The following is a 57671-nucleotide window of genomic DNA, read 5'->3' as shown; positions in this document are numbered from 1 at the left end:
CCCTTTGTCTGTCAGCGCAACAGACTATTATGGCTTCAAAGAAACGGTTTACACCGACGGTGACTTGATTGATGCCGTGGCGGCTTCGGCTTCTATACCAGCCGTATTTAGGCCCGTGCAAATAAATGGCCGCTATATGGTTGATGGCGGTATTTATAACCCAGTGCCATTTGATCATCTCATAGGACACGCTGATATTGTTATCGGTATTGATGTCGTTGGAACGCCTATTGGCGATGCAACCAAGGCGCCTAAAGCCATCGATAGCATTTATGGCGCTAGCCAATTAATGATGCAGTCTATTCTCAGCCATAAATTGGCAATGAGCCCGCTGGACATTTTCCTGCGCCCGAATATTTCAAAATATAGGGTTCAGGACTTCTTCAAAGCGCAAAATATTATCGACGACTCCATAGGCGTTCGCGATGAGCTAAAACGTTCTTTGGATGCGGCGATGAACAAGATCATCAAGTCGTAATGGCCGAGGCTTGGCCACTAGCCAAGATTGGCACCCTTCGAGCTTGAAAATGGAGAGTTGGCTGCAGGCGGTAGAGAAGGTTGTGGCTCAATGTCATCATCATCTCGCTTCTCAATTGTTTTCAAAACACGAAAACAAGTAATGATAGCCGCAAGTCCGAACATAACAGCGCCTAATGCCCAGCCTGCCAATACGCCCTGTGCGCCATAATATTGAGCACCAACCCAGACAAATGGAATGACGCCCAAGGTTGAGCGGCCCCAGTTGAATACGGTGGAATAAAACGCATAGCCAAGATTGTTAAACGCGGCATTGGCAACGAACAGTGCCCCGTTGAACAGAAAGCTGATCGCTGCAAATTGACAAAAGAATATGATCAGCGTGCGCGCTTCACCACTTGTGTCAAAAATGTCAGCAATTGTTCCTGCTAGGAAAAACAATATAAAGCAGACAACAAGGACATAGCATAGCGTGAAAACCAATGCGTCACGCATAGACTGTCTGACGCGGTCATATAATTTTGCACCGTAATTCTGTCCCAATATCGGGCCTATCGCGCCTGAAAGCGCAAAGATAACACCAAAAACGACTGGTATTACGCGGCCAATGACAGCCCATCCAGCAACCGCTGAATCACCGAAACTAGAAATTTCTGCTGTCACATAAGCATTGCCAACAGGGGTAGACAATTGTGTCAAGACAGCAGGAATTGCAATGCCAGCAAAAGGCTTTGACACACGAGAAAATGTCTTGATGGTCGGCAGCTTGACGAGGTTATGGACAATTATTGCACCATAAAGTCCTGCAATCATAATGATGCTACGCGATATAACCGTTGCAATTGCTGCACCTGTAACGCCCATATCAAGCGTAAATATAAAGAACGGGTCAAGCACTGCCGATGCGGCTCCCCCTAAGAGGGTGACGTACATCGCGCGCTTGGCATCGCCTACGCCGCGCAGTATCCCACTTGCCCCCATGCCGATAGACATAACAATTGTTGAGGGTAGAACGATCTGTAAAAAGCCGGTGGCAATAATGCGTGTTTCGCCTGATGCTCCTAAAAGCCCTAACAGGTAATCAATGTTAGGCCATGCGGCCGCAACAATGATTGTCATGACGATTGCAATTAAGAGCAATGCTGCGCCGCCATTTTCCGCAGCAAGCGTTCTGTTGTTCTGACCAAGTGCTCTGGAAACAAGCGCGCTTACGCCAATTGTCATGCCAATGGCTACTGACAATGTGAAGAACATGAGTGTGCCTGCATAGCCAATTGCAGCGGCAAGCTCGGCTTGACCAAGGAGCGAAATATAAAACAGGTTAAGCGCATCAACCATAAATATTGCGACGAGACCGAGTGAGCCCGTAGCCGTCATGGTGATGACATGTCGCATCGTTCCGCCAGTTGTGAATTTGGCGTTACTGGCAACACCGGAAGGCTTTGTCGTCATGCGGCAAAAACCTGATCCATTGACGTAAAGCCTTTAAACTCAAGTGCGTTGCCGGAAGGATCGCGGATAAAAAGCGTTGCTTGTTCTCCTGCTTCGCCTTCAAAGCGCAAGCTGGGTTTCATAATCCAGTCAGTACCGTCATAGGCTTCAAGTTTGGCCGCCAGTGCTTTCCAATCATCCATCATAAGAACGACACCGAAATGGGGAATAGGCACGATGTCTTTGCCAACAGAGCCAGCGCTATGGGTCGGTTGCATATCTTTCCGAAGGTGGGCCGACATTTGATGCCCAAACAAACTGAAATCTGTCCAAGTTTCAGATGAACGCCCCGGCGTGCATCCAAGAACATCATGATAAAATGCGCGCGTTTCCTGCAAGTCTCGCACTGGAAAGGCTAAATGAAAAGGTGTCACAGATGGATCACTCACGCGTTGGCTCCCTTCTTAGAGTGGCGTTCTTCAACATTCACGATACGACCTTCTTGTTTAGGTTTCGTGAGTGGTTCAGGCTTCACAGGGGTTGTATGAATCATATTGCCGCCTGCCGCCAGTCCTTCACTTGCTTGAATACGCAAACGCTGTTCATCAAGGCGCCGAACATCATCAACGATGTCTCGCGATTGTTCCTCGCTCACTCCCAGAGCTTCCAGAGTGCTTGCGCCAAACAACAGGCCCGATTCAAAAGTTTCGCGAAGTTCGTACTCCACCTCTTTTGCACGAAGGCTTAAACTGTGGGTGCGATCATAAGAGCGTACGTAAAGTTTTTGTTCGGGATATTCGGCCTTAATGAGATCAACAATGTGATCGGTGGTATACATTTTATGGGTGCAAATAGCGACAAGACGGGCGCGTCTAATGCCAGCAGCTTCTAATACCTCTTTGCGTGTTCCATCGCCATAATAGATACGAAACCCGAACTTTCCGGCCGATTGAACACGGTCAGCGGAGTTATCAATAATCGTCACTTCCTTGCCGCCTGCAAGAAGTGCTTGCGATGCAATTTGCCCAAACCGTGAAAAGCCGATCATCAGCACATCGACACTTTCATCGGCTCCTTCAAAATTTTCTTCCATATCAACAATTGGGCTTGCTTTTTCTAAACGCGATCCTAGCGCTACGGACAAAGGTGTAAGCGCCATTGATAATGTTGTGATGGCAATCAGCAGGGAAGATGTGTCTTGATCAAAAATACTCATGCCTGCGGCTGCGGAAAAAAGGACAAAGCCAAATTCCCCGCCCTGTGGCAACACCATCGCGGTGCGCAGAGACACATTGTAATCACTTCCAAAAACACGGCATAGCACGAACACCACCAATGATTTGACGATCATTAAAAGCGGCACAGCAATGATAATTGTAAGCCATTCGCTTGTCAGAACGCCGAGGTTTAAACTCATGCCGATCGCAATGAAAAAGAGGCCAAGTAACAAACCTCTGAAAGGTTCAATGTCCGCTTCAAGCTCGTGTCGATAAGACGATTCTGCGAGCATTACCCCCGCTATGAATGCGCCCATAGCCATGGAAAGACCTGCCAATTGCATCAAGTAAGCTGAGCCAAGTACCACCAGCAAGGCAGTCGCTAACATGGCTTCGCGTGCGCCCGTATTACCTATAATGCGTAGCAATGGTGTGAGCAGATAGCGCCCAGCCACGATGAGAAGAACGATTGCCCCGACAGCCTTGCCAAATTGTATTAAGCCATTTGAATCCGTTTCAGTGGCAAATGGTGCAAGCAGTGGAATGACGGCAAGCAAGGGAACGATTGCAAGGTCTTGAAATAACAAGATAGCAAATGATTTTTGCCCATGTTGCCGGTTCATCTCGCCGCGCTCTTCAAGCACTTGTAGTGCAAAGGCCGTCGATGAAAGCGCTAAGCCAAAACCGATAACTGCCGATGCCGCTATGCCTTTATCCGTGAGGAGTGCAGCCAGTGATGTAAGGGCGACGCCAGTTAAGAAAACTTGCAGTAAACCAATGCCAAAAATATCGCGCCGTAAAGACCATAACCGTGAAGGCTTTAATTCAAGCCCGATAATAAACAACAAAAAGACGACGCCAAGTTCAGACACTTGGAGAACTTGTTCCGCGTCTGTAACAAGCCGCAACACTGGGCCAATCACAACGCCTGCCGCCAAATATCCAAGCACGGTGCCAAGGCCAAGTTTTTTGAAAAGGGGTGCAGCAACGACAGCTGCGCCCAAGATCAGAACGGCTTCACTAAACAATGCAGTCGCTTCGCCGCCAGCCATAAACTTGATCCTTTGAAATATTCGGTATGTTATTGCTTGAAATTTGAGACAACAATTAGATCTCTCAAAAACTTGATGAAATCTCAAGCTATTCATACATAGTACTGCATAGATATTGCACGTATCTTGTGCCAGAAGACAAGTATAACAATTTGCGCTTAGCGCGTACCATCAATCGGAGACAATATGCAGGACGACTCCCAGAGTTTGATCGATCACGCTGCCGCACTTGTAGAGGCTGCTAAACGCGCTGGAGCAGATGCGAGCGACGCTGTTGCCGTACGCCAAAGATCAACGTCAATTCAAGTGCGCAATGGCAAAGTTGAAGGGACGGATGCATCTGAAGCTGACGATATGTCACTGCGGGTTTTTGTTGGTCAGAAGGTCGCTAGTATTTCTGCAGCGACATCGAGCAATCCAGACATGCTTGCCGCGCGCGCGGTTGCGATGGCTAAGGTTTCGCCGGATGATACTTTCAATGGTTTGGCTGACGCAGATCGGTTAGCTTCAGAATTTGCCGATCTTGATCTTTATGACAAAAGCGACGTAACGGCAGAAATGTTGACACAAGATGCGCTCGAAGCCGAAGCCGCAGCTTTAGAAATTGCAGGTGTGTCAAAGTCATCTGGTGCAGGCGCATCTGCCGGTGTTGGCGGAATGGTGCTTGTAACCTCCCATGGATTTCAAGGCAGTTATCAGGGAACGCGCTTTGGCTGTTCAGTCTCAGTGATTGCCGGTGAAGGAAGCGGTATGGAGCGTGACTACGATTATTCCAGCCGACTATTTTATAATGATCTTGATCGTCGCAGCGAAATAGGAAGGTCGGCTGGCGAGCGTGCAGTAAAGCGATTAAACCCGCGTAAAATGCCTACGCAAACCGTGCCAATTATTTTTGATCCACGGGTTTCACGCGGTATTTTGGGACATTTAAACAGCGCGATCAATGGCGCATCTGTCGCCCGTAAATCTTCTTTCCTGCAAGAAAAAATGGGTAAGCAGATCGCCAATGATAAGATTACGATTATTGATGATCCGAATATTGTGCGCGGGCAGGCTTCTCGGCAGTTCGATGGCGAGGGCGTTCGCGGTGAAAAACTGACGATGGTAGAAAACGGTGTTTTGCAACACTGGTATCTTTCCACGTCTATTGGCCGTGAACTTGGTTTGCCAACCAATGGCAGGGGTGCACGTGGTGGCACCTCCGTTGGTGCATCACCAACCAATGTATGGATGCAGCCGGGCGAACAATCACCGGATGAAATCATCAAAGCCGTTGGAACGGGTTTTTATGTCACCGAAGTCTTTGGCCAAGGCGTAGACATGGTTACAGGTGAATATAGCCGTGGCGCGTCAGGTTTTTGGATCGAAAATGGCGAGATTGCGTTCCCAGTGTCTGAAGTGACGATTGCATCGAATCTAAAAGACATGTTTATGACAATGGTACCTGCAAATGATTTGGACAGAAATTACGGCACTGCTGCGCCTACAATTTTGGTTCCAGAAATGACACTGGCTGGCAGTTAAGCATGGATAAGAACTTGTTGAATAATGAAGATGGATTCAGCTACCAAGAAGACTTGGACCTGATCGTTGAAGTTGCGCGTCATGCGGGTAACTTGGCAATGCCATATTTTCACGGTGACAAACAACTTGATGTACAGATGAAGGTTGGTGACTCTCCAGTGAGCGCTGCAGATTATGCCGTAAATGCTTATCTTGAAGAACATTTGATGGCAGCGCGTCCAGACTATGGCTGGCTTTCTGAAGAAACGCTAGATTCTGATAAATCTGTGCGGCTTGCTGCAAAACGCACATTTATTGTGGACCCTATTGATGGCACACGCGGGTTTATCAATGGTTCAAAAGTTTGGTGTGTATCCGTCGGTATCGTTGAGGATGGCCGTCCTGTTGCTGGTGTCTTAGTTTGCCCAGCATGCGATGAAATCTATACAGCCGTATTAGGCGACGGCGCTAAACTAAACGGCGAAATTATTAAAATTGACGCTGAACTGCCCAGCCAGGACTCGCTCATCATTGGCGGTGCGCGTGTTTTCCTTGATGCAATGGATATAAGAACGACTGCCTTTTATAAACGTCATCCACATGTGCCATCGCTTGCTTATCGCATTGCCATGGTCGCGGCGGGTAAAATGGCGGGTACTTACATCAAACCAAATGCGCATGATTGGGATATTGCCGCGGCGGATTTGATTTTGCATGAGGCGGGCGGCGTTTTGCTGGATGCTAAGGGCGAACGCTTTGTACTCAATCAACTAAGCCCGAAGAAGCCGGTTATGGTTGCATGTCATCCAGAACTACTAAAAACAATGCTCGGTATTGTCGTAGAAACACCGTTCAGCTAGAGCACAACAAGATATGAACTAATGAGGTTTTTTAATGAGCGATGACAACACAGAAAAACAATTGCTTCATATGGTGATTGGCGGAGAGTTAACGTCTTTGGAAGGTAAAACTTTCCGTGATTTGGATGCGCTCGATATCGTTGGCGTGTACCCAAATTATGAATCCGCTGTGGCTGCATGGAAGTCTAAAGCACAGCAAACCGTCGACAATGCGCATATGCGTTATTTCGTTGTGCATTTGCACCGCTTGCTTGATCCGCAAGACGAGAAATAGGCGCTTAAATTGAACATAAGATTGCCGCTATTCTGATTTATCAGGTAATCTTCATCGCAGCTGTGGGCCCGACTGCTTGACGGGGCTTACACGAGCAAATTAAACACGTTTATCGCGAAAATTGAAATTCATAACGCGGTTTCTAACAATACGTGTGAAACGGGATATTATTAGTTTGGATATTGGTAATGAGTGAGCGGTGGGCAAGTGCTGCGCTGCAGACTTACCGCTGGGTAGGGCTCGCCGCATATCCATTTCTTGGCGCTTATGTGGCATTGCGTGCCTCGCGTGGCAAAGAGCAACATGCGCGCCGCCATGAGCGTTACGGTAAAGCTTCTCTTCCTCGGCCTGAAGGTCCGCTCGTATGGGTGCATGCAGTCAGCGTTGGTGAAACCGGTGCTGTTCTTGGTTTGATAGAGCGCATGTTGTCAAAGGGCCTCAATATTGTCCTCACAACAGGAACAACAACGTCTGCCGCACTTGTTCGCGAACGTTTGGGCGACAAAGTCATTCATCAATATGTACCGCTAGATTTAAAACCAGCGGTAAGCCGTTTTCTCAATTATTGGCGCCCCGATGCCGCAATTTTTGCCGAGTCAGAAGTTTGGCCAATGACCATATTGGAGCTTGGTGCTCGGCGTATTCCGCAAATCTTGATCAACGGGCGCATGTCAGACCGTTCGTTTAACCGCTGGAAGAAACGATCCGCACTTGCTGACTCATTATTTGAGAACTTTCATCATGTCGCGGCACAATCGGAACGCGATGCAGAACGTTTTCGCGAACTTGGTGCACGCCCAGTAACCGTTACAGGCAATTTGAAAGCAGATGTTCGAATTCCTTCTGTGGATAGTGAAACAAAGTCCCAGCTCGAAAATGCAATTGCAAACAGACCCGTATGGGCTGCTATTTCCACGCATGATGGCGAAGAAAAAGTTGCTGCGCGCGTTCACCGTGCGTTGAAAAAACATTGGCCGGAACTGCTCACAATTATTGTGCCACGCCATCCTAAGCGCAGTGCAGATATTCAGAAAATGCTGGTTGAGTATGGCCTAAATGTATCCATGCGCTCGGTCGATAAAATGCCGGATGCAAATGCTGATATCTTTTTAGGCGACACGATTGGCGAAATGGGACTTTATCTGCGCATGGCAGGTGTTGCTTTCGTCGGTAAATCACTGAAAGGCGAAGGTGGCCAAAATCCGCTAGAACCTGCCGTGCTCGATACGGCAATTTTATCAGGGCCGAACGTTTCGGCATTTGAAGAGGCGTATAAAAAATTGGTTGCCGCACACGGCGCGCGCTTTGTTGAAGATGAGATTTCACTTGCCAAAGCAGTGTACAAATTGTTGGCAAATGACAAGCTGAGAACAGCGATGGCAATGTCTGCAGCACGCGTTGTTAGCGACATGGAAGGTGCATTGGATGATACTTGGGACATGCTTGGCCCCTATATTCAACCGCTCATTGTGAATGCACAGCTTGGAAACGCTTATCAAACGTCTGATGACGATGACATAAACGGCACGCAGGGTGGAAAGAAACGCATTGGCTGGAAATGAAACGCCTCCATTTTGGTATGAAGCGCCCGGTTGGAAGTCTCGTTTAGCAGGTCCAATCAGCGCAATTTATGGTGCGGTTGCACGCAGACGCATGGATAAAGCTGATCCAAAGCGCGTCCTTGCACCTGTTCTTTGTATTGGTAATCTGACTGTCGGGGGCACGGGTAAAACACCCACTGCCATTGCCATTGCCATTGCTGCAAAAAAACACAAATACCGCCCAGGATTTGTCAGCCGTGGTTATGGCGGCATTCATGTTCGCTCACATTTGGTTGACCCAAAAAGCGATACTGTTACAGCGGTTGGCGATGAACCTTTGTTGCTGGCACGTTACGCACCCACAATCGTCGGGCATAACCGAGCAAACAGTGCACAGGCACTAATTGATCAAGGATGTGATTTCATCATCATGGATGATGGCTTTCAAAGCCGCACATTACATTATGATTATGCTTTAATAACTCTGGATGCACGGCGCGGTATTGGCAATGGATCGGTAATTCCAGGCGGTCCATTGCGCGCGCCATTGATTGATCAGATGCGCTGGGCAACGGCGATTTTGCGTATTGGTGATGGCGACAGGGGAGACAGAGTTATTCGTGCCGCAGCACGCGCGGCAAAACCGATCATGCATGGCCATCTTAAACCGGCGCATGTGCGCGGCATTTCAAAAAAGAATGTCCTCGCTTTTGCAGGCATTGGTGACCCGACAAAATTTTACGAAACGCTCGCCAATTATGGCTGCAAGCTTGTTGGTAAGCACTCTTTTGCCGATCATCATGTTTATACGCACAGTGATGCCCGTCACTTGCTCGACAAAGCCAATGCTGAAGGTCTCGAGCTTGTGACGACTGAAAAAGATGCGGTACGTCTAACGCATATTGAAGGCCCGTTGGCCGAGCTAAGAGAAAGAACGCATGTTCTTCCTGTTTCATTGGTTTTTGAAGCCGAAACAGATGTGGATAGTATCATTCTCGAAACGGCTGAAAAATACCATCAATCCCGTATTAAAAACGGTTCTATCTAACGCTTGCCGTCTTTTCAGCCTCAAGTGAGGCTTTAACGTCGATATAAGCTTCTTGCCGCTCAACAGACCAATATTTCAACTCTTCGATAGAAATAAGTTTTCCAGTGATCGCGCATTTAACAAATGTACCCGGCTTAATGACACGAAAATCAGCATCCAGATATTTGAGCTTGGCTTCGCTCGCGCCCTGTAGACCATGAATGTTCATATCCGTATCCTAATCAGTGGTAATTTGCGTTGTATCTATTGCGCTTTTGACTCTATCTGTGTGCTCGGTCAAGACAACCCCTGTCTAACGACGGCCGAAAAGTCTTTCCATATCAGCCAATTGCAACTCAATAAAAGTCGGGCGTCCATGATTGCATGTGCTTGAACCGGGCGTTGCTTCCATCTGGCGAAGTAGGGCATTCATCTCTTCATTGCGCATGCGGCGACCCGCGCGCACGGAGCCGTGGCAAGCCATGGTGGAGGCTACTTTTTCGATCATGTCTTTAAGACGCAGCGTACCGTCAGTTTGACCACCATCTAAGATATCACCAGCCAGATCACGGATGAGGCTATGTGTATCTGTGTCACCTAGAATGGCAGGCGTTCCGCGAACAGCGATTGCACCCGGTCCAAAACTTTCAATCAAAAGTCCGAACCGTTCCAGTTCATTGCTCACAACCAATAGTGCTTCGGCTTCATCTGCATTCAGATCAATAATATCGGGAACCAGCAACATTTGACTTGGCATTACGCGTTCTGAAAGTGCTTTTTTCAAAGACTCAAATACCAATCGCTCATGAGCTGCATGTTGATCAACAATGACTACCGAGTTTTCTGTTTGAGAAACAATATAAGTGTCGTGAATTTGCGCGCGTGCAGCCCCGAGTGGAAATTGTGTTTCTTTTCGCGCTGCTTCTGTGTTGTCAGTACGCGGCGATACCTCTGCCAAATCTCGCACAACAGGCGGCATATCAGACATTCGAGATTGTGAGTTTTCATGAAAGCCATTGGCAGAGCTGTACGAGTGAGATGTAAAATCTTGCTCAAGTGGCCTTTGCCAGCCTTGTTGGCTTTCGATGTTTTGGTGCTGCGAATTATTCACATGAAAGCCAGGCTTAAAAGCTTCGCTCATTGCACTGGCGGCCGATGTGGAAGCGCGAACGCCTTCTTGCGCAAGTGCATGGCGAATACCGGAAACAATCAGGCCGCGCACCAAACCTGGATCGCGAAAGCGCACATCCGCTTTTGCAGGATGCACATTCACATCAACCAGCGCTGGATCAATGTCGATAAACAGAACAACAACCGGAAAACGATCACGCACCAACATGTCTGAATAAGCGCCACGCAATGCGCCCAGTATCTGGCGGTCCTTAATGGGCCTTCCATTCACATAGGCATATTGATGCGCCGCATTGCCACGGTGATAGGAAGGCAGCGATATCAGGCCCGTTATGGATACGCCGTCACGTTCGACATTGAGCTCAATGCAATTGTCCGCAAACTCTTGGCCAAGAACTTGCGCGATACGCTTTTTGCGTCCAGCTGCATCTGCACTGCATTTTGGAAAATCAAGGATTTGACGTTCGGTGCCAGACAGTGAAAATCCAACCGCAGGCGCAGCCATTGCAATGCGGCGTATGACATCATTGATCGCTGTGCTTTCTGCACGTTCGGACTTCATGAACTTCAAACGGGCAGGTGTCGCGTAAAATAAATCGCGCACTTCCACCCTTGTACCAGGATTGCTTGCCGAGGGTTTAGGGCCAGACACTGTGCCGCCTTCTACATCAATGCGCGCGCCGTCTGTACCGTCGTGCTGCCGTGATGTTAGCGATAATTTGGCAACCGACCCAATGGAAGGCAAAGCCTCACCGCGAAACCCAAGGGATTGAATAGCGCTTAGGCCATGTTCCATTTTGGATGTACAGTGGCGAGAGATCGCAAGCTGCAAATCATCGCCCGTCATACCATGGCCATTATCGACCACGCTCATATAGGTTTTGCCGCCTGCCGCTGTTGAAACCTCAACGCGGGTTGCACCTGCATCCAGAGCGTTTTCAACAAGCTCTTTAATAACACTAGCAGGCCGCTCGACGACTTCGCCGGCAGCTATTTGGTTGACTGTGATTTCATCGAGGCGTCTAATTTGCATAGCGCTTATATAGGCCAAATTGATTAGCGCTTAAACAGCTGTATGATGATATCAACCACTTGCTAAAAACGTTGATTGCAAGCCAAGTGCATATTATTGTGCGTTCAAGAACAATGTTGGATTTAATTATGAATTTGCCTGATGATTACCGTAAAATTGATGATGAAGTTGCTGTTTCAGGGCAAATTACACCTGAACAAGTCGCTGACATTAAAGCTGCTGGATATAAATCTATCATCTGCAATAGACCGGATGGAGAATCAGCGGATCAACCGAATTTTGAACTCATTGAAGCCGCGGCTAATGAAGCAGGTTTAGCTATCCGTTATATTCCCGTGACAAAAATGGGAATGACACCGGAGAATATTGAAGACACACGCACCGCGCTCGATGATTTGGAGCGTCCTATCTATGCCTATTGTCGATCTGGTGCCCGTTCAACCAACCTCTATGGCATAGCCAAGGGCTGACAATAAAAGCTAGTAACTTGCGTCGCGGACTTGGCGCATGGTTGCTAATACCGATGGGTCTTTGACTTCCATCAAATATATTTCGGCTGTGATGCATATCGGCGCATGGCCCTTAATCAGATAGCCACAAAATTCAGTGCCTGCTTCATCGACGAGGTTCGTTAGAATGGAGGCTGTATGCTTGCCGTTTTCATTCAGCATAACTTCTCCGTTAAAAGAAATAGCTTCGGTTCCGACACTTGAAACTTTTTGAATGTCACCGCGCATGCTGAGTGCTGGTGCATTAAGACTGCCAAGAGACGCGCCAATGATTGCATTTTCAATGCCGTGTTCTTTGCAAAAGTTTTCAAGCGCGATGGGCAAATCCTCATTGGGATGAACCCGAATGAAATATTCGCGGCCGAATTCGTCGCTAATCTGCGGCGGGGCATGCTTATCAATTTCAAAAATGGCATGAAGCGTTTCTTCGCTTGCGCGCTTTGTAATGCTTGCACCAATAAAAACATTCATTTGCGCGCTAATCGGCTCGCTGATGATGCAATCTGGCGCAAATAAATGACCACCCATTTCTGTTGACTGGTTGCTGCTCACAAAACGCGCATGGCAATGAACAAAATGCGGCGCGTCTTCAGCAAAGCCAAATGAACAAGTGCCCATCAAAATTTGCTTGTCCGCTAGGTCACGAATAAAGGTGTAATTTGCTGATTTACCCTCGCGTGCTGGCCCGCCCGTTGTAAAACGGGTTTTAGAAAATTCTCCGCCATTGATAGAGGCCGTTCCGCACTCGCCGCCGAGATTTTTGGCAGCTTCGATGACAGCATCATGCAGGTTTTTGCCTACTGGCAAGATCACATGATCGGAAACAACTTCGGGTATTTCAACATAGTCTATGCGTGTTGAATTAAGCGGTCCCGGGTGCTTCATGTGGTACGCTTTTGGTAAGTCAGCGCGTGCCATTTTCACTGCTGGCATTACTGAATTTCCTCAATCAAACCATCGGCCAAAAGCAATTCTCGAACGCGGCGTTTCTCGACTTTGCCATAGCTCGATTTTGGTAATTCATCGCGAAACACGATAAGTTTTGGCTGCTTATACCGTGCAACCTTATCGGCAAACCATGCACGCAGTTCTGTTTCATCTAATACCGCGCCGTTAGATAAAGCGATGACCGCCGCACCGACTTCGCCCCAGTTTGCATCGGGTACGCCAACAATCGCGATTTCCGCAATGGCTGGATGTTCCAGAAGCTTTTCTTCAATTTCTCTTGGGTAAATATTTGAGCCGCCTGAAATATACATGTCAGATTTTCGGCCGGTAAGATAAACATAACCAGCGTCATCCATATGCCCAATGTCGCCTGTTAAAAACCAACCGTTTTGAAAGCTTTCAGCATTCGCTTTTGGATTGTTGTAATAACCAGAGAATACAGCAGGGCCGCGCACGCCAATAGCGCCAGTTTCACCCAGCGGCAATTCAGTTGCGCTATCGTTTAAAATGGCGATCTGCATGCCTGTACGGGCATAGCCGCATGTGCCGATGCGCATCTGTGCGTCATCAAGGAAATGTTCATTTGCGGGTAGCACAGTGATAGCGCCAGTCACTTCGCCGAGCCCAAAATACTGAACAAGAACTGGTCCGAGTTTTTCGAGCGCTGTTTTTTGATCCGCGCGATACATGGGTGCACCAGCATAAATCACATGTTTGAGGCTGCTATGATCAAACAGATCAACACTTGGGTGTTCGACCAATCTTTTCACGATTGTTGGAACTGTGAACATATTGGTGATTTTGTGCTTCTCAACGAGTTGCCATAATTCGTGCGGATCAAGCCCGTCAATCTTGGTTAAAACTGTTTTTGCGCCACGCGAGACTTGCACAAAAAAGTGTAATCCAGCGCCATGCGAAAGTGGGGCAACAACCAGCGATGCATCTTGCGGCGATAAGCCGGGCATTAAATCTGCCGCATGATTAGTCAGCACAAACCCAAGCTGGCCATGTGTTAGCGCTGCGCATTTAGGCGTTCCCGTCGTGCCAGAAGTAAAGAAGAACCAAGCCGGATCATTATGCTCAACATGGGCTTCATTAAATGCGCCGTGTTTCATATTCGCAGCGATCAGTTCTTCGTAATTCTCTCCGATGATAATCGGCTTGCTCTTCATCTGCGCCAAATGAGAAAGCGCTGTTATATGATCAGGAAAATCAGCATTGCCAATGAAGTATGTCGCGCCTGAAATCTCCGCCATTTGAGCGATCTCTGCGGGGTTTAAACGAAAATTCGTTGGCACCAATACGGCGCCTGTTTTGAATATTGCATACATCGCTTCTGCCATATCAAGGCAGTTGCTCGAATGCAGAAGAACGCGGTCGCCCTTTTGAACGTCTATGTGTTTGAGTGCATGCGCAATTGCATCAACGCGGGCATTCATCGCTTCCCAGCTTCTAATGTCATCGCCGCGAATGAGTGCAGGGACATCTTTCAAACGGCGTGAAGCTTGCGTCAAAAAATGGCCGATATTCATAACGGCATTTGTCTGGCGCTCAATGTTAAGACCAGCGCTCATCGTAGGCGCTCTAAAATGCTGGTATAGTTCGCAGCTGCTGTGCCGCCCATATTGAATATTGCCGCCAGTTTTGCGTCTTTTACTTTCGCACCAGCAATTTCGCCCATCAATTGTTTGGTGGCCATCACATGCATGGAAACACCCGTCGCACCAACGGGATGGCCTTTTGCTTTAAGACCGCCCGAAGGGTTCACAGGCAGGCGACCACCGATAGCAGTCTCGCCAGAACGCGCGATGTCACCACCTTGGCCGCGCTTCGCAAGGCCCATAATTTCATATTCAATGAGTTCTGCAATGGTGAAGCAGTCATGAACTTCTGCAAAGCTTAAATCATCAAGCGTTAAACCAGCGCTTTCTAACGCTTTATTCCAAGACATGCGCGCCCCTAAAAACTCAGTGGGGTCTTTCTTTGATAGGGCCAGATAATCATTGACCTGTTCAGCAGCGCGAAACGACACAGCGTGCTCCATCGCTTCGGCTGCTTTGTCGTGTGAAATGATCAGCGCCGCTGCCCCATCAGAAATGAGCGAGCAATCGGTACGCCGAAGCGGCCCAGCTACATATGGATTTTTGTCTGAGATTTGGTTGCAAAACTCAAAGCCAAAATCCTTTTGCATATGTGCAAGCGGATTGAGCGTACCATTGGCGTGATTTTTCGCCGCGATATGCGCAAGTGCATCACTCTGGTCGCCGAATTTCTGGAAGTAAGCTGATGTTATGCGCCCAAAAATGCCTGCAAACCCTGCATCAATATCAGCTTCTTCTTCAACATAAGAAGCTTTAAGCAACACATTGCCAACATCTGCTGTTGGTAGCGCCGTCATCTTTTCAACGCCGATCACCAGCACATGGCGCGCTTTGCCAGCAGCAATTCTATCAAGTGCTCCATGAATGGCCGCACTACCAGTCGCACAGGCATTTTCATAACGGGTTGCAGGAACGTGGCGCAGTTCAGGCACGGCAGACGAAACTAAACTTCCGGTAAAATCTTGGCGCACAAGGCCTGCATTAAATGTGCCTAAACAAACCGCATCTATTTCATCTACCGACAGACCAGCCTTCTCAATCGTCTCATTGGCAATATCGCCAATGAGCGCTTCGACGGTTTTATCTGTCAGTTTGCCAAAGGGTGTGTGTGCCCAGCCCGTGATTGAAGCCATGTAAATTCCTCCCGCAGCTATATTGAATGGGAACGATGCCCCAATCAATCAAAAAGCTAAACGCTTTAGGTGCCGCAGAATGTATTTTTGATAATTTCTTCTGGCCTAGGTGGCAGCAGATAGCGCTCAAATCCTGCTTGCTCTTCAAAAGGATTTGAAAGAACGTCCATCAGTTTTTCTGCAAAAGTCAGATCGCCTTCTTGTGCTGCCTCCAGCGCTTCATTGACCAAATGATTGCGCGGTATATAGGCAGGGTTCACGCTAAGCATTGCTTTTTGTCGTTCTTGATCATCTCTGTCTTCAAGATGAAGTCTTAAACGATACGCAACCATCCACATGTCAAACATGGACGGACCACCAAACAACTCATGAAAAACCATATCTTTCATGCTTGGTTCGATTGAAGCTTTTGAAAGCGCGCGGAAGAATTGGTTGAAATCAACTTCACTGGCAGTGAGGTGTTTCGTTAAATCTTGCCATAAAGCTACATCGCCTTCATTCGCCTTTTGAAAGCCAAGCTTTTTGCGAATGAGTGCCTCGTAAGTCGTTTCAAAAGTCGTCGAATAAGCATCAAGTGCCTTTTTCGCATGCTCGATAGCTTTTGCCTCATCATCGTCTAGAATTGGCAACATGGCTTGTGCCAGCGCAGATAGGTTCCACTGCCCAATAGAGGGCTGATTGCCATAAGCGTAACGGCCGCCTTGATCGATGGCACTGAAAACAGTTTTAGGATCAAATCTGTCCATAAAAGCGCAGGGTCCATAATCGATGGTCTCGCCAGCAATGGACATATTATCGGTGTTCATGACACCGTGAATAAAGCCGACCATCAGCCAGTTTGCGATAAGCTCTGCTTGTTTTTCAACCACGCCTTGCAGCATCGCAAGATAGGGATTTTCATGATTGCGCGCTTCGGGATAATGCCGCTCAATGACATGATCAGCCAATGCTTTAAGGGATGCAACGTCATCACGAGCGAAGAAAAACTGGAATGTGCCAACACGGATATGGCTGGACGCAACGCGTGTTAAAATGGCGCCTGGCAAAACCTCTTCGCGAATAACGTCGTCGCCGGTAACCAGCGCTGCCAAAGCGCGCGTGGTTGGAATACCAAGCGTATGCATCGCTTCTGAAACAATATATTCGCGCAGCACTGGCCCAATTGCAGCCTTACCATCACCGCCGCGCGAAAATGGCGTAAGGCCGCTGCCTTTAAGCTGAATGTCGCGGCGTTTTCCATTCGTGTCGATCACTTCGCCGATCAACAAAGCGCGTCCATCACCGAGCTGCGGCACAAAATTACCAAACTGATGGCCAGCATAAGCTGTCGAAATTGAGGCTGCACCATCCGGTAGTGCATTGCCAGAAAGCATGGCGATCCCAGCGTCAGATTTCAGCCATTGTGTGTCGATACCAAGTTCTTTGGCAAGGCTTTCATTAAGGGCCAATACTTCCGGTGCACTTGCCTTGGCTGGCGTGACTTTAGCGTAAAAACCCTCTGGTAATTTAGCATAGGAATTGTCGAAATTGATCGGCGCTGCCGTCATATATATTCTCCTGTTGGGAGCTGTTGAATTGCTATGCGTTGTTTTGGCATGACGCGCAAATGCCATGCAGTTCCACTGTGGTTTTTTGCAGGCTAAACGCTTCGCGTTCTGCAACTTGGCGCAGTTGAGATGTAATCGTGTCGTCGTAAATTTCCGCTACGATTCCGCAATTCTTGCATATGATGAAAGTTGCAGAGCTATGCGATGAACAGCCTGCATGCGAGCAAGCAACAAAAGCGTTCAAGCTTTCCAATCGGTGCACGTTACCAAGCGAAACCAGAGCATCTAATGCACGATAAACCTGTAAAGGTGCGCGCAAACCTTCACTGCGAAGCGAATCCAAAATTGTATAGGCGCTCAGCGGCTGCTCTGACTTATCGAGTATGCCCAATACAAGCGATTGGTTTTTGGTCAGTTTTTGCGGTGTGCCCATTACTTGTTCCTTCTTGCACGTAACATCCGAGGCGACAAACGGCTTAAAATGAAGAGGATAAGTGATGTCACAACAATTGTCGGCGCGGTAGGCGTGTCAAACTGCAAAGATCCTGCGACGCCGCCGCTCACGGATAGGATGCCTATTAATATCGATATCACGACCATCTGCTCAGGAGCTACAGAAAATTTGCGCGCGGTAGCTGCCGGTACAATCAACATTGCTGTGATTAGCAATACGCCGACAATCTTCATCGCAAGGGCAATCACCGCAGCCATCAACAGCATGAATATAATTTCCGGTAGGTTCGGATTTTTCATTTCTGCTTCGCTTAGTTCCTGGCTAACCGTTGCTGCAAACAGAGGCCGCCAAATCAGAACAAGAATGATCAATAAAACAGTGCCGCCAATATAAATGACACCGACATCTTGTTTGGAGACACCCAAAATGTCTCCAAACAAAAGGCTGTTTAAGCTAACATTGGATTGGCTAAGAAAGCTTATGGCCACAAGGCCAAGTGCTAATCCTGAGTGAGATAGCAGGCCCAATATAGCATCGGATGAAAGCGTGCCGCTGCGCCGCAATAAAATCATCACGCAGGAAATGACAGCAGAAACAACAAACACGGTAAGGGTAATGTTGATATCTAAAAAAATACCCGCAACAACACCCAACAGTGCTGAATGAGCAAGTGTATCGCCGAAATAAGCCATACGGCGCCATATGATAAAGCAGCCAAGTGGGCCAGCAATAATGGCCAAGCCAATACCGGCTAAAAGAGCGCGAGCAATAAAATCATCAAGCATGGTTTTGCTCATTTAAATGGTTGTGAGATGGCTTATCATCATGGTGACCATCGTCGCTGTGACAATGATCGGTTACTGTTCCATCCGCATGTCTGACACGCCCATCAGGCAAATGGTCGTGGTCATGGCGATGTTGATAAACCGCCAAAGTTGAATCATTGCGGGGACCGAACAGGTTCTTATAGGCCTCACTTTTCGCAACGTTTGTGGGCGTGCCTTGGCAACATACATGTCCATTAAGACAGATAACTTTGTCAGTCGCAGCCATAACAATATGCAGGTCGTGCGAAATTAATAAAATGCCGCATCCAAGATCATCTCGAATGGTCTTTATTAAATCGTAGATTGAGATTTCACCGGCAAAGTCCACGCCTTGCACAGGCTCGTCTAGCACAAGTAAATCAGGGCGGCGTGCCATAGCGCGAGCAAGCATGACCCGCTGAAACTCACCGCCTGATAGACTGCGGACTTCTGCTTTTTTTAAGTGTGCCGCACCTGTTGCGGTCAGCGCATCGTCAATCTGTACTGCTGTCAATTTACTCGTCAGGTTCATGAAGCGGCGCACATCAAGCGGCATTGTCCAATCGATAGATAGCTTCTGTGGAACATAACTGACCTTTAAATTGTCAGATCGTTGAACAGTTCCTTCGTCAGGCTTTATAATAGACAGTGCCATTTTTGCCGTCGTTGATTTTCCCGATCCATTCGGTCCAATCATTGTAACGATCTCGCCGCGGGCGACCTCAAGGTCAACACCTCTGACAAGCCAGCGCTTATCGCGATAGACGCCTGCGCCTTTAAGTGTAACGAGTGGGTCGCTCATGGAAAACCTCAAATTAGTTCTAAAAACACTTGCACTGAAAATATATTTTACGTAAGTGTTATAGTATAACATATCAACAATCGTCGACATGAAAGTGAAGAAATGTACAATATTTTGTCCGCCACCAAGGCACGTTCCAGCATTTTTCTAGCAATGAGTACACTCTTGCTTTGCACTTCTGCAAACGCTGCGCCAAAAGTGGTGGCGTCGATAGCGCCGATTCATAGCTTGGTGTCGATGGTAATGGGGGATGTTGCTGAGCCTGAGCTTTTGCTCAATGCAAATGTCTCTCCTCATGATTTCTCATTGAAGCCATCTGATGCGCGGGCGATCCAAAATGCTGATGTCGTTTTCTGGGTCGGGCCTGCGCTTGAAGCCTTTCTTGCCAAACCATTAGAGGCGCTTGATAGCAAAGACACTAATGTTGCGCTGATTGATGCGAAAGGGCTGACACTGCTTGATTTCCGTGATGGAGAAAAAATCGCAGCGGCAGGTGGTCATAAAGATGCTCATGAGCACGAAGATGATGACAAGCATGAAGGTGAGCATGATCACAAGGATAAGCAGGAAGCCGAGCACGGCCACCACGGTCATACGCATGTCGGGGATCATGATCCTCATATTTGGTTAGACCCGCGTAACGCAGCTGTAATGTTGGAAGCAATCGCAATGCAACTCGAAAGTATTGATCCGGAAAATGCAGAGACGTACCGTACTAATGCCCATAATGCATTAAGTGGACTACAAAGCTTGGAAACAAAAATATCGACAGAACTATCAAATGTTGGGAAGAAAGCTTTTGTCGCATTTCATGATGGTACCCAATATTTTGAAGCGCGGTTTGGATTGAATGCGAAGGGATTGTTGCTTGATAATCCTGAAGTTTCAGCAAGTGCAGCGCGCATGAAATCACTAAGGGAAGTACTTAAAACTGAAGATGTGGCCTGCATTTTTAGCGAAACACAATTTAACAGTGATGTTACCGCGACACTAACTGAAGGGCTGAACGTAAAAGTGGAGGTGCTTGACCCTCTTGGTGCGGGAATTGAAACAGGTGCTGGGTTGTACGGTGAATTATTGACCAAACTAACAGGCTCGTTCCAGCGCTGCCTGTCTTAAATATAATACCTCCCAAGGCTTATGCGCCGTTGCTTCAAATTTGGAGCAGCGGCGTCTTGCATTTCAGGCTGTTTGCACGGTTGTTTGGGCTTCAGCTTTTATTGGTTTCTTGCGTTTTGGATAAAATCTTCGGCTACCAACCAGCAATATTGCTAAAACAAAATAAACGATAGGCTCAACTTGCCATGTCTTGGTAAGAAGCATGTAATGCAGAGCACCCAAAACGACAGCGACATAAACAACTTTATGAAGTTTGTTCCATGCAGCTAGACCAAGCTTTCGTATAGTATAATTGTTTGATGTAAGCGCGAGCGGTGTCAGCAATAAAAAAGCCGACATGCCGATTGTGATGTAAGGACGTTTCCAAATGTCATCAACAATAGCGCTCAGGTCGAGCTGACGGTCGAGCACCGTATAAACAAGTAAATGCATGAAGACGTAAAAAAACGCGACTAAACCAATCGCACGTCGATATTTAACAAGATTGATTTTCGCAAACCGCATCAATGGCGAGATGGCCAGACCAATCAATAAAAACTGTAGCGCGCGTTCGCCCAAATTGTTTTCCAACACTTCAATCGGGTCCGGCCCAAGTGTGTTGGTGACAACGCCATATATAAGATAAGCTGCAGGCAAAAAGCCGACAAGATAAACAATCCATGTCGGCGCTTTTGTCCATAGTTTTGACTGCGCCATTGTCAGAAATTCTTTACAAGGTCCATGCCTTCATAAAGCGAAGCTACCTGTTCCTTATATCCATTGAACTGTTCTGTTTGTCTGCGTGATCCAAAGATTCCGCTGCCAATAATTTTCTCCGTCTTCTGGCTCCAACGCGGGTGATCAACGCCGGGATTTACGTTGGAATAAAAACCGTATTCACTCGGCCCTTGCAGGTTCCACGTCGTTGCTGGCTGCTCAGCTGTAAACTTAATGCCGACAATAGATTTGATGGATTTAAAGCCATATTTCCACGGCACGACCAAGCGAATTGGCGCGCCGTTTTGGTTCGGCATTTGCTTGCCATAAACACCAACGGCCAAAATGGTCAGCGGATGCATTGCCTCATCCAAACGCAACCCTTCCACATAAGGCCAGTCCAAACCAAATGCGTTTCTCTGTCCGATCATTTCTTCTGGGCGCACCAAGGTCTCAAAAGACACATATTTGGCATCACCTTGCTGATCATATTTGTTGAGCACACTCGCTAATGGAATACCGACCCAAGGGATGACCATTGACCATGCTTCAACACAGCGTAACCGGTAAATGCGTTCTTCCAGCTCAAGGCTGTTTAAAATGTCGTTGATGTCGATTGTGCCAGGATTGTTGACCAGGCCGCCAACTTTGATCGACCATGGATCTGTCGTTAGCGTTCCTGCATTGGCTGCCGGATCACCTTTGCCAGTGCCGAACTCATAAAAATTATTATGTGTCGTAATATCTTCAAACGGATTTGCTGGATCTTCTGTGGAGTAGGGGCTGTTTTTGACCGAAACATTCAACGCTTTATAGTCATCAATAGTTTTCGCATGGCCGATAGTTGGAACAGTAGCACCAGCGGCAAAACCCGCCGCGCTAACCATAAATTGGCGTCTGTTTAAAAACATCTTTTCATCTGTTATCTCGGAACCCTTCGGCATTGGATAGCGATATACAGGCATGTTTTTATCCGTTCTTTTGGCTTGCTGTTGCATTATCTATACCAGAAATGCACAGAGTTAGTTATCAACTCGGCGGATGTGATTATCACGCTTTGGTGATTCTTGCCCTAGGGTAATCTTATCAATCATGGCGCAAAGCGGCAATTTTAATGCTTATTAGCGGGTATTTCGGACTGTTCGTTGCCAGTTTTTTAGCCGCGACTTTGTTGCCTGCTGCAAGCGAGCTTGGTTTGGCTGGGCTTTATGCATCGCAGCAATATGGAATAATCCCGCTCGTTCTCATTGCCAGTCTTGGCAATACGCTTGGGAGTATAAGCAATTGGGTGATCGGCCGTTTCATTGTACGGTTTAAGGACCGCAAATGGTTTCCCGCAAGCCCTGCACAGCTTGAAGCGGCTCAACATCGATATGAGAAATATGGATATTGGAGCCTGTTATTAAGCTGGATGCCTATCATTGGAGATCCGATTACGCTGATTGCAGGTGTTTTACGCGAACCATTTTGGCGGTTTGTCTTAATCGTCGGTTTTGCCAAAACGATGCGTTATGTGATTTGGGCATTTTTCATAATGCAGATTGTCTAGTTTAGGCAGCAAAACGGTACGGTGAGGCAGTATGCTATCGCAGGATGAATATTAAAATGGCCAAAACAAAAATTGCGGAAACAGAGCTATATGAACCGATAAAGGCTTTTCTTTCCAAGCAAGGCTATCAGGTGAAAAGCGAGATCGCTGGCGCAGATATTGTCGCGGTCCGTGAGGATGAACCGCCCGTAATCGTTGAGATGAAAACAGCCTTCAGCCTCACGCTTTATCATCAGGCAACGGATCGTCAATCGATGACGGATGATGTTTATATCGCTGTACCACGTGGGGCTGGGCGCGCGTTTTTGAATAGTTTGAAGAATAATAAGCGTCTATGCAGACGCCTAGGCATTGGGCTACTAACTGTGCGCTTAAAAGACGGGTTTGTTGAACCACATCTTGATCCAGCACCTTATAAGCCGCGCCAATCAAAGCGAAAGGTGGGACGTCTGTTGCGCGAGTTTGAATTGCGCGTGGGCGATCCAAATCAGGGTGGCATTAACAAGCAAACGATTGTAACTGCTTACCGACAGGATGCGTTACGTTGCTTGCAATATTTATCAGATAATGGACCGTCAAAAGCATCTAATGTTGCTAAGGCAATATCGGTGTCGCGGGCACGAGCAATTATGGCCGCAGATTATTATGGTTGGTTTGATAGGGTGGAACGCGGTATCTACTCAATTACGCCAAAAGGTGAAGCCGCAAAAAAGGACAATGATAATGAGTAAGAGGCCTGGATTTTTCGACTTCAATACACCGTTTTTCTATCCGGTCTGGCGGCGCTACGCTGTGGTGTCCGTGCTTTTTTTATGGGCATTGTTTGAGCTATATGCAGGTGCCGTAACTTGGGCGATCATATTTTTTGGTCTGGGGGTAATCGCAGCTGTAAAAATGTATCAAACCGATTGGTCAGCAGTCAAACAAGACGACCTTGATGATCAGGAAAAGTAAGCGGCCTTAAGTAGCTCGATGTCTAATCTTTCAGCGCTCTGAAATCATAAAAAGGCGAGGGCATTCCTGCCGCTCGCCCAAGATTGAAAGTAGGCTGAACTTTTACTCAGCTTTTTTCGTCTCACTTTCTTCCATGCCGTGGTGTGAATGATCCATGGCCTCGTCGCCCAGCGATTTTTTAATCTCTTCCAATGTTTCGACATTCAATGTCACATCAACAGAGCCGGACTTTTCGAAGATCAAAGTCGCATCATATTTTTCGCCCTTCATGAGCTGCTTTTCCAGCTGCATAAACATCAAATGGTAGCTGCCAGGCATAAGTTTAACTTCGCCGCCAGCAGGAATTTCGAGACCTTCTTCCAGCTTGCGCATTTTCATGACTTCACCGGACATCGACATTTCATGGATTTCTGATTTGCCAGCAAAATCGACCTCTACAGCAAGCAGTCGGTCAGCTTCTGAGCCGTTGTTTTTGATTGTCATGTAGCCGCCAGAAACGGGGGCATTGGCAGGTGTTTCCCGCATGACGGGATGATTGATGACGAGCTCGCCGACTTTGTAATCGTGAGCAAATGAAGCCGCTGACATAAGAGCCAAAGATGCAAATGTTAAAAGTAGTTTTTTCATGGTTTTCTCCGTCGCCTGCGCGTTATTGCGCGGCATTAATTTGATTGATCGAATTTAGAATATTCAAACAATCGGCGGAGCTTGGCTTTGCGCAAAAGTGCGATAAAGCGGACGGAAAAGATTGTCCGTCGCTTCTGGCATTTTGATTTCAAGAGCGGTTGCAAACCGGTAAAAAACTGAATCTGCGAGAGAACCGACAGACAGCGCAGCGCCCGCAATTGAGCAAAACTCACAAGGAACAGGTGAACTATGATGCGGAGTGCCATCGCCTGATTGTTCGCATAAAACTGGTAAAGTGCCATCTGGCAATACGAATTGGGCTGAAAATGCGCGCGCGTCGTAGCCCGATGGCGCCACTGTTTCGCGTGAAAAAGTAGTATGCGCAAATGACGCTAAAATAAGCGCTGCGACCAGCAGTAATTTCAATGGCAGGAACGTGTTTTTCAAACGATAACTCTAGTCAAAATCATTACGAGGCAATGCGTATATGGTCTGTTTACACGCAGCACGTGGTGAATAATAGGCACATTTTTGACGCAGCCTTTGGACGCATCATTGCTGTATAAAGCGCTGGATGCCTTAGATAAACAGCGTTTTTGTAAGCTGATTCAGCTTCAGGCAAGGTAGCGCGCGATATAGTTAACAAAAGGTTAACGAGCATAATAGGCACCTGCATGTGAAGACCGCGCAAGTCAGATGCTACCAATAATTTGGACTGCTCTGGGGGAATTCATGAAAACCACTGCTAATACGCATAAGCTTATAGATATTTATACTAACTTGCATCTGGTCTCCGCTAAACCAAAGCAAGCGGTACATAATGCTAAAAACTTGAGTATTGTGATCGTCGACGCTGATGGCGTTGATTTTGAAGCGCTCGCTAAGCATCTAAAATTCATTCAACGTTACAATGTCAGTGCCATTCGCGCGCATAGCCTTGCTGCTGCAGCTAAAACCATGGCGAGTAATCGCGCCGAACTTGTTGTGTTGGGTCATAGCCATGAAGTCTCTGCTGGAGAAAATGCACCCGCAGTTTATGCCAAGTTAAAAAGCGAAGTGCCTGTCCTTTTTATAGCGGGTGAGACCACAGACGATGGCTTTGATCGCGATATGGTCAATTATATTGATCTCGATAATTTGACGCCTGCAGTGCTAGAGCTAACGATCCGAAATGCGCTACACATTTTCAAACTTGAGCAGAAGCTTGAACAAACGACCACACGGTTGAATGAAGTTAAGTGTGCAAAAGACAATTTTTTCGCCCATGTTAGCCATGATCTGAAAACACCGCTTAATGCCATTCTAGGTTATTCGGAAGCGCTGATGCTTGGGGCGTTTGGACCATTAGATAATAGCAATGTAGCTGATACGCTGACGATAATTAATCGTGCAGGGACTAATCTCCTCGGTGCAATCAATGAGCTTATTGTGCAGGTTTCAAGTGTTGATTACTTGAAAAACCCTGTGTGGGAAATGACCGACATCAACGACATAATCAGTACAGCAATTGATCAGGTTGATGTCTTTGCCGATTGCCGAAAGCAGAAAATAACAAAACAGTTTGATGCTTTATTGTGTCTGACAGAGTGTGACAGCAATGCCGTAATGCAGGCTGTAACCAGTGTTCTTACCAATGCGATCAAATCTTCGCCCGAGCTAACGGATATTAGCGTTTCCACAAAAAATTGCGGCCAACATGTCGAGATCGAAATTTGCGGTCAGAATATCTGTTTTACTGGCGCCCTAGATGTTCAATGCGAGGGGCTCGAGCAATCAGCTGACACGGCAAAGAAAGATGTTGGGATGGGATTGTCCATCATACGCTCTGTTGTTGATATGCATAAAGGGAATTTGGAAGTATCAGATACTGATGACAGTGGAACATTGGTGAAAATATCGCTTCCAAGAAAACGCCCTCAGAGCCAAAATTAACCTCTATGTATAATTGAATTTTGTAAGCGTTTTGCATGATCTTACTAATATTCATGCGGAATCAATTTCCTGTGAGAGAGTGCGTTCGCGCATGTCACAAGCATGATATAATGCTAATCATAGTCTCGCGCATTCGATGTGGACATGCTGATATCAAAACTAAAAAGTGGAAACGAAATGACAGAGCAACCAACGGTAGGGTTAATCGGACTTGGCACTATGGGAAGCAATCTTGCGCTCAATATTGCAGAGAACGGTTTTGATATTGCTGTTTATAACCGGACAGTTGCACGCACGCATGAGTTCGTTGAAGAGGCTGGGCGCTTAAAGGATAAGCTGACTGGCACTGATACGTTGGAGCAATTCGTTGCTGCGCTCAAAAGTCCGCGTAAGATAATTCTGATGGTTCCTGCCGGATCGATTGTTGATGACCAAATTGCGGCGCTACGCCCACTCATTGAACCTGAAGATATTATCATCGATGCCGGTAATGCTAATTTTGGTGATAGTAACAGGCGCGCAGCAGAAGCGCTCGAACAAGGGTTTCGTTTTTTAGGAATAGGTGTTTCCGGCGGTGAAGAAGGCGCACGCTTTGGTCCATCAATTATGGGCGGTGGTCCGCGCAAAGCTTGGGATGAAGTCGCGCCAGTACTCGAAGCGATTTCAGCCAAATATGAAGGCCAAGCATGTGCCACATGGATGGGTGAGGGCGGCGCAGGTCACTTCGTTAAAATGGTTCACAACGGCATTGAATATGCCGACATGCAGATGATTGCGGAAGTTTATGGCATATTGCGTGATGGCATGAATATGTCTGCACCCGATATTGCTGATGTTTTTGCCAAATGGAATGAAGGGCCGCTTCAATCCTATCTGATCGAAATTTCAGCAGAAGTTGCCAAAGTCATTGATGATAAAGCTGGCGTTCCTATTCTCGATATCATTCTGGATCGGGCTGGCCAAAAAGGAACCGGACGCTGGACGGCAATTGAAGCACAGCATCTCGGCACCCCGGTAACAACGATCGAGGCAGCGGTTGCCGCACGCAACATTTCTGCACGTCTTGATCAGCGCAAGTCTGGCGAAGAAATATACTCTGCTGCGCCGTCACCTATCACAGGTGATGCGATCACAATTGATATGCTGGAGAACGCTCTTCTGGCTGGCAAAATCGCTTGCTATGCGCAGGGCTTCGATATGCTTAGCGCCGCTTCTAAAACTTATGAGTGGGGCCTTCCAATGCCGGATGTTGCAGAAGTTTGGCGAGAGGGCTGTATTATTCGTTCTGCAATGCTGAACGATATGGCCGAAGCATTGAAAAAAACGCCAGATGCGAATTTGATGTTTGCGCCATTCTTTGTTGAACGCTTGAAAAACAGTCACGGCGATCTGCGCCAAGTTGTTAGCCAAGGTGCGTTAACGGGCAATTCTACTCCGGCGCTTTCTGCTGGGCTTGCCTATTTTGACATGATGCGAACAGGCCGCTCAACGGCGAATATGATCCAAGCACAGCGCGACTTTTTTGGTGCGCATACGTTTGAACGCATTGGTGAAGAAGGCGCACATAATGGGCCTTGGAATGGCACTGATAAGTAATATTGTATGGCGTTGGTTTATGCCAGCGCCGTGCGCAACAAAGCAGAGTTTTTGTCGAGCAGCCCGTCAATGACATTAAAATGATGCTTGTCGGGTTCTTCAACGGCCTCGGTTACAATACCAAGACCATGCCAGATATTTGCTATGAGCGCGTTTTGGCGCAGGAACTCGCTGCGCTCATTACTGCCCACCCATGCCGTTAAACGTATGTGAGGCAATGGTGATTTAAGTGCAGGGCTGGATGTTTTTGCACTTTCATCTGTTAGCCGCATCGCTTCATTGAGTTTCGTATTAAGAAATGGCCGCAGGTCGAAAAGACCTGAAATAGGAATGATATGAGTAAGCCGCGCCATTATCTGTTTTTCAAGGTAGGTCTGTGTTGTTGCAAGCTCAGCCACGATGTGTCCGCCAGCAGAATGACCCGTTAATATAATTGGGCCTGCAATATTTTGAGCTGCCTGATTGATGGCTTGGGCAACCATATGTGTAATTTGGTCTATGGTGACGTTCGGGCACAGCTCATAGCCAGGAACGAGAACGGCAAATCCAGCCTCTACAGCACCTTTGGCATAGTGTGACCACATGGATTTGTCTGTCGATTGCCAATAGCCTCCATGCACAAAAACAAAGAGACCTTTTGGCGTTTCATCTGGCATAAAAAGATCGTATTTTGCGCGCTCTTGTGGACCGTAAGAAATGTCCAACGTGCTTTTGGCTTGTTTTCGAAACTGCGTAGCATCAATCGGCCATTGCGATATTATTTCAGCGCTATCGGCAATATTGCCGCCATTTTCATAGGCACTGTCCCAATCTGTTGTTTGAAAAGCTACCATGATTGTCCGCGCTCCGGCGTAAAGGCTACTAAATTATCCGCAGATTTTTCAGCAAGCATACGTTGAACATCACGCGCAATAAATCGGCCAATATCTATAACCTGTTGCGGTTTGCCGAAATAGTAACCTTGCAGATAAGTACAGTTCAATTCTGAGACCATTTGAAGTTGCTCTGCAGTTTCGATACCCTCAATCGTCGTTTCCATTTTTAATTGCTCACCCAAGCGAGCAATCGTTTGGAGAACCTTTTTGGCGCTTTCGTCACGTTCAGCCTGCTGCAAAAATGAACGGTCGATTTTCAACTTATCGAAGGGGAACTTGATGAGGTACATAAGGCTAGAAAACCCTGTGCCGAAATCATCAAGAGAAAAGCTGACGCCAAGACGCTTAATCTTAGTGACCTTTTCCATAACCGCTTCAGGATTATCGGCAAAAACAGCTTCTGTGATCTCAAGCTCTAGGCGATTAGCTTCCATTTTTGTTTCATCAAGAATATTTTCCAGCCGTTCAATAAAGCTTTCTTGCTGGAATTGAGGCACTGAAACATTGACAGCAAGCTTCATATGAGGAGGCCAATATGATGCAATATAGCAGCCTTCACGAAGCGCCCAATCACCCAGCTTATTGATAAGACCAGTTTGCTCGGCCAGAGGAATAAACACATCAGGCGGCACAAACCCAAAGTCCTCATGTTCCCAACGCGCAAGTGCTTCAAAGCCTGCGAGCGATTGATCGCTTGATCTGAAGAAAGGTTGGAAGGCGAGCTTAAGAGCGCCATTATCCAGATCTTTTTCCAAGGCCTCACGCATAGCGTTCATGCGGTGAACTTGCTCATTCATACTCGTGTCAAACACACGGTAGCAATCTTTGCCAGCATGCTTTGCCTGATAGAGAGCCGTATCGGCAGAGCTCACGACGCTTTGAGTATCTTTTCCGTCTTTCCCAATAAATGCGATGCCAATAGATGCACTTACACGAACCTCTTGAATGCGGCATTGAATTGGCTTGGCAACGGTCTTGATGATTGCATCAGCAATTTCTTCGGTTTTTAATGTTGCTTTATCCACCTCAACCATCGCTGCGAATTCATCGCCGCCTAAACGTGCGATTATCGCTGTTTTACCAATGGTTGATTTCAATCTTTTGGAAACTTCGACAAGAACCTCATCACCGGTCGCATGACCCTTTGTATCGTTGATACGTTTAAAGCCATCAAGGTCGATATATAATATAGCAAATTCGCTATCGCTTGAGTTTTCAAGGTAATCTGCAAAATCCGCATCTATCTTGGAGAAGAATGATGATCTGTTCAGCAGGCCGGTCATTGTATCATTATTGGCCAGAAACTGAATGTTCTTTTGGTCTTCTACTTCAAGGGTACGGTTTTTTGCAAAACCTCGGTAGCCCATAAAACTACCTTCTGCATCGAACTGAGGCTTTCCACTCACTTCAATCCAAACCATGTTTTGATGGTTGGAGCCGACGCCAAAGGTTATCTCTTGGATTGGAATTCTTTCCACAAAAGCTTCTTGGATGGCTTCTAAGTTCTCTTGGACGAATAATTTATTGTTCGAGAATGCTTTTTGAACATTATCAAATTCAAAGTGCCATGATGAAATATCAGCACCTATGGCATTTGAAAAATGCTCAACGCCAAACGTCATTTTACCTGATGAATCAATTTCCCAAAGCCAATCGCTGGCACCTTCTGCATATTCGTTGAGTAGAATGGAAATCGTGTCAGCATTTTTTTGCTGTTCAAGATCTTTGCAAACAGATTTAGCAAGGTTTTTGGCAAACACCATTCCTGCTCGAACAAGAATGAAGCAGTAAATCAAGAACAAAATACCAAGAAGAGTGGCATCTAATGTCTGATTGGAAAATATTGAAATTGTTGTAATTGCTGCGATGGGCACAACAAAGGCTAGCAATGCAGATGGCACAAAGCTCATTCCAACCGCACCTGCACCAAGCATTCCCATCATGACCGCACTAATCATGAAGTCAGGCATCTCCGCAGCAGCTAGGAAAAGTATTGCTAAACTAGCCCCCCACAAAATCGCGGTTAGGCAACAATACATGGTCACCTTTTCAATCGCTGATGTGCCAACATAATCCGGTGCTTTTCGTGATTTTAATTTGAATACACCATAGCTGTTGTACGTGATCAGCAAAAAAATTGGTGTCATTAAAATGATGGATAAAGTGCTGAATTCTGTATTCCAGTAATGAATAATCAGAGAAACAGCGTTGGCGTAGCAAACAAAAATCATGAGTGGATTTATTGCTACGACACGATCAATTTGCGCTTTTCGAAGTGTGCTTGTCGTGAGCCTAGAATTTGCATGCTTACCAAGCATTATTTTTTCAAAATGCAGAACCAAACTTTTCAGTATTGACATTCTAGCTCCGAAATCGAGAGTTTCACTTACTTCGCTTCACAGAAATGTGCCGGGAAAATGAGTGAGCAAAAAATTGCTATAAATCGAAGCGCTATTTCTTTGCCAAAGGCGGCCATATGGAGCCGCTGTAGCGCAACGCGTGTCCTTCATGACACTAGGATGATCAGCATGATCTTAGCCAACTAGATCAGTGCTTTGCTAATTTTGAGTAAATCTAAACTGGAAAACCATTTATTTTCCTCTATTTAACACTAGTTTGTAATGTTACGCAGCGTTACATTGGCGAGGAAGAGGCAATATAGTTTTTATTTTGGGGTGATTGCGCAGTATCTCGCTTTAATGGTCGTCTTTAACCGCTTCCATAGAAACATGGGTTGAGGTGCTGTTCACATAAGGCAGAGAAGAAATGACTTCACCGAGAATTTGCCGGTAAGAAACGATATTGGTGGTGCGCACTTTAAGCAGATAGTCAAAGCCACCGGCAATCAAATGGCACATTTCAATCTCTGGAATCTTGCGGATTGCATCATCAAAAGCCTTGAGGGCTTTAGGCGTGGTGTCATTCATTTTAACTTCAATAAAGGTCACATGACCAAGTCCCATCTTCATGGGATCAAGTACGGCGCGATACCCAACTATATAGCCGTAATCTTCCAGTTTTTTGACGCGCATTTGGCACGGCGTTTTCGAAAGGCCGACTTTTTCTGATAGTTGCGTTATGGATATGCGCCCGTCAGTCTGCATAATACGCAAGATTTTGCGGTCGGTCTGGTCTAATTCACTAAATTTCATGATTTCAAAATTCAAATTTCACGTATAATTGGCAAACAATGGGAAATTAGACTGAAAATAGCAACAATAAAGTGAAATTCTCTAATTCAGCTTTGCTAGTGTGCGTCATTGTCACAATGGATTGATGCCATGCTAAAACTTGAAAATCTTCGTACTGTCATTCGGCGCAATCATATGCGTGATGAATTTGAAATTATAAATGAGCTCGTTGCCAATGCTGAGATGAGTGAAGATTTTCACCAGCGTGCTGAAAAGCGTGGCGCGCAGCTTGTTCAAGAAATTAGAAGTGATCGCAAGCCGAGCCTGATGGAAGTGTTCCTTGCTGAGTATGGCTTGTCCACGAACGAAGGTATTGCACTTATGTGCTTGGCAGAAGCTTTGCTTCGCGTGCCAGATAGCGAAACAATTGATGAGCTAATTGAAGACAAAATTGCACCATCAGAATGGGGCGCCCATTTGGGTAAATCCAGCTCTCCGCTCGTCAATGCCTCCACTTGGGCGCTTATGCTTACAGGTAAAGTGCTGCGTGAAGATGAGAATGAAAAAAACAGCATGGCTTCGCTGCTTCATTCAGCCATTCGCCGCGTTGGAGAGCCTGTTATTCGCACAGCCGTATCGCGCGCGATGAAAGAACTTGGCGCTCAGTTCGTTCTGGGTGAAACTATCGAAGCTGCGGTGTCGCGCGGCCGTAAAAGACAATCGCAAGGCTATACTTTTTCCTATGATATGCTGGGTGAAGCAGCGCTGACTGCGTCCGATGCAACCGACTATTTCGATGCTTATGCAAATGCGATTTCTAAGCTTGCATCAGAATGTACTTCAGACGACATTCGAAAAAATCCGGGCATATCTATTAAATTATCTGCCTTGCATGAGCGTTACGAAGTCGCCCAGCGCGACCGTGTTATGACGGAGCTGGTTGAGCGTACATTGATATTGGCAAAAAAAGCCCGTGATGCTGGAATGGGGCTAAATATCGACGCGGAAGAAGCTGATCGTCTGGACTTATCCCTTGATGTAATTGAAGCAATTTTGAGTGATGAAGCATTAGCGGGCTGGGATGGTTTTGGCGTTGTTGTTCAAGCCTATGGCAAACGCTCTGCTTACGTCCTTGATTGGCTATATGCACTGGCAGAAAAGCTCGACCGCAAAATTATGGTGCGCTTGGTCAAGGGCGCTTACTGGGATACAGAAATCAAACGCGTTCAAGTTGAAGGCTTGGAAGGCTTTCCAGTCTTTACGCAAAAATCGGCAACCGATGTTTGTTACATTTGCTGCGCGCAAAAACTTCTAAGCATGACAGACCGTATCTATCCGCAGTTTGCTACGCATAACGCTCATTCCGTTGCTGCAATTATTGAGATGGATGCGGCACCTGATGTATTCGAATTTCAACGTCTACACGGCATGGGCGAGTCGTTACATGATCTCGTAATTAGTAAATACAAATATCGCTGTAGAATTTATGCGCCCGTTGGCGCGCATGAAGACTTGCTTGCTTATCTGGTGCGGCGTCTTTTGGAAAATGGAGCGAACAGCTCGTTCGTTAATCAAATCGTTGATGAGAATGTTCCGGCTAGCATCGTTGCCGCTGATCCATTTAAAAAAGTTGATCCAGACCTCGAAACCGTATGCCATCCTGATGATCTTTACGGAGACGAACGCCGCAATTCACGTGGGTTCAATGTGCGGAACACAGATGACCTTGAACTGATCGAAAATGCACGTGGACCATTTAAAAATCATCAATGGCATTTGAAGCCTGTGATCGTGGCTAAAAAAGCCTCTGGCGAGACTGTCACAGTTAAAAATCCGTCTTTGCCGGATGACACAGTAGGCACAATTCAATTTTGCACAGCAAAGGATGTGGATAAAGCAATTGCGAGCGCAGCTATTTGGGCAGCATCGCCGCAGGAGCGTGCTGCCGTTCTCAATAAAGCTGGCGATCTTTACGAAGAGCACTTTGGTGAATTGTTTGCCTTGCTGGCCCGTGAAGCTGGCAAGACCGCGTTAGACGCAATTGCCGAGCTGCGTGAAGCGGTCGATTTTCTGCGTTATTACGCAGCGCGTGCACTCGAACTTAAAAACCCGCCGCGTGGAACAATTACTTGTATCTCGCCGTGGAACTTCCCATTGGCGATTTTTACAGGCCAGTTAAGCGCCGCGTTGGCTGCAGGCAATAGTGTCTTAGCCAAGCCTGCAGAAACAACGAGTTTAGTTGCTGTAAGAGCAGCTCAATTATTGCATGAGGCAGGCGTTCCAGCATCCGCTTTGCAATTATTGCCAGGTGAAGGCAGAACGATCGGCACGGCTCTAACAGGACACAAAAATATCAACGGTGTGTGCTTTACTGGCTCGACCGCAACGGCTCAATCGATCAACCGGAACATGGCTGAAAACATGTCACCATCTGCGCCACTCATAGCTGAAACGGGTGGTTTGAATGCGATGATCGTTGATAGTACCGCTTTGCCGGAGCAAGCCATTCGAGATATTGTCGCTTCGGCTTTCCAGTCCGCAGGGCAGCGCTGCTCTGCATTGCGCGTGCTCTATTTACAAGACGACATCGCGGACAGTTTTTTGAAGATGCTATATGGCACAATGGACGCGCAGGTCGTGGCTGATCCTTGGGAATTTAAAGCTGACCTTGGGCCAGTGATTGACGAAAAAGCCAAGGCAACAATCGAAGCGCATATTGAAACCGCCCGCAGCGAAGGCCGGTTGTTAAAACAGATCACTTGTCCTCAGACCGGTATATTTGTCGCGCCAGCTGTTTTGTCTTTGTCCTCGATTTTAGATTTAAAGCAGGAAATTTTTGGGCCTGTGCTCCATGTTGTTAGGTTTCATGCAAACGAACTTGATCAGGTTCTGCGTGATATCAACGCAACGGGCTTTGGTCTGACATGTGGACTGCATAGCCGTATCGATGATCGCGTTGAATATGTGACGCAGCGTTTGAACATCGGCAACATGTATGTGAACCGCAACCAGATTGGTGCTGTCGTTGGAACGCAGCCTTTTGGTGGTGAGGGCTTGTCCGGTACAGGGCCAAAAGCGGGTGGGCCAAATTATGTGCCGCGCTTTGCAATGGCTGATACAATGACGCTTTCTGCGCCGCAGGCACAACTTGTTGATGTAAACGAATTGCAAGCGCTGTTAGATCGCGCCAAAACAACTGGCCAGAGTCTTAAAGCGCTAAACTTGCCAGGGCCGACAGGGGAATCCAATATCCTGTCCATATATGGCCGCGGAAAGGTTTTGTGCCTTGGCCCAACTCGTGAAGCTGCACTAGCTCAAAAGAAAATCGCTGAAGACAATGGCTGTGCCGCGATCTGCATTGCACCGGACCTTGAACGTGATGAAGGTTTGAACGGATCACTAGAAGCGTCAGCACTGGCAACACTTGAAGGATTTGATGCCGTGGTGAGCTTTGCTGAAGATGATGTTCTGCAAGCTTACCGAAAAGTGCTTGCTGATCGCGATGGCGCAATACTTCCATTAATCAACGACCAGAATTTTGCTGATCGTATTCATCTGGAGCGCCATATCTGCATTGATACGACGGCTGCAGGCGGCAATGCGAGTTTGCTGGCGTCGGTATAAATGTCTTAAAAGGGCAGCCCATTAGGTTAGCAATGTCTAACCTAATGGGTGTGATTTTAAAATCGAACTTAGTTGGTCTTTCAGTTGCTCGGCCCAAACGTCACTTTGTTGCAGCTGTGCCGGAAATAGGTTGGCAAGTTCTAGAAACGCCGTGCAAATATCGCTTGCGTTGCCATTTCCAGATTTGAATGCTGAACGAAGCTCGTCTTCTCTTGGATCGCGCAAATCATATGTTTTTCCGGTACTGGTGATACCTGCACAATAGTGTATCCATACAGCTGTTGCCAATGCGAATGGCTGGATATCTAGCCCGTGTTCAAGACTTTCAATTGCAGGTTCGAAAATGCGTTGCGGCATTTTCTGTGAACCGTCCATCGCAATCTGATACGTCTCATGGGCAATGTTCGGGTTTTCAAACCGCTCGATGAGTTGTTTGCCGTAATCTTCAAATACAATGCCGCTTAAAGGCGTAAGTGTTTTGCTGGCGGCAAGAATGTGTTGTGCAACCAAATTATGTATGTGCTGGTCTGCCATTGCATCGCGCACATATTTATGACCGGCTAGAAATCCGGCATAGGCGATCAATGAGTGGGCACCATTGAGCATTCTTAATTTCATGCGCTCATAAGGGGCAACATCATCAACAAACAAGACGCCCACATCTTCCCACAGCGGACGTCCGTCGCAAAAATTATCTTCGACCACCCATTGCGAAAATGGTTCTGTTTCAATCGCAGCAGCATCCTTCGCACCAAGTATCTCTTCAACTTCGGCTAAAAGTTCTGGTGTTGCTGATGGTGTGATGCGGTCCACCATTGAACTTGGAAATGCGCCTTGCGCTTCAATCCATGCCGCTAATTCTGGGTCAATGCGGCGTGCAAAATCAAGAACACCGCTGCGAACGATTTCTCCGTTCTTGGGAAGGTTATCGCAGCAAAGCACAGTGTAGGGTTTTAAGCCTTCGTCTTTGCGCAAGCTTAGCCCTTTGACGATCATTCCGATAATGCCAATTGGGTTTGCAGGATCTTTCAAATCATGCGCGATGCTCGCATTCGACAGATCAACACAGCCGGAGTTGCGATCAACGCCGTAAGCTTTTTCAGTGACAGTCATCGTAACGATGCGCGTTTGTGGATTAGCCAAAGTTTGGAAAATTTTGTCCGTTCCACGTGTTGCAGCTTCTACCTCTTTGATGCTGCCGATAAGACGCAGAGAGAGTTTCTGTTCTTTGCCTTCACGCACTGCAAGCGTGTAAATACCATCTTGCGCATTGAGCGCGTCTGCACCTTTTGTGCTTTGAAGGCTAACGCCCAATATGCGCCAATCGCCCCCATGTTTTGCAAGAACATCATCGGTATAGATCGCTTGGTGGGCGCGGTGAAATGCGCCAACGCCAAAGTGGACAATCCCAACGCCGTGCGCATTGCGCTCGTAGCTAAAATTTTGAACTGCATTAGGCTGCGTAAAAGAAGCATAGATATTCATGACTGGCTCACTGTTAATTTGCCTGATTTAACGGCTTCCAAAGCTGATATAACACCGCGAAGTTCAGCTAGTCCTTTAAGTCTGCCGATGGCCGGATAGCCCGGCTGCGCACTGCGGTTTAGATCGTCCAAAATATCTTGCCCGTGGTCTGGCCGGAAAGGAATGTTCCAGTCTTTACGCCCAGCTTTTTTGCGGCGGTTTTCTTCGTTTAAAACAGCATCAATGAGAGCCACCATATCGGTGTTACCGGACAGATGTTCGCCTTCGTAAAATGAACCAGGTGTTTGCTGCACATCAAGAACAACATTGCGCAAATGTAGGAAGTGAACACGGTCGCCAAGACGTTCCATCATGCCAGGTAGATCATTATCCTTGTTCGCGCCAAGCGAACCAGAGCACAATGTTATACCGTTTGCGGGACTGTCCACGGCTTCCATAAGCAGACGGTAGTCCAGTTCTGTTGACATGGTGCGCGGCAGGCCGAGCAGAGAGAAGGGGGGATCATCAGGATGACAGCAAAGACGCATGCCCAAACGTTCAGCGGTTGGAATGACCTCTTCCAAAAACGCATAATGGTTTTTTCTAAAACGGTTCTCATCAATACCGTGATAACCATCGAGCAAAAGCTGCAGATCGTTTAAGGTCAGTTTTTGATTGGCACCGGGCAATCCGGCAACCAGATTATTGGTCAGCTGAATTTTTGAAGCGTCGTCCATTGCCGCAAATCTTTGAGCAGCGCTTTCAATAATAGCGTCGTCATAATTTTCTGTAGCACCCGAGCGCGCAAGTATATGAATATCGAAAACCGCAAAGTCGGTATAATCGAAGCGCATACAGCGTGCACCATTGGGCAGTGGCCAGCTTAAATCTGTGCGTGTCCAATCCAGTATTGGCATGAAATTATAGCAGATCGTTTCAAGGCCAGCAGCAGCGAGATTTTCCAAGCTCAGCTTGTAATTGTCGATGTGCCTGCGCCAGTCATTGTCTTGCTTTTTGATGTCTTCGGAAACAGGCAGACTTTCCACAACGTCCCATTTCAAACTGGAAGGCTTGCCGTTTTTGCGGGTAGCAACTAGCTGTTGCCGCTTTTCGATTTCACTGCTTGACCACACTTCACCATTATCTATGTGGTGAAGGGCGGTAACAATACCGCTTGCTCCAGCTTGTTCAATCTCATCAATGGCAACATTATCGTGTTCACCAAACCAACGCCATGTCTGCTTCATTATCGCTCTCTTATTGTTGCAACGATAGTTGTTATCAAAGGTTGTAAGCTTGTTTTGCGAGCCGGTAGGTAAGATCAATCGCGACCTCAACGGCCTCGTCTTCTTTGATCAAATGCTCGGTAACTTGCTTAGCCAAGAACGCGCAATCAACACGTCGCGCAACATCGTGCCGCGCTGGAATGGATGGAAATGCACGCGTATCATCGTTAAAGCCTGCGGTGTTGTAGAAGCCAGCGGTTTCGGTTGTCATTTCTCTGTAGCGCATCATGCCGGCAGGACTGTCATGGAACCACCATGCAGGGCCAAGCTTGAGGCTCGGATAGGCACCTGCAAGCGGTGCAAGTTCGCGGGCATAGGTTGTCTCGTCCAGCGTGAAGAGGATGAGCGAAAGACGTTTGTCCATGCCATATTTGTTTAAAAGGGGCTGCAAAGCGTCGACGAAGCTAACGGACTTTGGAATATCGAAACCTTTGTCGCGGCCAAATGTTTTAAAGATTGATTGATTGTGGTTTCTCACAGATCCAGGATGCAATTGCATAACAAGCCCGTCTTCAACGCTCATTCCCGCCATTTCGGTCAGCATTTGAGCGCGGAACAATTCCTTGTCCATATCGCTGGTTTTGCCATTCAAGACTTTGGCGTAAAGCGCTTCACAATCTTCAAGTGGCAGGTCAGCGGTCAACGCGGATGGGTGACCGTGGTCGGTTGCTGTTGCTCCCATGGATTTGAAATAGGCACGACGAGCGCGATGGGCGTTTAAATAGCCCTGCCATGTCGAAACTTTTTCGTTTGTTTGAGCGCCCATTGTTTCAATATTGTTGAGTAGATCAGGATGGTCTGGGTCAATCGCCGCATCCGGACGATAGGTAGGCACAACACGTCCATTCCAGTCGCTTTCTCGAATATCGCGGTGCGCTTTGAGATCGTCAGTACATGCGTCTGTTGTGGCTAATACTTCAATATTAAAGCGATCAAACAATGCACGCGGTTTAAACGATTGTTCCGCAAGGCAAGCGCTTATCTGATCATAAACTTCATCAGAATTTTGCACAGATAGAGTGTCTGTTGCGCCGAAAAGAAACTCTAACGTGTAGTCGAACCAAAGCCGTGATGGCGTGCCGCGAAATAGGTTATAGTGTTCAGCAAACAAACGCCAAATTTCTCGCCCATCAGTTTGCTTTGCAACGCCTGTATGATCAGGCACGCCCAGCATATCAAGGCTAATACCTTGGGATACAAGCATTCTTAAAACATAGTGGTCGGGAACAATGAGAAGCTGCGCTGGATCGGCAAAGTTTTCATTTTTGGAAAACCATTGCGGTTCAGTATGACCGTGCGGGCAAATGAGCGGAAGGTGTTCAATTTCTGCGAAAAGTCTACGTGCAACTTTTCGAGTTTCAGGGTCCGCTGGGAACAGCCGATCTTCATTTAGCATTTTTAACAGCCTCGAAAACAGAGTTGATATGCTGGCTCACAAGAGCTTGTGCTAGCTCCGCGTCCTTAATCTTGAGAGCTTCAATGAGCTTAAGGTGTTCTTCAAAGGCAACATTAATGCGTAGCGGCAAATCTGCCGTTAAACGGATACGCGCTCTGTCTGTGTGCGCTTTGACTGATTGAGCCAAACGCCACGCCGAAGGTATGCCTGCCATCTTTGCGAGCAATTGATGAAACTCTTCATCATATTTGAAAAAATCGATATGGTTCTTTTGTGAAACCGCTACGCTTTGCAGCGCAACCAATGGTTCTAATACACTTAGGTCGCAGTCACTTGTGCAGATTATTTTGACAACTTCGCGTTCCAATGCCCGCCGAATTATAATGCCTTCGGTGACGCGCGCATCGTCAATATCCGATACGATTGTACCAACTTTTGAGATCGTTTTAATGAGGCCGTCATGCATGAGCTTTTGATAAGCTTCGCGCATCGGGGTGCGACTAACCCCCAGACATCCACATACGTCTTGTTCGTTAATTGCCTGACCCGGTATCAAATTATCAAGAATAATGTTCAGCCGCACAAGATCGTAAATCTGCGGGCCAATTGAACGCGTGCGATCAATCATGTTTGGTGACAGAACATTTGCTATTTCAAATGCCTGTTCATTTTTAGAAGTTTTTACCATGGCAAACATTCGGTTGGTTCAATGGGTTTATTGGTCGTTATGGTGTATCTCACTGTCTAGTATACATGAACACAAGGCGACATGAAAGATAGTGCAGCCTTTTTAAACATCTGAATAAATTCTGGTTTTTATGTTGTCATTTGTTCTACATATGCTGTCGCGATAAACCCGCGAGTGATTTGCCGATCTCAATGCAAAAGGCCTTCAAGTGACAATTTCAAATGACATCGAACTTAAAGGCCCAACGCTGGGGCAGGCAGCACGCATATGGTGGAAAATTGGCATTCTATCATTTGGCGGCCCTGCCGCTCAAATCGCGCTCATACATAAAGAGGTCGTCGATGAAAATCAGTGGCTAACTGAACATCAATTTTTGAATGCCTTGAGTTTTTGCATGTTGCTGCCGGGGCCAGAAGCCACGCAAATAGCCACATATGCTGGTTGGCGCCTTCATGGTGTATTAGGCGGGTTGATCGCAGGTCTTCTGTTTGTCGTACCCGGCGCCGCAATAATTATGGCGCTTGCATGGATATATAGCGTCTATGGCAATGTGTCGCTTGTGGCTGCGCTGTTTTACGGCATCAAAGCTGCAGTGCTTGTTATCGTGGTGCAAGCCTTGTTTAGGGTCGCGAAAAAAGCACTCACGCAAAACATGCACTGGGTCGTGGCAGGCTTGGCCTTTATTGGCATTTTCTTTTTGTCTATTCCCTTTCCACTCATCGTGCTGGCTGCAGGTTTTACCGGCTGGCTGTTAAGTACACAGCAAGTGCCCGATGAAACATTGTCAATGGCGCATATTTCGCTCAGACAAACCTTGCAGACCATTATCATCTGGTTGGTGATATGGCTTTTACCATTGCTTATTTTGGCTTGGCTGGGTGCGCCTGAATTGCTGGTTGATATTGGGCGTTTCTTTTCAACACTGGCCGTTGTGACATTCGGCGGTGCTTATGCGGTGTTGGCCTATATGGCGCAGGATGTTGTCGTGCAATTTGGCTGGCTGACAGCTGGCGAGATGATCGATGCGCTGGGCTTGGCAGAAACAACACCGGGTCCACTCATTCTCGTGACGCAATTTGTTGCGTTTCTGGCTGGCTATAAGGAAGCCGGATTAATGATGGCGCTCGCCGCCGCATTACTGACTTTATGGGTTACTTTCGTACCCTGCTTTTTATGGATATTTGCAGGTGCACCTTATATCGAATGGATTGCTGACCAACCTCGACTGCGCGGTGCGTTGCAGGCGATTACTGCCGCTGTCGTCGGCGTTATTCTTAACCTGTCTATCTGGTTCGCCTTGCATGTGCTTTTCTCAAAAGTCACAAAAGAGCAGTTCGGCTGGATAACGCTTTGGAAACCTGACTTTGCATCAATAGAATGGTTGGCTGTAGGATTGTTTGTGTTGAGCGCATGTCTCGCGTTTCGCTGGCGTTTTGATATGTTTAAAATTCTTGCAATCACGGCTCTATTGGGAGCTGTTGGGAAAATCCTATTGTCTTAAATTGCGCTGAAACGAATTCACTAAGTGCTATAAGTAGAACTGAATGTTCAATCGATTTCGTGCGTTAAACCCGATAGATCTAGTTTCTCACGGGGTTGCCAGCCAAGGCTGCGTAAACGTGTACAATCCATTTGATTATACGCGCTAGCATCTGATTTATTCGGCAGAGGTAGATGAGCTTTGCCGATAAGATTCCCATATGCCTTCAAGAGTTCATGCCGATCGAGAAGAATATCGGATACATTGAAGACAGCTGACTTGTGAGCGTCATCGATGTGCAGTTGATTTGCATCTAAATGGAGCAAAAGGTTTACTGCCGCTGCTAGATCATCGCCGTGAACCTCAGTGCCGATACGGGGCGTGATTTTTGTCCCGTTTGAATATTGCTTAAAAAGCTCAGACCACTTGTGTTCATAACGCTTTGAAGGTGAGCCATAAATACCGGTCGCACGAAGCGAGATGGGCAAAAAATCATCGCTGGAAAGTGCGGCTAAAGCATTTTCAGTTTCAAGTTTAACCTGCCCGTAAAGTGTATCTGGCTTGGGCGGAGTGTCTTCCATAAGCGTTAATCCAGGCTCCTGAGTTCCATAAATAGCGCGGCTGGAAAGAAAAATAACACGTTTCACGCCTGCATTTTTTGCAGTCTCAAAAAGTGCGTTCGTGCCATCCACATTTCGCTTGATAAAACCATCAGGATCATTGCCTTCACCGCCGCGATATTTACCAGCCTCGTGGTGAAAAGCAGCATGAACGAGAGCATCAATGCCGTTGAATAGCGCGCTTGATAGCGCTTGATCATCGAGTGAAAATTGTCTGAATTCTACATTGCTGTTGAATATATCAAAATCGAGCGCTTTGCGGCCCAAAGCGATCACATGGTGTCTATCAGACAGTAGATTGTTGACGATGAAATGCCCGACATATCCGGTCGCTCCGGTGACTGCGACACGCATCATTTTATATCTGACGGGTTTGCTAGCGTATCAATATCAGGCAAGTTTTTACCTTCATAATAAACTTGCCACAAATCAATCAGAGGCTTGAGTTTATCTGCCTTGCCGTGATTTTTCTCCCACGGCTTTTCATATTGGTAATGAACAATATGAACCGACTTCCAATCCCATAATTCGGGTAGGTTAAACCAGACATATTGCAGCATATTGTAGAACACTGGCAGTCCATGCCAGTCGCTAAAATAGGTTCCCAAAAATGTCTGGTCTGTGCGGCGCCAATAAGCATCTGGCGCGTCGAGGACAGTCATCATGCTATCGAAAGTTGCCTGCGATGGCTTTGCGACAAAAACGCCAGAGTTAAGCCGGTGAAAATCTGCAACTGATTCATAGACATTGGGTGCGGCCGAAAATTCAGGATAGTCAAACAGCTTGTCGATATTGCGTATAATCAAGGCATCCGCATCAATGAAGACAATCGTTTTATAGCGTTCAAGCTGCCATAAACGCAGTTTTACAAAATTGTCTAATGGCGTGTGAAAAAGCGGTTTATCGCCTTTTAAAAAGGGCGCATTTTCATGAATGTTTTTCTTGCGGTGGCGTTCATTGAAAGCGGGAGAACACGGTAAATGTTCCACCGCTTCAAGCTTGGCACCAAGATCACGAAGAGGCAGAAGCGATGTCTCACTGACTGCCTTTGTGTGCATGACAACAATGTCTGCATTCGTTTTGGTCAACACAAGTGACCGCACGAGTGCACATGCGGCCATTGCATAATCATCATTGGTGACGAGCGTCACAAAGGCATTTTCAGTCATGTTAAGAGACAGCTTTTAACCGCTTCTTTTCAGGGTCTGTATCAACCGTTTCAGCAATTTTCTTGGTCCATGCAGAGGATGCAGGCACACGGCTGCGGTCTACGCGGTAAGCGTATTTTTTAGCGACTTCGATGACTTCTTCCAAAAGACCTTCGGCCAATGTGATTGGTTTAAGGCCAAGTTTGATAAATTGTTCTTTATCAACAACCAGATCGTTCTCGGCTGCTTCTTTGCGTGGGTTTGGAAGGTTTACAATCTCGCCGCCTGTCAGCTTTGTGATTAGCTGTGCAAGATCACGCACACGGTGCGTTTCAGTAACCTGATTGAAAATCTTCACACGGTCACCAGTTGCAGGTGCATCTGCCAACGCAAGTTCAATACAGCGTACAGAATCCTGAATATGAATGAAAGCGCGTGTTTGCCCGCCAGTGCCATGCACAGTCAATGGATAGCCAATGGCTGACTGAATGAGGAAGCGGTTTAAAACGGTGCCGTAATCGCCATCATAATCAAAGCGGTTGATAAGCTGTTCATGACGGCGTGTTTGCTCGGTATGCGTACCCCAAACAATACCCTGATGCAGATCGGTAATGCGCAGCTGATCGTTTTTCGCGTAAAACTGGAAAAGCAACTGATCAAGACATTTGGTCATATGGTAGATCGAGCCAGGATTGGCAGGATACAGAATTTCTTGGTTTACTGTATTTCCGTCCATAGTTTCGATGCCGACCGGCAAATAACCCTCTGGAATAGCAGCGCCGACTGTTGAGTAGCCATAAACACCCATCGTGCCCAAATGCACCAAATGCGCATCAAGACCAATTTCGACCATTGCGTTTAGAAGGTTATGCGTCGCGCTAACATTATTGTTGACCGTATAATTCTTATGGCGATCAGATTTCATGGAGTACGGCGCTGCACGCTGTTCTGCAAAATGAACGATAGCGTCAGGGCGGTGCTCAGCAAGCCAGTTTTTGAGCACATCATAGTCTTTGGCCAAATCAATGAGATGGAAGTAAATGCGCTTACCAGTCTCTTGATGCCAAATGCGTGTACGCTCTTGAATGGAGTCCATGGGTGTCAGGGACTGAACACCAAGTTCTGTGTCGATCCAGCGACGAGATAAGTTATCGATGATGTGGATCTCATGGCCCTGATCTGAAAGATGCAAAGATGTTGGCCAGCCAACAAAGCCGTCTCCACCGAGGATAGCTATTTTCATTCCCATTCGCTCCTATATTTTAGTTTAGAGGCCTATAACGTGGATTTGTGACAATAAAAAGTATTGTAATACAAGGCCGTTTACCTTCGGCCTTATATCTAGCATTGTTCACAGGAAATGAGTTTACGGAACAACATTATATTGTTTGAGGTGCGCTACTTCTCAAATGTCAAAGCTTCGGCGGATGCACCCAGTTCTTTTAAGTTATCCATCACGCTATCCATCATTGGCGGCGGTCCACAGACATAGATATTACCCGAGATATTGATGAGATTTGCTGATAAAATTTCTTTATCAATAAAGCCATGGGCATAGCCTTCTGTGTCCTCATCGCTCAGAACATGCATGATCTTAAGTTCGGGCATCGTGCTCAGCAGGTCCTGCGCAATAATGTCATCGCGTGTCTTGTTCCCGAATATTAAACTGTTGCCCCGCAATTCGCCGCGTTTCTCCAAATCTCTAAATATTGCCAAGAAAGGCGTAATGCCTGCGCCGCCAGCAACGAAAGTGCCTTTGCCTTTGAACTGTATCGTGCCCCAAGGGTCTTCGATGATAAGGCTATCGCCCGTTATAAGCGATTGTAATTCATTAGTTACACCTTCATGGTCGCGGTAACTTTTGATCGTAAATTCTAACGTGTCTTCATCTGGCAACGATGTGAAAGTGAAGGGACGCTTTTTGTCTCGCCAATTATCCTTATCAATTGCAACTTCGGTCGCTTGTCCGGGCGTAAAATCATAACCAGCCGGTTTTGATGTTCGGTAGCGCATGACGTCACCTGTCAAAGGTTCAATGCTAAGTATGTTGATTGTGTGAGACATTTACTCTTCCTTTTGTAGCTAATGAACAAACGGAGGCCGGACATTAAAGTTCCGTAGTTAGAGCAATCGGGTAGGAGTGAGTTGGTTATTGCCAACCATAGGCTTTGGTTTGTACGTTATTGAGCGCATAAGGGCTCTTTTGTGCCGAAATGATTAAGATTGTAGGTTTTTCAGCGTTTTAGTAACATAATTTTAATCATAATTTGCCGAATATCATCACAATTATCAATTGTGGATATCACCATGAACTTACTATCTCGTTTTGGTCTCGTTAGGACTGTAACGGCAATCGCGGTCGGCACATTGCTCCTGTCACTTGTAGCTGTTTCCATTGCTATCTCGCTTAACATTTCTGGTCGAATTCAAGAGCAGGCTGTCGCCAGCCAAAACGCAAGTTTGCGTACTTTGGCCACTATTGCCGAGCGCGATATTCCAGGCACGCAAGTCACTTGGGGCAAGTCTGGCAATGTTGAACGTATTGTGATGGAGGCTATTCCCGAAGAGTTTTCTTCTCACGACATGATCGATACTGTTGGCCGGATGACTGGTGAGACAGCAACGATCTTTGCTTGGGATGAAGAAACAAAAGATTTCTGGCGCCGCACAACAAATATCATCAAGCCCGATGGAAATCGCGCTGTTGGAACACAGCTTGGGCAAAACGGCGCTGTTTATCCTGTGCTCACAAAAGGTGATACGTTCCGAGGTGAAGCTGTTATTCTGGGCACACCATATTACACGATCTATCAGCCGATTTTCTCGCCTGACAATAAAACAATCGGTATTATTTATGCTGGTGTTCGTTCCGAGGTCATCAATGCTCAGGCCATTGATATGGTTTGGACCGTCGGCATAAGTGCAATTATCGTACTCGGTATTGCAGCTGTCATTATGGCATTGTTTTCTTCTGCGATACTTGGTCCAATTCCTCAGCTTGCAAATACAGCACGTAAGCTTGCTGAAGGTGATTTTGATGCGGAAATTCCATATCTTGAAAACCGAAACGAATTAGGCGGGCTTGCCCAATCACTGGAAGTGTTCCGTCAAAGCGCGATTGAAAAACAAGCAATTGAGCAACAATCGACAGAAGCGCGTATGGCGACGGATAATGAGCGCCAACAAAACGAAACGGCTAAATTGAAACAAGAAGGCGAAATTAAAGTAGCCGTTGAAGAAATTGGGGCCGCTCTTAGCCGTCTTAGCCAAGGTGATTTGTCCGTCAATATTGCTGGGCCATTTAATGAAGGTCTCGAGAAATTGCGTATAGATTTCAATCAAGCTGTACAGCGTATGTCAGCAACGATGACAGAGCTGCGCAATGAAGCTTTCGAAATTAAATCAAGCACCGAAGAAATGCGTACCTCTACGGATGATCTAGCACGCCGTACCGAACACCAAGCATCGTCTTTGGAGCAGACATCAGCTGCGCTGGAAGAAATTACAGCAACAGTGCGCAATGCGTCTGAGCGTGCGGAAGAAGCGTCCAAAATGGCGACTGAGGCCGAAGGCAGTACGATCAATTCACGTAAAGTTGTCGCCAATGCTGTCGATGCTATGTCGCGGATTAAAACGGCTTCCGGCGAAATTTCAAAAATCATCAATGTTATCGATGAGATTGCCTTCCAGACCAATCTTCTTGCGCTTAACGCTGGCGTCGAAGCTGCGCGTGCAGGAGAGGCGGGCAAAGGCTTTGCCGTTGTTGCGCAGGAAGTTCGAGAACTTGCACAACGTTCAGCAACAGCTGCCAAAGACATTAAAGCACTGATCACAAAATCAGGTGAAGAAGTTGAAGGTGGCGTTCGTCTTGTGAATGAGACTGGCGAAGCGCTCAAAGGCATCTCCGATCATGTTCATAATATCAATGATCAGATGCATTCCATTGCATCATCATCACGCGAGCAAACCATTGGTTTGGGTGAGATCAACACCGCGATGACGCAAATGGATAGCGTGACCCAGCAGAATGCCGCAATGGTAGAGGAAGCAACTGCCGTGATGCACACCCTTGCATCGGGATCAGAAAAACTGGCTGATCTGATCGCGCAGTTCAAGCTTGTTGAAAACGGCGCGCTCGGAACACATCAACGCGCCGCTTAAACAAGTTTCACTTTGAAATTTAACGCCCGTACTGGTTATCCGGTGCGGGCGTTCTGCTTTATAATTCATTGGCAATCATGAGTGATACGCGGTCAGCTGCAAAGCGTGTTTTTGAGTATTGAATAGGATTGCCATCTGTATCTGAATTGATGGCTTGCGTTACAAGCACAATAGCACCCGGCGAAAGCTGCAAGTATTCAGTGTCTTTCATCGTGGCGTGATGGGCTTCAATTTCAGTCGATTGGCGCAAATAGTCATCAACACCGCAATGCGCCAGAGCCTTCGTTATCGAGCCGGTGGTTTGATATGCTGCGCCAATATCAGGAAAGCGCTGCGCACAAAACCACGAGGTTGAACGGGAAACGGGCATCCCATCAGCTTCGCTTAAAGCATCCAAACAGATCACATTTGAACCTGCTGTAATTTGGAGTGCAGATGCGATTTCCGGCGTTGCGATTTCAGTCGAAAGGTTCAGCAGCTTTCCGCGTGTTGTCTGTGCCTGCTTACCAATGCCATCTGAAAACCGTGTTCTTTTGCCAATTGGATAACTGATACGCTTTTGGCGGCGCACAAAAGTGCCTTGCCCTTGGCGGCTTTCAACGATGCCTTCTTTTGCCAGTGCATTTAAAGCAGCTCGTACCGTATGACGATTGACATCAAAACGTTTTGCCAGTGTTAATTCTGAGGGCAGGCGGTTATCTTTCAGAGCTAGATTTGTCGCAATCTCATTGCGCAGCTCATCAGCAATCTGCCGCCATATCGCAATACCCGAGCGGCGTTCGAGTGCTTTTACATTCATAATCGTTGCCTCAACATCAGCGCAATTTCATCATGGTGTCATATGGTCGTCATGTAGTCCCGATAAATCACTTGTCACATGTTTAGTTGTCTATAACAATAGACAAATTTAAATGAGGCAATTTATGAGTGATACAAAAGACAGTCGACGCAATCGTATGGCGGTTTTGGCAATGTCTGACACGGCCACATTGGTGGAATTTTGGAAAACGCTGGGCGTTGATCCTGAGTTTACGATGCCGCGTTCTCCACAAACGGGCATTATCGGCGTGCGTGGTCGTATTGGCGGCGGCGGCGATGCCTTCAATTTTGGTGAAGCGACGGTTACGCGGGCAACAGTTAAACTGGCATCCGGTTTTGTTGGGCATGCTTATGCGCTTGGCCGCGATCACACCAAAGCAAAACTATCAGCAATAATCGATGCGCTTGCACTGGACGAAACTTGGTCTGCACGCATTGAAAACGAAATCATTACCCCGTTGCAAAATCGAATTAAGGCCCGCGATCAAAAACGCGCAGGTGAAACAGCGGCTACAAAAGTTGATTTCTTTACTATGGTTCGCGGAGAAGATTGATGCAGATAAATGAAAAAGCAATGGCGGCGCGCGCGCTGGAAGGTGGCTTTGCTGATCCGGTTTTCGACGCGCAGAATGTTTTTAATGCCGTGATGAATGCGATGGCCCGTCCAGGGACGGTAACTTCGCTGCCAGCACTGGCCAGTGCGCCGGAGCCGGTTTTTGATACTGCAGCGGCGATTATTGCGGCGCTCTGCGATGCTGATACGCTTTTATGGTTGGATGAAGTCTCATCACAAAGCAGCGCTCTTCGAGACTGGATTACATTTCAGACAGCTGCGCCGATAACGACGCAAAAAGCCGATGCGCAATTCGCGCTTTTGACTGATACAAAAATGCCGTTGGATATAGCGCAATTTGCACAAGGCTCACAAGAATATCCTGACCGCTCTTGCACGCTCATCATTCAGGTTGACGATATTTCAAAAGCCGCAGGATTAAGCCTCTCCGGTCCCGGTATCAAAGATACCGCTGATCTTCATGTGCAAGGTTTGCCGGAGTTGTTTCTGGAACAATGGCAACAAAACAAATCACGTTTTCCATGCGGTGTTGATGTCATTTTGGTCAGCGCTTCATCGCTTGTCTGTTTGCCGCGCACGACAAATATCTCACAGGGAGTTATCTGATGTATGTTGCTGTAAAAGGCGGCGAGACCGCTATTAATAACGCGCATAAACTGCTTGCAGATAGGCGTCGCGGCGACCGCGATATTGACGCATTGTCGCTGGCTCAAATCAAAGAACAGCTTGCTCTTGCGGTAGACCGTGTCATGGCAGAAGGCTCATTATATGACCGCGATCTTGCTGCGCTTTCAATAAAGCAATCGCGCGGTGATATGATTGAAGCGATATTTTTGCTTCGCGCTTACCGCACCACCTTGCCGCGCTTTGGTTATTCGCAGCCAATAAATACCGGTGAAATGAAGATCGAACGCCGCATCTCTGCGACATATAAAGATCTGCCCGGCGGCCAAATGCTTGGGCCAACTTTTGATTATACGCATCGTCTGCTTGATCCTGATTTAGCACAAGATGAAGCCACAGATGAGCCTGTCACGCGCAAGCCAGATGTCGGTCGCACGCAACGTGTGTCAGAAATTTTGGCGAATGAGGGGCTTATCGAAGATGATGGGAAAAACGGCCATGGCGCAGAAGAGCCGGGCGATATTACCCGAACGCCGACAGAATTTCCGATGAGCCGTGATGAGCGTTTACAATCATTGTCGCGCGGCGATGAGGGGTTCTTACTGTCTCTCGCTTATTCAACACAACGTGGTTATGCCCGCTCGCACCCCTTTGTCGGCGAAATTCGTATAGGCGAAGTCGACGTTGAAATTGAGGTGCCGGAATTAGGGGTCTCTGTTCTAATTGGCCGCGTTCAAGTCACCGAATGTCAAATGGTCAATCAATTCCAAGGCTCGGCAAAAGTACCTCCTCAATTTACCCGCGGCTATGGTCTTGTGTTTGGGCAGTTGGAGCGCAAAGCAATGGCAATGTCGCTGTGCGATCGAGCGCTGCGCGCGCGTGAATTGGGAGAAGATATCGTTGCACCAGCGCAAGACGAAGAGTTCGTGATCGCTCATTCAGATAATGTGCAGGCAACGGGCTTCGTGGAACATTTGAAACTGCCTCATTACGTGGATTTCCAAGCTGAACTTGGCATCGTGCGCCAGATGCGCCGTGAATATGCTGAGACGAATGATGCTGTTTCCAGCATGATCAAGGAGGCAGCAGAATGAACATTCAAGCTGATTATAACTTCGCTTATCTCGACGAACAAACCAAACGAATGATCCGCCGCGCGATACTAAAAGCAATTGCGATACCGGGCTATCAAGTTCCGTTCTCAAGCCGTGAAATGCCAATGCCTTATGGATGGGGTACAGGCGGCGTGCAGGTCACCGCATCAATCATTGGACCTGACGATGTCCTAAAAGTGATTGACCAAGGGGCGGACGACACGACGAATGCCGTATCCATTCGCGCTTTCTTTGCCAAAGTCGCGCGTGTGAAAACAACAACACATACGAGCGAAGCCACGATTATACAGACGCGTCACCGTATTCCGGAAGAGCAGTTGCGGGATGGCCAGATACTTGTCTACCAAGTGCCTATTCCTGAGCCACTGCGCTTCCTAGAGCCGCGCGAAACTGAAACGCGCAAGATGCATGCACTGGAAGAATATGGCCTCATGCATGTGAAGCTTTATGAGGATATTGCAACGCATGGCCATATCGCCACGACCTATGCATATCCGGTGAAGGTTGAAGGGCGTTATGTCATGGACCCTTCACCGACACCAAAATTTGATAATCCAAAAATGCATATGTCTGAAGCGTTGCAGCTGTTCGGTGCAGGGCGCGAAAAACGCATTTATGCAATCCCGCCTTACACAAATGTGGTCAGTCTCGATTTTGATGATCACCCATTTGAAGTTCAAAAATTCGATAAACCCTGTGCGATCTGTGCAGCGGAAGGCGTTTATTTGGACGAAGTCATTCTCGATGATCAAGGCAGCAGAATGTTTGTTTGCTCGGACACTGACAATTGTGAAAGCAGGCAAGCGGCTGGTCACCGCGGCGAACTTTCTGGAATGGAGGCAGCACAATGAACAATCAGCCACTTTTATCGGTCAATGAAGTCTCCAAATTTTATGGCGCACGTATTGGGTGCCGCGATGTATCATTTGATCTTTATCCAGGGGAAGTCTTGGCAGTGGTCGGCGAAAGTGGGTCTGGTAAGACAACACTTTTGAACTGTATTTCAACGCGCCTAGAGCCAACAAGCGGTTCAGTGATGTATCGTATGCGCGATGAAACAAAGCGCGACCTTTACCAAATGAGTGAAGCGGAACGGCGCTTCTTAATGCGTACCGATTGGGGTTTTGTGCACCAAAATCCAGCTGATGGTCTGCGTATGGCTGTTTCAGCAGGCGCCAATGTTGGCGAACGCTTAATGGCTGTTGGTGATCGTCATTATGGCAATATTCGCGAAACTGCGATTGACTGGCTTGGCCGCGTGGAAATCAACGAAGACCGTGTTGATGACCAGCCTCGCGCTTTTTCAGGCGGTATGCGTCAGCGATTACAAATTGCGCGTAACCTTGTTACTGGCCCACGCTTGATGTTCATGGATGAGCCTACCGGCGGTCTTGATGTGTCTGTGCAGGCGCGTCTGCTCGATTTGATACGCGGTCTTGTGCGTGATCTTGGGTTGGCGGCCATTGTTGTCACACACGATCTGGCGGTTGCACGTCTTTTGTCGCACCGAATGATTGTGATGAAGGATGGTCATGTCATTGAGAGCGGTTTGACGGACCGTGTCCTTGATGATCCGCATGAGCCTTACACACAGCTTCTCGTATCTTCCATTTTACAAGTTTAAAACAGGCACGCGATTATGACTGCAGCAATTACAGTTTGCGAAATATCAAAAACCTTCACCATGCATCTGCGTGACGGCATACAAATCCCCGTTGTTACCGGCGTAAATTTTGTCGTTAAGGCGGGGGAGTGTGCCGTACTCGGTGGTCCGTCAGGCGCAGGCAAAAGTTCTATTTTGAAAATGCTATATGGCAACTATTCGACTGATCAGGGGCAGATATTGCTCACGCATTATGGTGAACAAGTTGATTTATCGAAAGCAGAACCACGTAAAATTATTGAACTGCGCCGCGACACGATTGGTTATGTCAGCCAGTTTTTGCGAACAGTACCGCGCGTTTCGGCACTCGATGTTGCTGCGGAACCGCTAACACAGCGCGGCGAAGACCATGAGATTGCACGAAAGAAAGCAGCGGATTTATTCTCGCAATTAAATTTGCCGGAGCGTTTATGGGACTTGCCGCCTGCTACATTTTCTGGCGGTGAACAGCAGCGCGTAAACATTGCGCGCGGTTTTATTACAGATCATCCGGTTTTGCTTTTGGATGAACCAACAGCGTCGCTTGATGCTAAAAACCGCGCTGTAGTTGTTGACTTAATCACTCAAAAAAAAGCCGCTGGCGTTGCGCTGCTGGGTATATTTCATGATGAGGATGTTCGCACAAAAGTAGCTGATCGCATCATAGATGTGACGAGCTTTGCTGGCGCGAAAGCTGCATAATCATGGCAAAGAAACTATCTGAAGAAGCCTTTATTCACCCAACGGCACGCGTAACTGACACGGTGCTGGGACGTTATACTGAAATTGATGAAGGTTGCGTTGTCGCCGAATGTGAAATTGGAGATTACTCTTATCTCATCCGCCAGACTGAAGCATGGTGCGCAACAATTGGAAAATTTGCCAACATAGCAAGTCATGTTCGTATCAACGCGACCAACCATCCAACTTGGAGGGCGACCCAGCACCATTTCACCTATCGCGCGGCTGATTATTTTGATGGCGCCGATAACGATACGGATTTTTTCAAATGGCGCCGCGATAACCGTATCACCATTGGACATGATGTTTGGATCGGTCATGGCGCGACAATTTTGCCAGGTGTCACGGTTGGCAATGGCGCTGTTATTGGGTCAGGAGCGGTCGTAACGAAAGACGTTTCTTCCTATTCAATCGTCGGCGGCGTGCCTGCAAAGCTCATTCGGGAGCGTTTTGAAACGGGGCTTGGGCAGAAAATGAATGCTCTTGCTTGGTGGGATTGGTCACACGACACATTGTATGAAGCGCTGCGTGATTTTCGTACATTATCAGCCGTAGATTTTATATCTAAGTATCAGAAATAATTTAATAAAATTTGATTGTGGAACGTCACAAAACTTACAAAAAACTGACATGCTGCGTTCACACAAGAGCCATATCCAGTCTTACAACACTGTAAGAACTAACGGCAAGGAATGCCCTATGCTCGAACTCAAAAACGTAACGCGTCGGTTTGGCCCCAATATTGCTGTCGATAATGTGGATTTTGTAATCCCCGAAGGCCAAATGGTGGGTGTGATCGGTGCATCGGGAGCGGGTAAATCGACACTGCTGCGAATGATTAACCGGTTGATCGATACGTCTGAGGGTGAAATCAATTTTTCAGGTGTGAAAACTTCCGAGCTCAAAGGGCAAAAACTGCGCGATTGGCAACGTGATTGCGCTATGATTTTTCAACAATTTAATCTGGTGCCCCGCATAGATGTTTTAACAAATGTCATGCTCGGGCGTCTCAACCATCGTTCTACTGTTGCAAGCTTGTTAAATATTTTTTCTGACGAAGAACGCGCTATGGCCATTGCTGCGCTGGAGCGTTTAGGTATCGAAAAAGTTGCGCTGCAGCGTGCAGGCACTCTGTCAGGTGGGCAGCAACAACGCGTGGCAATCGCCCGTGCGTTAATGCAGCAACCGAAAGTCATTCTGGCTGATGAGCCAATTGCATCGCTTGATCCGCGCAATGCGCAAATCGTGATGCAGTCTTTAAAAGACATCAATCAAACCGATGGCATCACAGTTATTACCAATCTTCATACGCTTGATACTGCGCGTACTTTTTGCGAGCGCATCATCGGCATGCAGGCGGGGCGTGTTGTCTTTGATGGTGGTCCTGACGATCTGACCGAAGAAGCAGCGCGTAAAATATACGGCGCTGAAGGCTTGGAGGATGCTTTTTCCGAAGCTGTAACGTCAACGAGTTTAAGCGGGCCGCGTGAAAAATCGCCAATTGGTCAAATGCCGCCAGTAATACGCCCGGCAGCAGAACAAAATCCTGCATACGCGTGACCTGATTTCCAGTTTGCCGCATCACGTTTGCCCAGTGCTGTGGTTGTACAATTAAATTATTAAAAGGGCATACCTTTTATGGAGACTAAAATGCTCAAGAAAGCACTTTTGGCAACGGCTGCTGTTGCCACAATTTTCGCTACAACTTTTTCTGCACAGGCGCAGGATGTGTTCCGCATCGGCATCCTTGGCGGTGAAAACGAAGCTGACCGCCTACGTAACTTTCAGTGCATGGTAGATACTCTGCCAGAAGCCATTGGCGTTAAAGAAGTTAAGCTATTTCCTGCTGCCGATTATGATGGCGTTATCCAAGGTTTGCTTGGTGGCACATTGGATTATGCAGAGCTTGGCGCTTCTGGATATGCAAAGATCTATCTGACAGACGCAAAAGCTGTTGATCCGGTTTTAACAACTGTTCAGACAGATGGTGCCACTGGTTATTATTCAGTGATGCTTTCTCGCAAAGACTCCGGCATTGAAAACATTGAAGACATGAAGGGTAAAAAGCTTGGCTTTGCTGACCCTGATTCAACATCCGGTTATCTTGTTCCTGCGGTCGCTTTGCCAGCTCAGCTTGGTATGCCGCTCAATGAGTATTTTTCTGAAACTGGATTTGGCGGCGGCCACGAAAACGGTGTTCTAGAAATGCTTAAGGGCAATTTTGATGGACAGGTTACTTGGTCATCTGGTGTTGGTGAATATGAAGATGGTTACACATCAGGCAACATCCGCAAAATGGTCGACAAAGGCTTGCTTGATATGGCCGATGTAAATGAAATCTGGCGTTCGCCTCTTATCCCGAATGGTCCTGTTGTTGTTTCCAATAAGCTTGATGGCGACGTTCGCGCGAAGTTTGTCGAGTTTATGAAAGCACTTCCTGAAAATGATGGCGAATGTTTCGCAGCTATTCAGGGCGGCGACTTCAAAGGATTCACAGAAGTTGATCACTCTTTTTACGAGACGATCGTTGCAGCCCGTAAAGCAAAAATCGGTTCATAATTTTTAGAACTGATACGACACCACGCTCTTTTGAGATTTCACGGGCGTGGTGTCTTTTTCGTGAGAAACACATGTTGACTACTCAACCTAACAATCCGGCTTTGCATATTGATGCTGAGGGTAATTACGACCTCGACTCGCATTTCAAGCAATTACGAAGCCAAAAGCGCCTTTACACATTCATCGGTTTGGCTGTGCTTGGCGCTGCGCTGTTCTTTTCTCTTTGGTTCGCCAATGAGACCAATTCTGGAAAATTTCTAGATCGATTGCCGCATCTGTTCGATTTCGTAGGTGACATGGTTCCACGCGATGGATGGGAAGTTTGGCGGGCGCTTTTTGATTTGCCAAGCCCTTATTTCGATGGGTCGTTACAATATAATTACCCTGAGGGCCGCGTTTATATAACGCAGAATATTTATGTGCCTGAGTACATTTATAAAATGGTTGAGACGCTCAATATTGCGATACTCTCAACATTGATTGGCTTCATTTTCGGCTTTCTTCTTTGTTTCTTAGCGGCCTCAAATTTAACAACCAAACGTTGGTTGCGCTTTACAGTTCGGCGCATTCTAGAAGTTTTGCGCGCATTCCCAGAGATCGTGATAGCAGGTTTTTTCCTTGCGATTTTCTCATTGGGACCAATTCCGGCGATCATCGCCGTTTCAATTCACACGATTGGTGCTTTGGGGAAAATGTTCTTCGAAGTTGTCGAGAACGCTGACATGAAACCGGACGAAGGATTGCGTGCAGCTGGTGGCAATTGGATAGAGCGTGTTTGGTTTGGTATTGTGCCGCAAATCCTGCCAAACTTTTTAAGCTATGCGTTGTTGCGATTAGAAATAAATGTGCGCGCTTCTACAATCTTGGGTGCTGTTGGTGCTGGCGGCATTGGCGAAGTCTTGCGCCTTTCAATTAGCCGTGGCCATGAAGCCAAAACACTCGCCATTATCCTCATTTTATTTTCAACCATTGTCTGCGTGGACCAGCTGTCAGCCTATTTGCGCAAACGCATCGTTGGAAATCAAGCCTTTGAATTTGGAGCATAGCCATGAACGCGTCCGCTATGAATTTGAGTGCCAAGATGCTTAGTCCAGCAGATGTACTAGCAATTAAAGAACGCCATCCAGCAGCATTTGAGCGCTCTTTAGTGAAGCGATTTAGTGTTGTTCTTTGCGTTGCTGTTGTTGCTCTTTATGCCGTCTATGTGAGCTGGTTTTTCGCAATCGGTAAAGTCGTCAGTGAAGGCAATTGGGACATTGCAGGCACTTATCTCGCCGATTGGGTGTCCTATGAAGTAAGGCCAGACATTGATTTTCGAACCGGTGAAATTGTGGTTGAATTTCCCAAATTTTCTCCGCTCGGTTCAAACCCTGATCCCGAATGGATTACCACTAAGAGTGGCACAGTTACTGTCAAAGAAAAATCAAACGATGATATGACGCAATCAAAGCCAGTATCATCTGGCTCGTTCATGGCCCCTGACGCATCGTCTGGCGGTGCTGAACTTAGTTTCATGGCACCTAGTTCAACCGCGACGAATATGGGTAGTAATGAAGCCTCTTCTAAGGCCCGTGATAGCAATCTCGTTAGTACGCAGAAAGAAGGGATTAATCAGGCGGAGATAGTTTTTTCGAAGACGGCTCAAATCATTGTAACACCAAGCGTCGTGACCTTGGTCAATGGTGCTGAAAGCGTCGTGCTTGACGTTGATCCATTAGATGAAACCGTAGAGGCACGTGGTGCTCTGCCTGAATGGGCGCTTCAAAAACGTGAAGGTGAAAAAATCTTTGTCAATTATGGTTTTGCCGGTCGCGCAGAAGTACGTGCAAAAGAAGTGAAAATCATGCGCCGCTTCTTTGGTTGGGAAAATTTCTTTTTTGATACGAACTCACACTATTGGGGTAA

At 47.1% G+C, this 57671-nt stretch carries 55 protein-coding genes (2 of these 55 running past the window's edge); 27 read left to right on the top strand and 28 right to left on the bottom strand.

Annotated elements, in window-relative coordinates; all coding sequences use genetic code 11:
- Positions 1-478, top strand: the 3' portion of a protein-coding gene (locus C504_RS0106985; RefSeq protein ID WP_018688607.1) for a patatin-like phospholipase family protein. It extends 404 nt beyond the left edge of the window; the window shows 478 of its 882 coding nt (coding positions 405-882); its start codon lies off the left edge, out of view; its stop codon occupies positions 476-478.
- Positions 479-495: 17 nt separating this feature from the next.
- Here the strand turns inward: C504_RS0106985 and C504_RS0106980 are convergent, their stop codons facing one another.
- Genes C504_RS0106980 through C504_RS0106970 form a run of 3 tightly spaced genes read right to left on the bottom strand, consistent with a single transcriptional unit; the run spans position 496 to position 4177 of the window.
- A complete protein-coding gene (locus C504_RS0106980; RefSeq protein ID WP_018688606.1) occupies positions 496-1929 on the bottom strand; it encodes an MATE family efflux transporter in 1434 nt (477 codons plus the stop codon).
- The gene (locus C504_RS0106975; RefSeq protein ID WP_026317291.1) at positions 1926-2342 is read right to left on the bottom strand and encodes a VOC family protein; all 417 of its coding nucleotides are present in this window, start codon (positions 2340-2342) and stop codon (positions 1926-1928) included. The genes C504_RS0106980 and C504_RS0106975 overlap by 4 nt, the downstream gene beginning before the upstream one ends.
- 11 nt (positions 2343-2353) lie before the next feature.
- Positions 2354-4177, bottom strand: coding sequence for a monovalent cation:proton antiporter-2 (CPA2) family protein (locus C504_RS0106970; protein ID WP_018688604.1), 1824 nt, complete (start codon positions 4175-4177; stop codon positions 2354-2356).
- A 186-nt stretch (positions 4178-4363) separates the two neighbouring features.
- Between C504_RS0106970 and C504_RS0106965 the strand changes: the two genes are divergently transcribed.
- From C504_RS0106965 to lpxK, 5 genes are all read left to right on the top strand, one after another.
- Positions 4364-5701 (top strand): TldD/PmbA family protein, encoded by a 1338-nt coding sequence (locus C504_RS0106965; RefSeq protein WP_018688603.1) that lies wholly within the window; start codon positions 4364-4366, stop codon positions 5699-5701.
- 2 nt (positions 5702-5703) lie between these two features.
- Positions 5704-6540, top strand: coding sequence for a 3'(2'),5'-bisphosphate nucleotidase CysQ (locus C504_RS0106960; RefSeq protein ID WP_018688602.1), 837 nt, complete (start codon positions 5704-5706; stop codon positions 6538-6540).
- A gap of 34 nt (positions 6541-6574) precedes the next feature.
- Positions 6575-6814, top strand: a complete 240-nt coding sequence (locus C504_RS0106955) for a DUF4170 domain-containing protein (RefSeq protein ID WP_018688601.1) — start codon at positions 6575-6577, stop codon at positions 6812-6814.
- Positions 6815-7002: 188 nt separating this feature from the next.
- On the top strand, positions 7003-8376 hold the full coding sequence (waaA, locus tag C504_RS0106950; RefSeq protein ID WP_018688600.1) for a lipid IV(A) 3-deoxy-D-manno-octulosonic acid transferase: 1374 nt from the start codon (positions 7003-7005) through the stop codon (positions 8374-8376).
- Positions 8363-9403: a tetraacyldisaccharide 4'-kinase gene (gene lpxK / locus C504_RS0106945; RefSeq protein WP_018688599.1), complete on the top strand. Its 1041-nt coding sequence runs from the start codon at positions 8363-8365 to the stop codon at positions 9401-9403. The genes waaA and lpxK overlap by 14 nt, the downstream gene beginning before the upstream one ends.
- Here the strand turns inward: lpxK and C504_RS0106940 are convergent.
- A complete protein-coding gene (locus C504_RS0106940; protein WP_018688598.1) occupies positions 9396-9611 on the bottom strand; it encodes a DUF2093 domain-containing protein in 216 nt (71 codons plus the stop codon). The genes lpxK and C504_RS0106940 overlap by 8 nt on opposite strands.
- An 84-nt stretch (positions 9612-9695) precedes the next feature.
- The gene (mutL, locus tag C504_RS0106935; RefSeq protein WP_018688597.1) at positions 9696-11546 is read right to left on the bottom strand and encodes a DNA mismatch repair endonuclease MutL; all 1851 of its coding nucleotides are present in this window, start codon (positions 11544-11546) and stop codon (positions 9696-9698) included.
- Between the two features lie 128 nt (positions 11547-11674).
- Here mutL and C504_RS0106930 point away from each other — a divergent pair, with 128 nt between their 5' ends.
- A complete protein-coding gene (locus tag C504_RS0106930; protein WP_026317289.1) occupies positions 11675-12016 on the top strand; it encodes a protein tyrosine phosphatase family protein in 342 nt (113 codons plus the stop codon).
- A gap of 9 nt (positions 12017-12025) precedes the next feature.
- Here the strand turns inward: C504_RS0106930 and C504_RS0106925 are convergent, their stop codons facing one another.
- The 7 genes from C504_RS0106925 to C504_RS17370 form a co-directional block, all read right to left on the bottom strand.
- The gene (locus tag C504_RS0106925) at positions 12026-12988 is read right to left on the bottom strand and encodes a PCC domain-containing protein (RefSeq protein ID WP_018688595.1); all 963 of its coding nucleotides are present in this window, start codon (positions 12986-12988) and stop codon (positions 12026-12028) included.
- Complete coding sequence (locus tag C504_RS0106920) at positions 12988-14577, bottom strand: acyl-CoA synthetase (RefSeq protein ID WP_018688594.1); 1590 nt, start codon at positions 14575-14577, stop codon at positions 12988-12990. Before C504_RS0106920 ends, C504_RS0106925 begins: the two co-directional genes overlap by 1 nt.
- Positions 14574-15737: an acetyl-CoA acetyltransferase gene (locus C504_RS0106915; protein ID WP_018688593.1), complete on the bottom strand. Its 1164-nt coding sequence runs from the start codon at positions 15735-15737 to the stop codon at positions 14574-14576. Before C504_RS0106915 ends, C504_RS0106920 begins: the two co-directional genes overlap by 4 nt.
- A gap of 65 nt (positions 15738-15802) precedes the next feature.
- Complete coding sequence (locus C504_RS0106910; protein WP_018688592.1) at positions 15803-17284, bottom strand: protein adenylyltransferase SelO; 1482 nt, start codon at positions 17282-17284, stop codon at positions 15803-15805.
- A 31-nt stretch (positions 17285-17315) separates the two neighbouring features.
- Positions 17316-17717 carry a Fur family transcriptional regulator gene (locus tag C504_RS0106905; protein ID WP_018688591.1) on the bottom strand — a complete coding sequence of 134 codons (402 nt, stop codon included), beginning with the start codon at positions 17715-17717 and terminating at the stop codon, positions 17316-17318.
- Positions 17717-18523, bottom strand: a complete 807-nt coding sequence (locus tag C504_RS0106900; RefSeq protein ID WP_018688590.1) for a metal ABC transporter permease — start codon at positions 18521-18523, stop codon at positions 17717-17719. The genes C504_RS0106905 and C504_RS0106900 overlap by 1 nt, the downstream gene beginning before the upstream one ends.
- Positions 18516-19346, bottom strand: a complete 831-nt coding sequence (locus C504_RS17370; RefSeq protein WP_018688589.1) for an ATP-binding cassette domain-containing protein — start codon at positions 19344-19346, stop codon at positions 18516-18518. Before C504_RS17370 ends, C504_RS0106900 begins: the two co-directional genes overlap by 8 nt.
- Positions 19347-19499: 153 nt before the next feature.
- Here C504_RS17370 and C504_RS0106890 point away from each other — a divergent pair, with 153 nt between their 5' ends.
- Positions 19500-20465: a zinc ABC transporter substrate-binding protein gene (locus tag C504_RS0106890; protein ID WP_169385090.1), complete on the top strand. Its 966-nt coding sequence runs from the start codon at positions 19500-19502 to the stop codon at positions 20463-20465.
- 63 nt (positions 20466-20528) lie between these two features.
- Here the strand turns inward: C504_RS0106890 and msrQ are convergent, their stop codons facing one another.
- Positions 20529-21161, bottom strand: coding sequence for a protein-methionine-sulfoxide reductase heme-binding subunit MsrQ (gene msrQ / locus C504_RS0106885; RefSeq protein WP_018688587.1), 633 nt, complete (start codon positions 21159-21161; stop codon positions 20529-20531).
- Positions 21162-21163: 2 nt separating this feature from the next.
- The gene (msrP, locus tag C504_RS0106880) at positions 21164-22126 is read right to left on the bottom strand and encodes a protein-methionine-sulfoxide reductase catalytic subunit MsrP (RefSeq protein ID WP_026317287.1); all 963 of its coding nucleotides are present in this window, start codon (positions 22124-22126) and stop codon (positions 21164-21166) included.
- A gap of 149 nt (positions 22127-22275) precedes the next feature.
- Between msrP and C504_RS0106875 the strand changes: the two genes are divergently transcribed.
- From C504_RS0106875 to C504_RS0106865, 3 genes are read left to right on the top strand one after another with little or no spacing between them, the layout of a single operon-like run.
- Complete coding sequence (locus tag C504_RS0106875; RefSeq protein ID WP_018688585.1) at positions 22276-22710, top strand: YqaA family protein; 435 nt, start codon at positions 22276-22278, stop codon at positions 22708-22710.
- A 56-nt stretch (positions 22711-22766) separates the two neighbouring features.
- Positions 22767-23441, top strand: coding sequence for a DUF2161 domain-containing phosphodiesterase (locus C504_RS0106870; protein WP_041951628.1), 675 nt, complete (start codon positions 22767-22769; stop codon positions 23439-23441).
- Entirely contained in the window at positions 23434-23664 is a 231-nt protein-coding gene (locus C504_RS0106865) for a hypothetical protein (protein WP_018688583.1), read from the top strand. Before C504_RS0106870 ends, C504_RS0106865 begins: the two co-directional genes overlap by 8 nt.
- Positions 23665-23766: 102 nt before the next feature.
- Here the strand turns inward: C504_RS0106865 and C504_RS17365 are convergent, their stop codons facing one another.
- Both C504_RS17365 and C504_RS18295 read right to left on the bottom strand, forming a co-directional pair.
- Positions 23767-24291, bottom strand: coding sequence for a copper chaperone PCu(A)C (locus tag C504_RS17365; RefSeq protein ID WP_018688582.1), 525 nt, complete (start codon positions 24289-24291; stop codon positions 23767-23769).
- Between the two features lie 63 nt (positions 24292-24354).
- Positions 24355-24738: a hypothetical protein gene (locus tag C504_RS18295; RefSeq protein WP_156815882.1), complete on the bottom strand. Its 384-nt coding sequence runs from the start codon at positions 24736-24738 to the stop codon at positions 24355-24357.
- A 285-nt stretch (positions 24739-25023) separates the two neighbouring features.
- Here C504_RS18295 and C504_RS0106845 point away from each other — a divergent pair, with 285 nt between their 5' ends.
- Both C504_RS0106845 and gndA read left to right on the top strand, forming a co-directional pair.
- Positions 25024-26223, top strand: a complete 1200-nt coding sequence (locus C504_RS0106845; RefSeq protein WP_018688579.1) for a sensor histidine kinase — start codon at positions 25024-25026, stop codon at positions 26221-26223.
- Between the two features lie 177 nt (positions 26224-26400).
- Positions 26401-27819: an NADP-dependent phosphogluconate dehydrogenase gene (gene gndA, locus C504_RS0106840; protein ID WP_018688578.1), complete on the top strand. Its 1419-nt coding sequence runs from the start codon at positions 26401-26403 to the stop codon at positions 27817-27819.
- A gap of 17 nt (positions 27820-27836) precedes the next feature.
- Here gndA and C504_RS0106835 read toward each other — a convergent pair whose 3' ends face one another.
- The 3 genes from C504_RS0106835 to C504_RS0106825 form a co-directional block, all read right to left on the bottom strand.
- A complete protein-coding gene (locus C504_RS0106835) occupies positions 27837-28652 on the bottom strand; it encodes an alpha/beta hydrolase (RefSeq protein WP_018688577.1) in 816 nt (271 codons plus the stop codon).
- Positions 28646-31054 carry a putative bifunctional diguanylate cyclase/phosphodiesterase gene (locus tag C504_RS0106830; protein WP_018688576.1) on the bottom strand — a complete coding sequence of 803 codons (2409 nt, stop codon included), beginning with the start codon at positions 31052-31054 and terminating at the stop codon, positions 28646-28648. The genes C504_RS0106835 and C504_RS0106830 overlap by 7 nt, the downstream gene beginning before the upstream one ends.
- Positions 31055-31390: 336 nt before the next feature.
- Positions 31391-31846: an Lrp/AsnC family transcriptional regulator gene (locus tag C504_RS0106825; RefSeq protein ID WP_018688575.1), complete on the bottom strand. Its 456-nt coding sequence runs from the start codon at positions 31844-31846 to the stop codon at positions 31391-31393.
- Between the two features lie 129 nt (positions 31847-31975).
- Between C504_RS0106825 and putA the strand changes: the two genes are divergently transcribed.
- Positions 31976-35449, top strand: a complete 3474-nt coding sequence (gene putA, locus C504_RS0106820) for a bifunctional proline dehydrogenase/L-glutamate gamma-semialdehyde dehydrogenase PutA (RefSeq protein ID WP_026317285.1) — start codon at positions 31976-31978, stop codon at positions 35447-35449.
- A 36-nt stretch (positions 35450-35485) separates the two neighbouring features.
- Here the strand turns inward: putA and C504_RS0106815 are convergent, their stop codons facing one another.
- The 4 genes from C504_RS0106815 to C504_RS0106800 are packed head-to-tail and all read right to left on the bottom strand — an operon-like array spanning position 35486 to position 40283.
- Positions 35486-36934: a mannitol dehydrogenase family protein gene (locus tag C504_RS0106815; RefSeq protein ID WP_018688573.1), complete on the bottom strand. Its 1449-nt coding sequence runs from the start codon at positions 36932-36934 to the stop codon at positions 35486-35488.
- Positions 36931-38160 carry a mannonate dehydratase gene (uxuA, locus tag C504_RS0106810; RefSeq protein ID WP_018688572.1) on the bottom strand — a complete coding sequence of 410 codons (1230 nt, stop codon included), beginning with the start codon at positions 38158-38160 and terminating at the stop codon, positions 36931-36933. Before uxuA ends, C504_RS0106815 begins: the two co-directional genes overlap by 4 nt.
- Before the next feature lie 34 nt (positions 38161-38194).
- Positions 38195-39595, bottom strand: a complete 1401-nt coding sequence (gene uxaC, locus C504_RS0106805; protein ID WP_018688571.1) for a glucuronate isomerase — start codon at positions 39593-39595, stop codon at positions 38195-38197.
- Positions 39585-40283 carry a GntR family transcriptional regulator gene (locus tag C504_RS0106800; protein WP_169385089.1) on the bottom strand — a complete coding sequence of 233 codons (699 nt, stop codon included), beginning with the start codon at positions 40281-40283 and terminating at the stop codon, positions 39585-39587. Before C504_RS0106800 ends, uxaC begins: the two co-directional genes overlap by 11 nt.
- A gap of 208 nt (positions 40284-40491) precedes the next feature.
- Here C504_RS0106800 and chrA point away from each other — a divergent pair, with 208 nt between their 5' ends.
- On the top strand, positions 40492-41784 hold the full coding sequence (chrA, locus tag C504_RS0106795; RefSeq protein ID WP_018688569.1) for a chromate efflux transporter: 1293 nt from the start codon (positions 40492-40494) through the stop codon (positions 41782-41784).
- Positions 41785-41831: 47 nt separating this feature from the next.
- On the opposite strand, the gene C504_RS0106790 is transcribed toward chrA, so the two are convergent.
- From C504_RS0106790 to C504_RS0106775, 4 genes are all read right to left on the bottom strand, one after another.
- Positions 41832-42740, bottom strand: coding sequence for an NAD-dependent epimerase/dehydratase family protein (locus C504_RS0106790; RefSeq protein ID WP_018688568.1), 909 nt, complete (start codon positions 42738-42740; stop codon positions 41832-41834).
- Positions 42737-43552, bottom strand: coding sequence for a glycosyltransferase (locus C504_RS0106785; RefSeq protein ID WP_018688567.1), 816 nt, complete (start codon positions 43550-43552; stop codon positions 42737-42739). Before C504_RS0106785 ends, C504_RS0106790 begins: the two co-directional genes overlap by 4 nt.
- Before the next feature lies 1 nt (position 43553).
- Positions 43554-44774 (bottom strand): NAD-dependent epimerase/dehydratase family protein, encoded by a 1221-nt coding sequence (locus tag C504_RS0106780; RefSeq protein ID WP_018688566.1) that lies wholly within the window; start codon positions 44772-44774, stop codon positions 43554-43556.
- A gap of 155 nt (positions 44775-44929) precedes the next feature.
- Positions 44930-45595 (bottom strand): ferredoxin reductase domain-containing protein, encoded by a 666-nt coding sequence (locus C504_RS0106775; RefSeq protein ID WP_018688565.1) that lies wholly within the window; start codon positions 45593-45595, stop codon positions 44930-44932.
- Between the two features lie 243 nt (positions 45596-45838).
- Between C504_RS0106775 and C504_RS0106770 the strand changes: the two genes are divergently transcribed.
- Positions 45839-47692, top strand: a complete 1854-nt coding sequence (locus C504_RS0106770; RefSeq protein WP_018688564.1) for a methyl-accepting chemotaxis protein — start codon at positions 45839-45841, stop codon at positions 47690-47692.
- 58 nt (positions 47693-47750) lie between these two features.
- Here the strand turns inward: C504_RS0106770 and phnF are convergent, their stop codons facing one another.
- Positions 47751-48491: a phosphonate metabolism transcriptional regulator PhnF gene (phnF, locus tag C504_RS0106765; RefSeq protein WP_018688563.1), complete on the bottom strand. Its 741-nt coding sequence runs from the start codon at positions 48489-48491 to the stop codon at positions 47751-47753.
- Positions 48492-48615: 124 nt separating this feature from the next.
- On the opposite strand from phnF, the gene phnG reads away from it, so the two are divergent.
- The 11 genes from phnG to phnE (C504_RS0106710) all read left to right on the top strand — a co-directional run.
- A complete protein-coding gene (phnG, locus tag C504_RS0106760; RefSeq protein WP_018688562.1) occupies positions 48616-49065 on the top strand; it encodes a phosphonate C-P lyase system protein PhnG in 450 nt (149 codons plus the stop codon).
- Positions 49065-49691 (top strand): phosphonate C-P lyase system protein PhnH, encoded by a 627-nt coding sequence (gene phnH, locus C504_RS0106755; RefSeq protein WP_018688561.1) that lies wholly within the window; start codon positions 49065-49067, stop codon positions 49689-49691. Before phnG ends, phnH begins: the two co-directional genes overlap by 1 nt.
- Positions 49691-50803, top strand: a complete 1113-nt coding sequence (locus tag C504_RS0106750) for a carbon-phosphorus lyase complex subunit (RefSeq protein WP_018688560.1) — start codon at positions 49691-49693, stop codon at positions 50801-50803. The genes phnH and C504_RS0106750 overlap by 1 nt, the downstream gene beginning before the upstream one ends.
- Positions 50800-51675 (top strand): alpha-D-ribose 1-methylphosphonate 5-phosphate C-P-lyase PhnJ, encoded by an 876-nt coding sequence (locus tag C504_RS0106745; RefSeq protein WP_018688559.1) that lies wholly within the window; start codon positions 50800-50802, stop codon positions 51673-51675. The genes C504_RS0106750 and C504_RS0106745 overlap by 4 nt, the downstream gene beginning before the upstream one ends.
- Positions 51672-52448, top strand: coding sequence for a phosphonate C-P lyase system protein PhnK (gene phnK / locus C504_RS0106740; protein WP_018688558.1), 777 nt, complete (start codon positions 51672-51674; stop codon positions 52446-52448). The genes C504_RS0106745 and phnK overlap by 4 nt, the downstream gene beginning before the upstream one ends.
- 15 nt (positions 52449-52463) lie before the next feature.
- Positions 52464-53168: a phosphonate C-P lyase system protein PhnL gene (phnL, locus tag C504_RS0106735; protein WP_018688557.1), complete on the top strand. Its 705-nt coding sequence runs from the start codon at positions 52464-52466 to the stop codon at positions 53166-53168.
- Between the two features lie 2 nt (positions 53169-53170).
- Complete coding sequence (locus C504_RS0106730; protein WP_018688556.1) at positions 53171-53788, top strand: DapH/DapD/GlmU-related protein; 618 nt, start codon at positions 53171-53173, stop codon at positions 53786-53788.
- A gap of 118 nt (positions 53789-53906) precedes the next feature.
- Positions 53907-54767, top strand: coding sequence for a phosphonate ABC transporter ATP-binding protein (gene phnC, locus C504_RS0106725; protein WP_018688555.1), 861 nt, complete (start codon positions 53907-53909; stop codon positions 54765-54767).
- Between the two features lie 90 nt (positions 54768-54857).
- The gene (gene phnD, locus C504_RS0106720; RefSeq protein WP_018688554.1) at positions 54858-55766 is read left to right on the top strand and encodes a phosphonate ABC transporter substrate-binding protein; all 909 of its coding nucleotides are present in this window, start codon (positions 54858-54860) and stop codon (positions 55764-55766) included.
- 71 nt (positions 55767-55837) lie between these two features.
- A complete protein-coding gene (gene phnE, locus C504_RS0106715) occupies positions 55838-56812 on the top strand; it encodes a phosphonate ABC transporter, permease protein PhnE (protein WP_018688553.1) in 975 nt (324 codons plus the stop codon).
- 2 nt (positions 56813-56814) lie between these two features.
- Positions 56815-57671: the 5' portion of a phosphonate ABC transporter, permease protein PhnE gene (phnE, locus tag C504_RS0106710; protein WP_018688552.1), read on the top strand. The gene runs 727 nt beyond the window's last position; 857 of the gene's 1584 nt are visible here — the first part of the coding sequence; the start codon lies at positions 56815-56817; the stop codon falls past the right edge of the window.

This window comes from Ahrensia kielensis DSM 5890 (assembly GCF_000374465.1).
GTDB classification, from domain to species: Bacteria; Pseudomonadota; Alphaproteobacteria; order Rhizobiales; family Rhizobiaceae; genus Ahrensia; species Ahrensia kielensis.
Note: the sequence above shows the minus strand (reverse complement) of the source record. Positions and strands in the feature narration are given on the sequence as shown.

Coding starts and splice junctions, on each gene's coding strand:
- C504_RS0106980 (WP_018688606.1), bottom strand. CDS start 1,929: ATGACGACAAAGCCTTCCGGTGTTGCCAGTAACGCCAAATTCACAACT.
- C504_RS0106970 (WP_018688604.1), bottom strand. CDS start 4,177: ATGGCTGGCGGCGAAGCGACTGCATTGTTTAGTGAAGCCGTTCTGATC.
- C504_RS0106965 (WP_018688603.1), top strand. CDS start 4,364: ATGCAGGACGACTCCCAGAGTTTGATCGATCACGCTGCCGCACTTGTA.
- C504_RS0106960 (WP_018688602.1), top strand. CDS start 5,704: ATGGATAAGAACTTGTTGAATAATGAAGATGGATTCAGCTACCAAGAA.
- C504_RS0106955 (WP_018688601.1), top strand. CDS start 6,575: ATGAGCGATGACAACACAGAAAAACAATTGCTTCATATGGTGATTGGC.
- waaA (WP_018688600.1), top strand. CDS start 7,003: ATGAGTGAGCGGTGGGCAAGTGCTGCGCTGCAGACTTACCGCTGGGTA.
- C504_RS0106940 (WP_018688598.1), bottom strand. CDS start 9,611: ATGAACATTCATGGTCTACAGGGCGCGAGCGAAGCCAAGCTCAAATAT.
- mutL (WP_018688597.1), bottom strand. CDS start 11,546: ATGCAAATTAGACGCCTCGATGAAATCACAGTCAACCAAATAGCTGCC.
- C504_RS0106930 (WP_026317289.1), top strand. CDS start 11,675: ATGAATTTGCCTGATGATTACCGTAAAATTGATGATGAAGTTGCTGTT.
- C504_RS0106925 (WP_018688595.1), bottom strand. CDS start 12,988: ATGCCAGCAGTGAAAATGGCACGCGCTGACTTACCAAAAGCGTACCAC.
- C504_RS0106920 (WP_018688594.1), bottom strand. CDS start 14,577: ATGAGCGCTGGTCTTAACATTGAGCGCCAGACAAATGCCGTTATGAAT.
- C504_RS0106915 (WP_018688593.1), bottom strand. CDS start 15,737: ATGGCTTCAATCACGGGCTGGGCACACACACCCTTTGGCAAACTGACA.
- C504_RS0106910 (WP_018688592.1), bottom strand. CDS start 17,284: ATGACGGCAGCGCCGATCAATTTCGACAATTCCTATGCTAAATTACCA.
- C504_RS0106905 (WP_018688591.1), bottom strand. CDS start 17,717: ATGGGCACACCGCAAAAACTGACCAAAAACCAATCGCTTGTATTGGGC.
- C504_RS0106900 (WP_018688590.1), bottom strand. CDS start 18,523: ATGCTTGATGATTTTATTGCTCGCGCTCTTTTAGCCGGTATTGGCTTG.
- C504_RS17370 (WP_018688589.1), bottom strand. CDS start 19,346: ATGAGCGACCCACTCGTTACACTTAAAGGCGCAGGCGTCTATCGCGAT.
- C504_RS0106890 (WP_169385090.1), top strand. CDS start 19,500: ATGAGTACACTCTTGCTTTGCACTTCTGCAAACGCTGCGCCAAAAGTG.
- msrQ (WP_018688587.1), bottom strand. CDS start 21,161: ATGGCGCAGTCAAAACTATGGACAAAAGCGCCGACATGGATTGTTTAT.
- msrP (WP_026317287.1), bottom strand. CDS start 22,126: ATGCCTGTATATCGCTATCCAATGCCGAAGGGTTCCGAGATAACAGAT.
- C504_RS0106875 (WP_018688585.1), top strand. CDS start 22,276: ATGCTTATTAGCGGGTATTTCGGACTGTTCGTTGCCAGTTTTTTAGCC.
- C504_RS0106870 (WP_041951628.1), top strand. CDS start 22,767: ATGGCCAAAACAAAAATTGCGGAAACAGAGCTATATGAACCGATAAAG.
- C504_RS0106865 (WP_018688583.1), top strand. CDS start 23,434: ATGAGTAAGAGGCCTGGATTTTTCGACTTCAATACACCGTTTTTCTAT.
- C504_RS17365 (WP_018688582.1), bottom strand. CDS start 24,291: ATGAAAAAACTACTTTTAACATTTGCATCTTTGGCTCTTATGTCAGCG.
- C504_RS0106845 (WP_018688579.1), top strand. CDS start 25,024: ATGAAAACCACTGCTAATACGCATAAGCTTATAGATATTTATACTAAC.
- gndA (WP_018688578.1), top strand. CDS start 26,401: ATGACAGAGCAACCAACGGTAGGGTTAATCGGACTTGGCACTATGGGA.
- C504_RS0106835 (WP_018688577.1), bottom strand. CDS start 28,652: ATGGTAGCTTTTCAAACAACAGATTGGGACAGTGCCTATGAAAATGGC.
- C504_RS0106830 (WP_018688576.1), bottom strand. CDS start 31,054: ATGTCAATACTGAAAAGTTTGGTTCTGCATTTTGAAAAAATAATGCTT.
- C504_RS0106825 (WP_018688575.1), bottom strand. CDS start 31,846: ATGAAATTTAGTGAATTAGACCAGACCGACCGCAAAATCTTGCGTATT.
- putA (WP_026317285.1), top strand. CDS start 31,976: ATGCTAAAACTTGAAAATCTTCGTACTGTCATTCGGCGCAATCATATG.
- C504_RS0106815 (WP_018688573.1), bottom strand. CDS start 36,934: ATGAATATCTATGCTTCTTTTACGCAGCCTAATGCAGTTCAAAATTTT.
- uxuA (WP_018688572.1), bottom strand. CDS start 38,160: ATGAAGCAGACATGGCGTTGGTTTGGTGAACACGATAATGTTGCCATT.
- uxaC (WP_018688571.1), bottom strand. CDS start 39,595: ATGCTAAATGAAGATCGGCTGTTCCCAGCGGACCCTGAAACTCGAAAA.
- C504_RS0106800 (WP_169385089.1), bottom strand. CDS start 40,283: ATGGTAAAAACTTCTAAAAATGAACAGGCATTTGAAATAGCAAATGTT.
- C504_RS0106790 (WP_018688568.1), bottom strand. CDS start 42,740: ATGATGCGTGTCGCAGTCACCGGAGCGACCGGATATGTCGGGCATTTC.
- C504_RS0106785 (WP_018688567.1), bottom strand. CDS start 43,552: ATGACTGAAAATGCCTTTGTGACGCTCGTCACCAATGATGATTATGCA.
- C504_RS0106780 (WP_018688566.1), bottom strand. CDS start 44,774: ATGAAAATAGCTATCCTCGGTGGAGACGGCTTTGTTGGCTGGCCAACA.
- C504_RS0106775 (WP_018688565.1), bottom strand. CDS start 45,595: ATGTCTCACACAATCAACATACTTAGCATTGAACCTTTGACAGGTGAC.
- C504_RS0106770 (WP_018688564.1), top strand. CDS start 45,839: ATGAACTTACTATCTCGTTTTGGTCTCGTTAGGACTGTAACGGCAATC.
- phnF (WP_018688563.1), bottom strand. CDS start 48,491: ATGAATGTAAAAGCACTCGAACGCCGCTCGGGTATTGCGATATGGCGG.
- phnG (WP_018688562.1), top strand. CDS start 48,616: ATGAGTGATACAAAAGACAGTCGACGCAATCGTATGGCGGTTTTGGCA.
- phnH (WP_018688561.1), top strand. CDS start 49,065: ATGCAGATAAATGAAAAAGCAATGGCGGCGCGCGCGCTGGAAGGTGGC.
- C504_RS0106750 (WP_018688560.1), top strand. CDS start 49,691: ATGTATGTTGCTGTAAAAGGCGGCGAGACCGCTATTAATAACGCGCAT.
- C504_RS0106745 (WP_018688559.1), top strand. CDS start 50,800: ATGAACATTCAAGCTGATTATAACTTCGCTTATCTCGACGAACAAACC.
- phnK (WP_018688558.1), top strand. CDS start 51,672: ATGAACAATCAGCCACTTTTATCGGTCAATGAAGTCTCCAAATTTTAT.
- phnL (WP_018688557.1), top strand. CDS start 52,464: ATGACTGCAGCAATTACAGTTTGCGAAATATCAAAAACCTTCACCATG.
- C504_RS0106730 (WP_018688556.1), top strand. CDS start 53,171: ATGGCAAAGAAACTATCTGAAGAAGCCTTTATTCACCCAACGGCACGC.
- phnC (WP_018688555.1), top strand. CDS start 53,907: ATGCTCGAACTCAAAAACGTAACGCGTCGGTTTGGCCCCAATATTGCT.
- phnD (WP_018688554.1), top strand. CDS start 54,858: ATGCTCAAGAAAGCACTTTTGGCAACGGCTGCTGTTGCCACAATTTTC.
- phnE (WP_018688553.1), top strand. CDS start 55,838: ATGTTGACTACTCAACCTAACAATCCGGCTTTGCATATTGATGCTGAG.